A 56,467-nucleotide genomic window follows, 5' to 3' on the forward strand; every position below is an offset into this window, starting at 1 on the left:
CGCCGCCGCGCCCACGAGGTCAGCTGCTCACGCTCGTCGTCGGACAGATCGATCGGCACCGGCTGGGGTCCACGAGCCATGAACCCCAACCTACAACCGCTTCACAACTTCCGACTCAGGACACTAGCTCACACCGGCGGCCAGACCACCAGCAGGCGACCCGCCCCGAGCAGCGAGAACACGCCGACGGTCAGGAACAGCGCCACCCAGAGACCGGCCGGCAGCCCGGTGAGGCGCTCGAGCTGGTCGGCGTCGGAGTCGGGGGCGCGGCGCCGGGAGCGCTTGCGCTGCACCTCGAGCACCGTGCGCAGCCCGCCGATGATGAGGAACCACGTCACGAAGCAGGCGAACCCGTACTGCACGTTTGCGGAGCCGTAGACCGCGACCACCACGAACACCGCGCCGGTGAGCACCACCGAGAACACGCCGTAGGCGTTGCGGATGAGGACCAGGGTCGCGAGCAGCAGGATCACCGCGATGACGAGCATCGCCGAGATCGCGTCCGCCGCGACGAGCGCCGCCGCCCCGACCCCCAGGATCGGCGGCGTCGCGTAGCCCGCGGCGGCCGTCGCGACCATGCCCGGCCCGTCGCGGCGGCCCTTGGAGACGGTGACGCCCGACGTGTCCGAGTGCAGCAGGATCTTGGTCAGCGTCCGCCCGGAGCAGATGGCGACCAGGGCGTGGCCGCCCTCGTGGGCGATCGTGACGATGTTGCGGGCGATCCGCCAGGTGCCGTGCACGCCGACGACGAGCAGGGCCACGAGACCACCGAGGATCACCAGGGTGGCCTGCGTCTGGCCCGTGCTGAGCTGGTCGAGGCCGTCGAAGGGCAGCGGCAGCGAGGTCGGGAGGCCGGTCGTCACGATGGGTGCACGGTAACGGGGGTCGCGCACGGTCCCGGGTCCGCTTCCTCGGCGGATCGTCTTTCGTCACAGCGCTCCCTAGCGTCACAGGAGGACTCATTCGTCCATCCGGTCGCGACCGTCGGGGAATTCGTGCCGCGCTCTCGTCCCTGCCTGCTCGTCCTCGCTCTCCTGCTGGCCGTGGCGGGCTGCGCCGGTCGCGGCGCCGTCGCCACCCCCGCGGGAGCTGTCCCGCGGCGGGCGGACGATCTTCCCGCAGCACCGGGTCGTCGCCTTCTACGGCACGGCGGGCACCGACGCGCTCGGCGTGCTGGGCGAGGGCACCCCCGACGAGGCCGGCGCGCGCCTCGCGCAGGTCGCCGCGGACTTCGCCGCCCCGGGGCGCCCCCACGGTCGCGAGCGCGACGCCGGGCCCCGACGGCGACTACTCGACCGACATCACGCTCGACGCGGCGCGCACCTACCTCGACGCCGCCCGGGCCCGGCAGCAGCTGCTGGTACTCGACGTCCAGCCCGGCACGAGCGACTTCCTCACCGCCGCGCGGGTCTGGGAGCCCCTGCTGCGCGAGCCGGACGGGGGCCTCGCGCTCGACCCGCGACGGGGACCTGCCGCAGAAGCTCTTCTACGACGAGGACACCCCGACGCTCACGCCCGCCGAGACGCTCGGTCTCGCGCCGCCCCCGGATCTCGTCACGTACCAGTGAGGCGGTCATGCTGGCCCGGTGAGCGACACCGCCGCCGAGGACGTCCGCATGGGCTCCGCCCGGGGCCGCTGGATCCTGTTGACGACGGTGCTGGGCTCGGGCCTCGCGATGCTCGACTCGACGGTGGTCAACATCGCCCTCGAGCGGATCGGCGACGAGTTCGACGCCAGCTTCGCCGCGCTGCAGTGGACCATCAACGGCTACACGCTCACGCTCGCGGGCCTGATCCTGCTCGGGGGCTCGCTGGGCGACCGCTTCGGCCGCCGCAAGATCTTCGTCATCGGCGTCGTCTGGTTCGCGCTGGCCTCGGCGCTGTGCGGGCTCGCGCCGTCGGTGGAGTTCCTCATCGCCGGGCGCGCGCTGCAGGGCGTCGGCGGCGCGCTGCTCACCCCGGGCAGCCTCGCGCTGATCTCGGCGTCGTTCCACGGCGGTGACCGTGCGGCGGCGATCGGGGCCTGGTCGGGCCTCGGCGGGGTGGCCGGCGCGGTCGGCCCGTTCCTGGGCGGCTTCCTCGTCGAGTGGACCTGGCGCGCGGTGTTCCTCATCAACCTGCCGCTGGCCGCGATCGTGGTGGCCGTCGCCCTGCGCCACGTCCCCGAGTCGCGCGACCCCGACGCCGCCCACCAGCTGGACGTCCCCGGCACCGTGCTCGCCGTCGCCGGGCTCGGCGCGCTGACCTGGGCGCTCACCGCCGCCGGCGAGGACGGCGTGACCCCGACGGTGATCGCGACCGGCGTGGCCGGGGTGCTCGCCCTCGTCGCCTTCGTGCTCGTCGAGCGCCGCTCGCGGGCGCCGCTCGTGCCCGGCGAGCTCTTCGCGAACGCCCGCTTCACCGGCGCCAACGTCGTCACCCTGCTCGTCTACGGGGCGCTCGGCGTCAACTTCGTGCTGGTCGTCCTGCAGCTCCAGGTCGTCGCCGGGTTCAGCCCGCTCGCTGCCGGCACCGCGATGCTCCCGATCACCGTGATCATGCTGCTCCTCTCGGCACGCTCCGGGCGGCTGGCGCAGCGCATCGGGCCGCGCTGGCCGATGACGATCGGGCTCCTGCTCGCGGCCACCGGCATGCTCCTGCTGGCTCGCATCGGGCCCGGCGCGTCCTACCTCGTCGACGTGCTGCCCGCGGTGACGCTGTTCGGGCTGGGGCTCGCGGGCACCGTCGCCCCGCTCACCGCGACCGTCCTCGACGCCGCCGACGACCGCCACGTCGGCATCGCCTCCGGCGTCAACAACGCCATCGCCCGTGCCGCGGGGCTCCTCGCGGTCGCGCTCATCCCGGCGGTCGCCGGCATCTCCGGGCAGGTCTACACCGACCCGCCCGCCTTCTCCGCGGGCTACCGGACGGCGATGATGATCTCCGCAGGCCTGCTGGTGGCGGGCGCGCTCCTCTCGGCGGTGCTGTTCCGTCCCCGCCGCGGCCCGGCGGAGCCACCCACCACCCCGACCCGCTTCCCCACGGAGTCGTGCAGCCACTGCGGCGTCACGGCACCGCAGCAGTACCCGCGCGACTGACCGGGCTGTGAAGGTTACTGGCTGGTATCTCTCGCCCACCGAGAGATACCAGCCAGTAACCCCGCGAGTCGGTCAGCCCAGCGCCTCGAGCACCGTGTCGGCGTCCGCCTCGGTGTTGTGCAGGTGGAAGCCCAGGCGGGCGGCGCCGCCCCGCACGGCGCAACGCACGCCCGCGGCGGCCAGGCGGTCGGCCGCGCCGTGGTGGCGCACCGCCACGATCGCCGACTCGCCCGCGGGCAGGTCGAGCCCGCGCCGCACGCGGTTGGCGAGGCCGACGGCGTGGTCGCGGACCGCCTCGGCGTCCAGCGACGCGAGCCACGGCAGCGACACCGCCGCGCCGACCTGCGCGAGCCACACGGGGGAGAGGTCGAAGCGGCGGGCGTCGGGGTGCAGGCGCAGCGGGAGACCATAGATCGCGTCCCAGCCGCCCGCGTACCAGCCGGACTGCACGGGCACGACGCGCTCGGCGAGCCGGTCCGACAGCGCCATCCACGCCGCGCCGCGGGGCGCGAGGAGCCACTTGTAGCCGCCCGCGACGACGACGTCGGCCCACCCGAGGTCGGCGGGCAGCCAGCCCAGCGACTGGGTCGCGTCGAGGACGACGAGGGTGTCCGGGCCGACCTCGGCGCGCAGGGCCGCGAGGTCGACCAGCCCGCCGTCGACGGAGGCCACCACGCTGACCGCGACGACGTCCGCGGCACCGGTGCGCTCGGGGAGCTCGTCGAGGTCGACCTCCACCACCTCGTGCCCGGCCGACACGAAGGGGAAGGTCACGCTGGTGAACTCGCGGTCGGCGGTGAGCACCCGGGCCCCCGGCGGCAGCGAGGCCGCGACGAGCCCGAGCAGCCCCGAGACGGTGGTGCCCAGTGCCACCGAGGACGTCGGGAAGCCCGTGAGCTGCGCGAACGCCGCCCGCGCGGTGGCCACGGCGCCGTCGAACTGGGGCGCGCTGGTCTCCGCCCGCCCCCACGCGGTGACCGCCGCCGACACGGCGTCGACCACGGGCCGCGGCGGGACGCCGATCGAGGGGGTGTTCAGGTAGACGCCGTCGACGTCGAAGGTGGTGCCGAACGCGTGCCGCACGCGGCCGAGACTAGATCACGCCGGACGGTCGGCGGGACGGCGTGAACCGGCGCAGCCGCAGGCTGTTGGCCACCACGAAGACGCTCGAGAACGCCATCGCGGCTCCGGCGATCATGGGGTTGAGCAGGCCGAGCGCGGCCAGCGGCAGCGCGGCGACGTTGTAGGCGAAGGCCCAGAAGAGGTTGCCCTCGATGGTCCGCAGGGTGCGGCGGGCCAGGCGCAGCGCGTCCGGGACGAGCCGCAGGTCGCCGCGCACCAGGGTCAGGTCGCCGGCCTCGATCGCCGCGTCCGACCCGCTGCCCATCGCGAGCCCCAGGTCGGCGCGCGCCAGGGCGGCGGCGTCGTTGACCCCGTCGCCGACCATCGCGACGACCGCGCCCCCGGCCTGCAGGCGGGCGACCTCGTCGGCCTTCCCGTCGGGCAGCACGCCCGCGATCACCGTGTCGATGCCGACCTGCGCGGCGACCGTGCGGGCGACGGTCTCGTGGTCGCCGGTGAGCAGCACCGTGCGCAGTCCCAGCGCGTGCAGCGCCGCGATCGCGTCGGCGGACGTCGGCCGCACCGTGTCGGCGACGGCCAGCACGCCGCGGGCGCGCAGCACCCCGGACCCGTCGGCCCACGCCACGCACACCGGCGTCGATCCGTCGGCCTCGACCGCGGCGACGGCGTCCGCGAGCGCCCCGTCGGCGGCCACGCCCAGCTCGTCGAGCAGACGTCCGCGCCCGACGACGACCGCGCGGCCCTCGACGGTCCCGGTGACCCCGAGGCCGTCGCGGCTGGTGACGTCGACGGCGGCGGGGAGGTCACCGAGGCGGGCGCGGGCGGCGTCGGCGACGGCCCGGGCGACCGGGTGGGCGGAGGCGTCCTCGAGGGCACCGGCGCGCCGCAGCAGCTCGTCCTCGTCGACGCCGGCCAGCGCGACGGCCCGGCCCAGGCTCATCTCGCCGGTGGTGACCGTGCCGGTCTTGTCGAGGACGACGGTGTCGACGCGACGCGTGGACTCCAGCACCTCCGGGCCGCGCAGCAGGATCCCGAGCTGGGCGCCGCGGCCGGTGCCGACCATGAGCGCGGTCGGCGTGGCCAGGCCCAGCGCGCACGGGCACGCGATGATCAGGACCGCGACCGCCGCGGTGAACGCCGCCGACGCCCCGCCGCCCGCGAGCAACCAGACGGCGAGCGTGAGCAGGGAGATCGCGATGACGACGGGGACGAACACCGCCGAGATGCGATCGGCGAGGCGCTGGGCGGCGGCCTTGCCGTTCTGGGCCTCGGCGACGCGGCGGGCGATCCGGGCGAGCTTGGTGTCGGCGCCGACCGCGTCGGCCCGCACCACGAGCCGCCCGCCGACGGCGACCGTCGCGCCGCTGACCGCGTCCCCCGGGCCGACCTCGACGGGGACCGACTCCCCGGTCATCGCGCTGGCGTCGACCGCGGCGCGGCCCTCGACGACGACGCCGTCGGTGGCGACGGTCTCGCCGGGGCGCACGACGAACTCGTCGCCGACCACGAGCCGCTCGACCGGGACACGCTCCTCGCGCCCGTCGCGGCGCACGGCCACGTCCTTCGCGCCGAGGTCGAGCAGGGACCGCAGCGCGTCCCCGGCGCGGCGCTTGGCCCGGGCCTCGAACCAGCGCCCGGCGAGGACGAACGTCGTCACCGCGGCGGCGACCTCGAGGTAGATCGCGTCGGGCCCGCCGTCGGCGGTGAGCGAGAGCGGGTGGGTCATGCCCGTCATCCCGGCGTCGCCGAGGAACAGGGCCCAGAACGACCAGCCCAGCGCGGCGAGCGTCCCGACCGACACCAGCGTGTCCATCGTGGCCGCGCCGTGGCGCAGGTTGGTCCAGGCGGCGCGGTGCACGTCCTGCCCGCCCCAGATCACGACGGGGGCGGCGAGGATCGCCGAGAGCCACTGCCAGTTGGCGAACTGCCAGGCCGGCACCATCGCGAGCACCACGACCGGCAGGGTCAGCGCGAGGCTGACCAGCAGGCGCCCGCGCAGGACGTCGGCGTGGTCGGGGGCGGTGGTGCCGGGGGCGGTGGCGGCCGACGGGGGAGCGGGCGGGGTCGCGCCGTAGCCGAGCTTCTCGACCGTGGCGACGAGGTCGTCGACGCCGACGGCGGGCGGGTGCTCGACGGTGGCCGTGCCGGTGGCGAAGTTGACGCCGGCGCTCACGCCGTCCAGCTTGTTGAGCCGCCGCTCGATGCGGGCGGCGCACGAGGCGCACGTCATCCCGGTGATCGCCAGGTCGACGCGCTCCGTGCCCGGCGACGGGGTGTCGCGGGTCGGTGCGGTCGACGCGGACGGCGCCGGCGGTGCGCTCATCGGACCTCCCTCTCTCGATCCCGTTGGTACCCCTGGGGGGTATCTCTGTCAAACCGCGGCACCGGATCGGGCGGGGGGTCGACGATCACGGGGAGCGAGGTGGTGTGATGCAACCGTGACCTCCCACCGGCCGCCGCCGCGGCCGGGGCCGGATGGAGCACCGGGATACCCCCGTCCGACCGGCTCCGGCGGGCTCGTCGCGGTATCGCCGCGCCATCGCGCCCCGGTCGACGCGCCGGCCCCCACCGGCGGTGTGGCCGTGCTCACGGCACCGCCGCCCGCCCGCCGGGGACCCGCCCCGACGGCGCACGCCGGTCACGTCGCGCCGCCCCCGCGCCGGGCGGCGCCGCCGCGCCCGTCGTCCCCGTCGTCCCCGCCGCCGACGGCGTGGGCGCCGCCGGCGCCGCGCTCGTCGGTGCCGCCATCACCGCGGGTACCCACCCCGCCGCCCGCCGACCGGCCGCAGCCCGGCCGCCACGGCCGGCACGCGGGTGGACCGGACGCCCCGCCCCCACCGGGTGCGCAGGCCCGCCCGTCCGGGCGCCACGTCCGCCCCGACGTCGCCCCCGAGGTCGTCCCCGGAGCCGCTCCCGACGCCGCTCCCGGGGAGCCCCGCACCGCCCGTCCCGCCGCCCCGGCGCCGACCGACACCCGGCGCCGCGCGTCCCGCGCCACCGGGACGGCGCCGGGCCTGCCCGTGGCGCTCCCGGCAGACGTCGAGGCCCCCGCGCCCTCCCGGCCGGCGCGCCGGTCCACCCCGCCACGCCGGGGCCGCAGTCTGACGCTCGGGCTGGGCGCCGCGGTGGCCGGCGCGCTGGTGGCCGGGACGATGGTCACCGTCGACACCCTCGACACCGGCACGGCCGACCCCCTGGCGTCCGCCGACCGCCTGCTCCAGCAGATCCCCGGCGGCACCGAGCCGGTCGAGTCGGTCGGCCCGGCGGCCGCGCCCGAGGCCCCGCGCGTCGACCTCGCCACCGCGGTCTCCGCCGCCGAGGAGGCCGGCGAGCGCAGCGGCGCGACGGTCGGGGTCGCGGCCGTCGACATCGCGACCGGCGAGCTCGCACCCGGCTCGGGCGGCGAGGAGACCTTCGACACCGCGTCGCTGGCGAAGCTGTTCGTCGTCGTCGACATGCTCCAGCGCCAGCGCGACGGCGAGATGACGCTGAACCAGCGCGACCTGCGCCTGGTGCACGCCGCGCTGACCGTCAGCTCCGACCCGGCCATGAACGCCCTGTGGACCCAGTACGACGGGCCCGGCGCGATCACGCGGGTGGCGCGGGCGCTCGACCTCGACGACACGAGCGCGCCGGAGGACACCTCGCAGTGGGGCGAGGTGCAGACCTCGGCGCGCGACATGGTGAAGCTCCTGCGCCACGTCCAGGTCGACCTGCCCGCGCAGGACCGCGACCTGGTGCTCGGCGCGATGGGCCAGGCCCCGCGCACCGCGGGCGACGGGTTCGACCAGGGCTACGGCTTCCTCGACGGCGGCACCCCGGTCAAGCAGGGCTGGATGTGCTGCATCGCCTCCCGCGCCGAGGTGCACTCGGTCGCGATCATCGACGGCCGCTACATGGTCGCCGTGATGTCCAGCCAGCCCCCGGGCTACGACCAGGCGCGGCAGATCGTGTCCGCCGCCGCGGGCGCGGTCCGCGATCACCTCCGGCCGGTGTCCTCGGCCGGGTAGCCTCGATCCGGCACCCCGGCGCGAGGAGGGTCATGCACGGCTACGCGGACAGCAAGGACGATCACCTGCGGCGCCTGCGCCGGATCGAGGGTCAGGTCCGCGGCATCGCGCGGATGATCGAGGACGACAAGTACTGCATCGACGTGCTCACCCAGGTCTCGGCCGCGACGCGGGCCCTGCAGAACGTCGCGCTGGGCCTGCTCGAGGAGCACATGGGCGGCTGCGTGGTCGACGCCGCCAAGGCCGGCGACGCGGAGGCGGCCGAGAAGGTCCAGGAGGCCTCCGCGGCCATCGCCCGCCTCGTGCGGTCCTGATCAGGCCCGCGCCGCCTCCACCCGGGCGCGCAGCTCGGCGGCGAGCGACTCCACGCCGCCGAAGCGCCGGTCGACGACGAGCTGGCTCAGCACGGCCAGCAGCACCGACGGCCACTCGATGAGCCCGACGATGCCGGCGCCGAGGTAGAGCCCGTAGAGCAGCAGGCTGGCCGGCTCCGGCGTGTGCGCCCGCACCCACGCGTGCACGGCCTCCTCGTCGCCCGCGTCGAGCGCGGCGAGCAGGTCGGGGGCCGCCCAGGGCTCGCCCGCGGTCTCCGAGGGCAGCGGCGGCGTGCGCGTCACCGATGTGTCGGGCACGGCCGCGAGGTGGGCGCGGGCGGCGGTGGGGGCGGGCGTGCCGTCGGCCATGGGGTGTCCTCCGGGGGTCGGCGGGGTGGACGCGTCCTGTCGCCCAGGCGTACCCACCCTAGGCGGGGAACAACGGGTCGAGCGCCCGTCGGCGCTCGTCGCGGTCGAGGCCGCGCAGGTCGGCACGGCCGTGCTCGGTGACGACGACGTCGACGTCGTGGGACGCCGTGCTCACCGGGCGCGAGAGCCGCTCGACGCGGGTGGAGCGCCCGCGGTGCGACGACGCCAGCGCGATCACCGAGAGGCTGCGCGCCGCCCGGGCCGCGGCCCCCGCGTAGTCGGGGTGCCCGCCGATGCCGCCGACCAGGGCGGTCGCGGTGCCCTCGACGTTGACCTGACCGTCGTGGTCGATCTCCACCGCGGTGTTGACCGCGACCAGCGGCGGGTCGGCGGCCAGGCGCCCGGGGTCGTGGGTGTGCTCGATGCGGTGCACGACGGGGTGCCCGGCGCGCCCGCGGGCGTCGGCCCAGGCGTAGAGCTCGGGCGAGCCGACGAGGTAGGTGGCGACGGGGTCGCCGACCAGCAGCCCGGCCTGCTCGAGCGCCATCACGCCGTCGCCGAGCAGCCCGGAGTCGGCGCGCACCCGTACGCCGGCCGCGCGCACCCCGTCGACCACCGCCGCGCCGAGCTGGCCGGGCGCCCACTGCAGGCGCACCCCGTCGGTGAGCAGGCCCGCGACGTGGCGCCCGATCGCCTCGTGCTCGGCGCTGGGCACGGCCGGGGCGAGCGCGTGCGGGCCCTCGCCGACCTCGCCGAGCACGAACACCTGCTCGTCGGGCAGCGGGGGACCGGACGCGGCGCGGGGGAGCTCGTGGTCGAGGACCACGGCGACCGGCACGCCGAGATCGATCACCGCGCGGATCCAGGAGACCTCGCTGCCCAGCACCGGGCCGAACGGTCCGGGCGCGGCGGCCAGCACGAGCAGGTCGGGGCGCAGGGGACCCGCGACGAGGGCGGGCACGGCCGACAGGCGCGCCGGCACCGCCCGCACGTGCCCGGCGTCCGCGGCGCGCCGCAGCCCCCACCCGGGCATCACCGTGCGGGCGTCGGCGAAGGCGTCGAGCTCGAGGCCGTCGGCGGGGCCGGGCAGCCAGCCGGTGACCAGGCGCAGGTCGCCGCGCTCGCGGGCCAGCGCCGAGAGCAGCGGGTACGCGGCGCGCGGACTGCCGGTGCCGTCGGCCAGCGCGATCCGCGCGCCGGGCCGGACGAGTGCCGCGAGGGCGCGGCCGTCGAGCGCCATGATCGAAGCTTCGCACGTGAGCGATACGGGTCGCCCGGGCGACCCATATCGCTCACGTGCGCGCAGCGCCTCCCAGCACACCGCGGGCGATGATCACCTGCTGGATCTGGCTCGTGCCCTCGTAGATGCGGAACAGGCGGGCGTCGCGGTAGAAGCGCTCCACCGGCACGCCGCGCATGTAGCCCGAGCCGCCGTGGACCTGGACCGCGCGGTCGGCGATGCGCCCGATCGCCTCGGAGCAGAAGTACTTGGCCGTCGACGGGCCCAGCGTGGTGTCCGAGCCTTCGTCGTAGGCCTTCGCGGCCTCGCGGACCAGGGCGCGCCCGGCGTGCCAGTCGGTGACCGAGTCGGCCACGAGACCCTGGACGAGCTGGTAGGCGGCGATCTTGTGCCCGCCCTGCTCGCGCTCGCGGGCGAACTCGGTCATCTCGTGCACCAGCCGCGCGGCCATCCCCGTGCACAGCGCCGCGATGTGCAGGCGCCCGTGCGCGAGGCAGCGCATGGCGGTGACGAACCCGCGGTGCAGGCCCTCCTCGCCGCCGACGAGGTTCGCGGCCGGCACGCGGACGTCGTCGAGGTAGACCTCGCAGGTCCACGATCCGCGCTGGCCCATCTTCGCGTCGTGCTCGGAGAACGAGACCCCGGCCGCCGACGTGGGCACGAGGAACGTCGAGATGCCCTTGGCCGGGGCGGCGTCCGGGTCGGTGCGCGCGAAGACCATGAGCACGTCGGCGAGCGGGGCGTTGGTGATCCAGCGCTTGGCGCCGGTGATCACGAAATCCTCGCCGTCGCGGACCGCGCGAGTCGTCAGGGCGGACGGGTCGGAGCCGGCGTCCGGCTCGGTGAGCGCGAAGGACGCGACGACCTCGCCGGTGGCCAGGCGCGGCAGCCACTCGTGGCGCTGCTCGTCCGTGCCCCCGGTGAGCAGGACCTGGCCGGCGATGCCGTTGTTGGTGCCGAACAGCGAGCGCAGCGACGGCGTGGTCCAGCCGAGCTCCATCGCGAGCTCGACCTCCTCGGCCATCGACAGCCCGATCCCACCGAACTCCTCGGGGATCGCGAACCCGTAGAGACCCATCGCCTTGCACTGCGCCCGCAGCTTCTCGGGGACCTCGTCGGCCGCCTCGATCTCGTCCTCGCGGGGCACCACCTCCTCGCGCACGAACTCGCGGACCGAGGACAGGACGTCGGCGAAGTCGGAGGCCTCCATGCCGGACACGGTGTCACGTTCCGGGGGCCCGCGCCGTCCACCTCCCGACACCCCGGAGAAGGAGACCCCATGGCCCGCATCCCCCTCGTCGGCGACCGCGACGCCGGCGTCCTCGGCCGCCTCGCCTACGGGTTCGCGCGCCGCCGCTTCGGCGAGGTCCCCGAGCCGTTCGCGGCCCTGCGCCACCACCCGCGGCTGTTCTGGACCGCGGCGATCAGCGAGTCGCTGCTCGAGCGCTCGGCGACGGTCCTGCCCGGGCGGCTGCGCGAGCTCGCGGTGTACCGCACGGCGACCCGCGTCGGCTGCTCCTGGTGCGTCGACTTCGGCGAGATGCTCTGGATCCATGAGGGCCTCGACGTCGACCACCTGCGCCGCGCCACCGCCGACGGCGCGCCCGACGACCCCGCGTTCGACGAGGACGAGCGCGCCGTGCTCGCCTACGCCGACGCGATGACCGCCCAGCCGATCACGGTCACCGACGCCCAGGTCGCCGACCTCGACGCCCGCCTCGGCCACGCGGGGCTCGTCGAGCTGACCCAGCACGTCGCCGTCGAGAACCAGCGCGCCCGCGCCAACGCCGCCCTCGGGCTGCACGCGCAGGGGTTCGCGGCCTCGTGCGAGGTGCCGCTCACGACCTGAGCTTCTCGGGGGTCATCACCACGTGCACGCCGACGGCCCGCCCGCCGGCGACCGTGAGCACGCCGACGATCGGCGGTGCCGACGGCACGAGCATCCCCACCTCGCCGTTCACGGTCACCGGCCGCACGGCGGCCAGCGTCTCCGGGCCGGCCTCCGCCACCAGGGCGACGAGCAGGCGCGCGATCTTGTCGGCGCCGCGCACGACCCGCCGGGCGGCCTTGACGACCCCGCCGCCGTCGGTGCGCAGCGCGGCGTCGGGGTGCAGCACGGCGACCAGGGTCGGCACGTCGGCGGCGGCGAGGGCGGCGAGGAAGGCGTCGAGCACGCGGCGCTGCTCGGGCTCGGCCACGGGCACCGGCAGCTCGCCCTCGCGGGCCGCGGCGCACACCCGCTGCCGGCCCCGGTGGGCGATCTGCCGGGCGGTGGGCGCGGTGGTGCCGAGCACCGCGCCCACCTCGTCGAACCCGAGCCCGACGGTGTCGTGCAGCACGAGCGCGACGCGCTGGTCGGGGGTCAGGTGCTCGAGCACGAGCATCGTCGCCATCCGCACGTCCGCCGCCGCGACCACCGCGTCGAGCACCTCGTCGGGGCCCGTGGTGAGCAGCGGCTCGGGCAGCCACGGCCCGACGTAGCGCTCCCGGCGCGCGGGCGCCGAGCGCACCTGGTCCAGGCACAGGCGCGCGACGGTGGTGGCGAGCCAGGCCCGCACGTCGCGCACCGCACCGCGCCCGCCGGGACCGAGCCGCTCCCAGCGCAGCCACGCGTCCTGGACGGCGTCCTCGGCGTCGGCCCGCGAGCCCGTCAGGCGGTACCCGACGGCGAGCAGGTGGGGCCGGTGCTCCTCGAGCGCGTCCAGCGGGGCGTCCACGGGCGGCTACCGCACGCCGCGCATCGCCCGCCGGATCCACGGGCTCAGCGCGAACAGCACGAGGCCCAGCACGATCGCCGCGGCGCCGGTGACGCCGAAGTAGGCGCCCTCGTTCTCGGGGGAGTAGAAGCCGGCGAGCGTGCCCGCCAGCGCCGAGCCCAGCGAGACCGACAGGTAGAACAGCGCCACCGTGAGGTTGCGGAACGTCGCCGGGCCGACGCGGGTCGACAGCGAGAGCCCGACCGGCGAGAGGTTGAGCTCGGCGAGCGCGAACACCAGCAGGATGACCACGATCGCGAGCACCGGCGTGGTGTTGACGCCGCCGCCGGCCCAGGGCAGGAACAGCAGGAACGCCACGCCCATCCCGCCCGCGCCGAGGGCGAACTTCACCGGCGTCGACGGGGCCCGGTCGCCGAGCTTGGTCCACAGCACCGCGAACAGCGGGGCGAGCACGATGACCCAGAACGGCTGGATCGAGTTGACCCAGGCGATCGGCATCTCCCAGCCGAACAGGTTCCGGTCCAGACGTGTGTCGGAATAGAGCGTCACGACGGTGAACTGCTGCTGGAACAGCGACCAGAACACCACGCTGCCCAGCCACATCGGGATGAACGCCCGTACGCGGCTGCGCTCGTCGTCGTCCACCTCCGGGCTGCTCAGCAGGATCGCGAAGATCACGACGGCGATCACCGCGACGACGATCGCGACGCTCGTCGACAGGGTGGCCGCCGACAGCACGCCGGTGGCGAAGCCGAGCGCGATCACCACGACGACCGCGACCGCGACGACGGCGGGGCGCACCCACGCGCCGGCCGGCAGCGGGTTCGGCACGACCGCCGCGCTCGCGGGCAGGCCGCGCCGGCCCAGGGTGTAGATCGTGAGGCCGAGCGCCATGCCGATCGCCGCGAGCCCGAAGGCCCAGTGGAAGCCGGCGAGCTCCTGGGTCAGGCCGGTGAGCAGCGGCCCGACGAGCGCGCCGATGTTGACGCCCATGTAAAAGATCGAGAAGCCGGCGTCCGCGCGCGGGTCGTTGCGGTCGTAGAGCGAGCCGACGACCGTCGTCGCCGACGTCTTCACCCCGCCGCTGCCCAGCGCGACCAGGACGAGCCCGACGGCGACGCCGGCCACCCCGGGCAGGACCGCGAGGGCGAGGTGCCCGGCCATGACCGCGATCGCGGAGAAGAACAGCGTCCGTTCGGCGCCCAGGAGGCGGTCGGCCACCCACGCGCCCACCACGGCCGCGAGGTAGACCAGGCCGCCGTAGGCGCCGATGATGCTGGTCGCGGACGCCTCGGGGAACCCGAGCCCGCCCTCGGTCACGGCGTAGTACAGGTAGTACGCCATGACGGCCTGCATCCCGTAGAACGAGAAGCGCTCCCACAGCTCGACCGAGAACACGGTGCCCAGGGCCAGGGGATGGCCGAAGAAGCGGCGGTCGGTCGATCCGGTCGTCGCTGTCGTTCCCTCGGGGGTCGTCGTCACGGAGAGCAGGGTGCTCCTCGCGGAGCGCGATCGCCAGCCGCCTCACCGAGATTCGACACCCGTTCGTGTCGACAGCGGGCGAGGAAACGGGCACCCTGCGCCACCACGCGCGGCGCGGTGCCGGGCGGGTCGGGAGGTGCGCACCGTGTACGTCCAGAACGACACCCCGCTCGGCGGGTCCCTGGCACTGAGCTCGCTGGTCGCGGTGCTCCCGCTGCTCACGCTGTTCGTCCTGCTGGGCGGTCTGCGCATGCGGGCGTGGCTCGCGTCGCTGATCGGTCTGGCCGTCGCGCTGGCGGTCGCGATCCTCGCCTACGGCATGCCGGTCGGCCAGGCGCTGCTGGCCGGTACCGAGGGCGCGGTCTTCGGGTTCTTCCCGATCCTCTGGATCGTCATCAACGCGCTCTGGATCTACCAGATGACCGTGTCGACGGGGCACTTCGACGTGCTGCGGCGGTCGTTCGGGTCGGTCTCGGACGACCAGCGGGTCCAGGCGGTCATCATCGCCTTCTGCTTCGGTGCGCTGCTCGAGGCGCTCGCGGGCTTCGGCACCCCCGTCGCGATCTGCACCGTCATGCTCATGGCCCTGCGGTTCAGCCCGCTCAAGGCCGCGGTGGTGGCCCTGGTGGCGAACACGGCGCCGGTCGCGTTCGGGGCCATCGCGGTGCCGATCACCACGCTGGCCTCGGTGACCGGGCTCCCCGAGGAGGCCCTCGGGGCGATGGTCGGGCGCCAGACCCCGATCCTCGCGGTGTTCGTCCCGTTCGTCCTCGTCGGTCTCGTCGACGGGGCCCGCGGCCTGCGGGAGACCTGGCCGGTGGCGCTCGTCGCCGGGGTGGTCTTCGGTGCCGCGCAGTACGCGACGTCCAACTTCATCTCGCTCGCGCTCACCGACATCGTCGCGGCGCTGCTCGCGGCCGGCGCGGTCGTGCTGCTCGTGCGGATCCGGCCGCCGCGCCACGCCGAGCTCCCGGCGGGCGCGTCGCAGGACACCCGCGAGACGGTCAGCGTGTCCTCCGGTGGGGACGGCGGCGCCGGCGGGGACGGCGGTGCGGGCGGCCGGGCCGGTGGGGGCGGCGGCGCCGCCACCGACGCCCCGGCGGGCTCCGACCACGACGACCACAGCCGGGACACCCGTCGCGACGTGTTCCTGGCCTACGCGCCCTACCTGATCATCATCGCGCTGTTCTCGATCCAGCAGATCCCGGTCGTGGACGACGCCCTCGGGGCGACGACGACGAAGTTCAACTGGCCCGGGCTCAACGTCCTCACCGAGGCCGGGAAACCGGTGTCCACCCAGGCCTTCACGCTGAACTGGCTCGAGTCCGCCGGCACGATCCTGCTCATCGCCGGCGTGCTCACCGCCGTGGTCCTGCGCGTGCGGCCCGGGGTGGCGGTGGCGGCCTACTGGCGCACGCTGGTGCAGCTGCGCACGGCGATCGTCACGGTGATGGCGGTGCTCGCGCTGGCCTACGTCATGAACACCTCGGGCCAGACGCTCACGCTCGGCGGGCTGCTGGCGGGCACCGGTGGGTTCTTCGCCGTGCTCTCGCCGGTGCTGGGCTGGCTCGGCGTCGCGGTCACCGGCTCGGACACGTCGGCGAACTCGCTGTTCGGCGCGCTGCAGGTCACCGCCGCCCGGGGAGCGGGGCTCGACCCGATCCTGCTCGCCGCCGCGAACAGCTCGGGCGGCGTGCTCGGCAAGATGATCTCGCCGCAGAACCTGGCCATCGCGGCCTCGGCGGTCGCGATGAGCGGGCGCGAGGGCGAGATCCTGCGCCGTGTCCTGCTCTGGAGCCTCGTCTTCCTGGCCGGGATGTGCGTGCTGGTGCTGCTCCAGTCGACACCGGTGCTGGGCTGGATGGTGGTCGCGGGATGAGCGTGCGGGTGATCGAATAGCGCTGATGAGCGGCACTTCCCGCTGCCCTCGGGCCGGGCCCGGCGATGAGGGTATGAGGGGGTGTGGTCGTTGGCTGCGGTTACCGCAGCAGTGCCAGCGCGGAGGGGTGCATGGATCCGGTCCTGATCGTCGTCGTGGTCGCCGCCGTCGTCCTGGTGGCCGGGATCGTCCTGGTCCTCGTGGCCCGTGCCCGCTCGCGGTCGCGGCGCGCGGCGCTGCGCAGCCAGTTCGGTGACGAGTACGACCGCGTGATCGACGAGTACGGCCAGCGCGACGGCGAGCGCGAGCTGCGGGCGCGCCTCAAGCGGCGCCGCGAGCTCGAGGTGCGCGATCTCGACGGCGGCGAGCGCGACCGCTTCGGCAAGGCGTGGGAGACCGCGCAGTCGAGCTTCGTCGAGAACCCGTCCACCGGGCTGCGCGACGCCGACCTGCTCGTCCAGCAGGTGATGCGCGAGCGCGGCTACCCCGTCGAGCGGTTCTCCGAGCGCGCGAAGATGATCTCGGTCGACCATCCGGACCTCGTCGAGCGCTACCGGTCGGCGCACCGCGTCTCCACCGAGATCGAGGACGGCAGCGCGGGCACCGAGGACATGCGCCAGGCCATGGTCGACCAGCGCTACGTGTTCGACGCGCTGCTCGCGGGCGGCGACGCGGCCCGGACGCGTCGGATGTGAGGGCGCCCGACGAAGCCGCCTCCGCATCCCGCGTGCTCGCCGACCGCTACGAGCTCCGCGGGCTCATCGGGCGCGGCGGGATGGCCGAGGTGCACCGGGCGCTCGACCGCGAGCTCGGGCGCACGGTGGCGGTCAAGCTCCTGCCGTCGGAGTACCGGGGCGACGCCGAGTACGGCTGGCGGCTGCGCGACGAGGCGCGCGCGGCGGCCGTGATCGACCACCCGCACGTCGTCGCCGTCCACGACGTCGGGGCCTCCGGCGGCGGTGAGGTCTTCGTCGTCATGGAGCTGGTCGAGGGGCGCACGCTGCGCGACGAGCTCCGCGACCGGGGCCGGCTGCCGCCGGACGAGGCGGCGTCGCTGCTGGTGCCGGTGTGCGAGGCGCTCGCGGCGGCGCACGACCGCGGCGTCGTGCATCGCGACGTCAACCCCGGCAACGTCATGCGCTGCACCGACGGCACCGTGAAGCTCATGGACTTCGGCATCGCGCGCGTCGCCGACGTCGAGGGCTTCACCAACACCGGCGTCGTCGTCGGGACGGCGGCCTACCTCTCGCCCGAGCAGGTCCGCTGCGAGCCCCTCGACGGCCGCTCGGACCTCTACGCGGTGGGGTGCACCCTCTACGAGCTGCTCACCGGGCAGCCCCCGTTCCGCGGCCCCAGCTCGGTCGAGGTGGCCTCGCAGCGCCTGCGCGAGTCCCCGGTGCCGCCCCGGCAGCTGAGCCGGGAGATCTCGCCGGACCTCGATGCCGTCGTGCTGCGCGCGCTCGCCCTCGAACCCGCGATGCGCCACCACGACGCCCGCGAGCTCGCCGACGACCTGCGTCGCTTCGTCGCCCCCGACACGACCCTGCGCACCGAGGTGATCAACCGCCCCGCCGTCGCCGCGGGGCCCGGGCCGACCGGCACCCGGCCCCAGGACGTCCCCGACGAGGGCCCCGGCCCGGGCGAGCACGAGCCGTGGTCGGCGGTCCGGCGCCTGGGCGTCGCGCTGATCGTGCTCGCCGTCCTCGCGCTGCTCGGGGCCGGCGCGTTCCTGCTCCTGGCGTAACTCAGGGCTGGCCGAGGCGGCGCAGGGACAGCTGCCCGTCGGCGGGCCCGGTCTGCGCCCAGGCGCCCGAGGCCACGGTCCACGTCTGCCCGTCGTAGGTGACGCTCTCGAGCGCGAGGCGCTGGGCGTGGGCGACGAGCCAGGTGGCGATCGCCCACCCGGCCTCCGGCTCCTGCGCCCCGGACAGGCGACGGGTGCCGAGCTCGGCGGCGGCGAGCTCGGCGACCGCGCCGCTCGAGGGGTCGGCGGCCGGGGTCGCCGAGAGGTCGACGCAGGTCCAGGACGCCGGCGCCTGCCCGAGCAGCGACACCGCCATGAGACGCGCCTCGGGCTCGTGGTCGGCGTAGGCCTCGGGGAAGCCGCTGCGCTGGACCGTCTGCGCGGCGACGGTGATGTCCATCGTCGGCCAGTTCGGCACCTGCAGCAGCGCCTCGTAGAACGCGGTGGACGCGTAGACGGGGTCGAGGATCTCCTCCTCGCTGCCCCACCCCTGGCTCGGGCGCTGCTGGAACAGCCCGAGGGAGTCGCGGTCACCGCCGCGGAGGTTCGCGAGGGTGGACTCCTGGATGGCGGTGGCCAGCGCGATCGTCACCGCGCGGTCGGGCACGCCGAGGCGCCGGCCCACGCCGACGATCGTGGCGGCGCTGTCGGCCTGCTCCGGGGTGAGCGACCAGGTCGCGGGCAGGCCGGGGGAGTCCGGGGGCGCGGTGATCGTGCAGCGGGGGCGGGCGGCGATCTCGCTGTCGGCCAGGACGACGATGAGCGTGACGACGAGGGCGAGGACGGCCAGCACGGCGACGACGGCCACGCCCAGCCGGGCCCGCGCGCCGATCGGGGAGCTCATCCTGGTGGGATCTCTTCCGTCATCTCGGCCCGGTGCTCGGCGACCGACGCGACGACGTCGGTGAGGAAACGGTGGACGACCGCCAGTTCGGCGGGCGTGTAGCCGGTGAGCACGGCGTCGAGACGCGCGGCGAGCGGACCGAAGAAGGCGCGTCCGACGGCCGCGCCGGCCGGGTCGTGGTGCAGCGTCACGCGCCGGCGGTCGGTGTCGTCGCGGACCCGGTGGAGGTGACCGAGACGCTCGAGGCGGTCGACGGCGGCGGTCGTGGCCCCCGAGGAGAGCCCGACCTCCTCGCCGAGCCGGCCCGGGGTCAGCGCCGCGCCGGCGCGCTCGGCGCGCAGGACGGCGAGCAGCGCGGCCGCGTCGGTGCGGTGCAGGCCCTGGTCGGCGGCGAACGCGTGACCGAGCCGCCCGGCCTCGTCGGCGTAGTCCTGCAGGAGCTGCACGAGAGCGTCGCGCTCTCCGGTCACGGGCTCACCTCCTCTCGCCGTGCATGTTATCGACCCGGCGAGTAATCTCCACTATCGAGAGATTCGACGATGGAGGGATGTTGCCGTGACTTCCGTGATCACCGGCGCGACGGTCGCCGACCGCGTGCGGGCCGGGGCGCTGCTCGCCGGGGCGCTGCTGCAGGTCGTCGCCGGCGGGCTCGGCGGGTCGGGGGCGTTCGGGCTGTCGGTGGGGGTCGTGGCCCGCGAGAACACCACGGTCGTCATGCCCGTCCCGGCAGCGTTCTCGATCTGGGGCCTGATCTACGCGGCGCTGCTGGTGCTGGCGGTGCGCCAGGTGCTGCCGGGCCAGCCCGAGCGCGCGGTGCACCGGGCGACGGGGTGGTGGCTCGTGGCGTCGACGCTGCTCAACGCGGGCTGGATCCTCGCGTTCTCGGCGCAGGCGGTCGTCCTCGCCCAGGTGATCATCGTCGCGCTGCTCGTCGTGCTCGCGGCGGCGCTGGCCCGCCTCACCGCGCACCCGGCGGCGGACGCCGCGGACCGGTTGACGCTGCACGGCCCCGTCGCCCTCTACGCGGGCTGGGTCAGCGTCGCGACCGTCGTCGGCGCGGCCACCACCGGCACCTTCCTCGGCGCGCCGGGCGCCGGCGGCGTCGCCACCGTGCTGGGCGCGCTCGTCCTGCTCGTCACCGGGGCGATCGCGTCGGGCGTCGTGGCCCGGGGCGCCGGCGCGGTGCCCTACGCGGCGTCCGTGGTCTGGGCGCTCGGGGCGATCGTCGCCATGGCCCCGCCGCTCGCCGTGGTCGTCGCGGCGCTCGTGGCCCTGCTCGCGATCGTGGCCGTCGCCGCCCGCCGCGTGCTCACGGCCCCGCCCGGCGCCCGCGTGCCCGCCGCCTTCGGCTGAGCGGTGTGCGTGTCAGCGTGGCGGCCACGCCGGCGCTCACCGTCAGGAAAGCCCCCACGATCACGGCGGGCGGTGCGAGCAATGCGGCTTTCCTGGCGTCTGACGCCAGGATCGCCACACGCTCGCCGGCGCGACACGCCGGGGACGCGAGGCGCCGGTGCCGGTGTCGAGACCAGAGCTCGCGTCTCCAAGATCAGCAGTGCGTCATGCACCTCACCGGGCGATCCGGGGGGCACAGCGCACTGCTGATCTCCCGACGCCGCCCCCGCCGGCCGCCCCTCCGGTGATCAACGGGGACTTCGGACGCCTAGAAGCAGCGAACCGCCCGTTCGCTCCACACGGGCCGCCACGAAGGACCCGCGCCACACCTCGCGAACCGGGCGCGCGCCGCGCGCGGAGACCCGCGTGGTGAGGTGATCGCCGGCGGACGCGGAGGGGACCCGAGTGCTGGTGTGGCTGGTGCGCACGGTGGCGATCGTGTGGCTGCTCGGCGTGCTGGTCGTCGCCGTCGGCACGTACGCGCCGAAGCTGCCGGTGATCGGGTTCGCCGGCTCCTTCGTCACCGGCCAGTACCCGCTGCACGCCGCGCTCGCGGCGGTCCTCGGCGTCGGGCTCGGGGCCGCCGGCTGGGCCCTCGGCGCGCGGGACGGCGCCGTCGTCGCGGCGGTCGCCCTCGTCGCGGCGGCCGCCCTCGCCGGCGTCCTCGTCAGCCAGACCCGTGGCGAGCGCATCGACTGGTGGGCCGCGCTGACCGTCGTCGACCAGCCGGACGGGCGCCCCGACCGCACCGAGCAGTACGCGCGGGACGAGCTCGGGCGCCCCCTGCACCTCGATCTCTACCGGCCCGCCGGCCCCGGCCCGCACCCGGTGATCGTCTGGGTGCACGGCGGCAGCTGGGTCCGGGGCGAGCGCGACGACCGCACGGCGCTCAACCGCTGGTTCGCCGACCGAGGTCACGCCGTCGTCAGCGTCGAGTACCGCCTGCCCCCGCCCGCGCCGGTGGGGGAGGGCCAGCGCCGTGACGTCGCGGCGGCCGCCGCCTGGGCCGCCGCGCACGCCGCCGAGGAGGGCCTCGACCCCGACCGGATCGTCATCGCCGGCCAGTCGGCGGGCGCCACGCTCGCGCTGAGCACCACCGCCGGGATCCTCGCCGGCGAGCTCGCGGCCCCGCGGCCGCGCGCCGTCATCGCGTACTACCCGGTCACCGACCTGCGCCTCGTCGACCGCTCGCTGCAGGACGCCGTGCTCGGTGGCCGGTCCGCCGCACGGCCACGGGAGACGCGCCAGGGCTCGCCGATCGACCTCGTCCGCCCCGACCTGCCGCCGACCCTGCTCGTGCTCGGGTCCGCCGACCACTTCGTCTTCCCCGACCGCGTCCGGGCCTACGACCGCGCGCTGCGCGCCGCCGGCGTCCCGGGCCGGCTGGTCGAGGTGCCGCACGCCGACCACGTCTTCGACTTCCCGTTCGGCAGCCCCGGCGCGCAGGTCACCCGACCCCGGGTCGCCGCGTTCCTCGACGAGCACGTCGGGGCGCGCACGCCCTAGAACGGGTCGGATCGTGGTGAACTGCCCCGCATGACCGATCGGGACACCGAGGACGCCGTCGGGGGTCAGCAGACCCGCCGGCGCTGGAGCATCGTCGGACCGGGCATCGTCGTCGCGGCCACCGGTGTGGGCGCCGGTGACCTGGTCGCGACGCTGGTCGCCGGCGCCGAGTACGGCTACACCCTGCTGTGGGCGGTGGTGCTCGGGGTGGTCGTCAAGGTCGCGCTGGCCGAGGCGACGGGACGCTGGCACCTCGCGACCGGCTCGACGATCTTCGCGGGCTGGCGCTCGCTGGGACCGTGGACGACGGTCTACTTCATCGTCTACGTGGTGATCTGGGGCTTCGTCTACGGCGCGACGGCGATGACGTCGTCGGCGCTGCCGCTCGCCGCGATGTTCGGCGGCTCGATCCCGGCGTGGGGCATCCCGTGCGGCCTGGTCGGGCTGGTGCTCGTGTGGTTCGGCTCGTACCCCTTCTTCGAGAAGATCATGACGGTGCTCGTCGGCGTCATGTTCGTCGTCGTGGTGGGGTTGGCGATCCTCGTGCTGCCCGACGTCCCGGCCATGCTCGCGGGCCTGCTGCCCACGCTGCCGCAGGGTTCGGGCATCTACACGCTCGGGCTGGTCGGCGGCGTCGGCGGCACGGTGACGATGGCGGCCTACGGCTACTGGGTGAACGCCAAGGGGTGGCGCGACAGCTCGTGGATCAAGGTCATGCGCCTGGACAACCGCGTTGCCTACATCACCACCGGCATCTTCGTCGCGGCCATGCTGGTGGTCGGCGCGGAGCTGCTGTACACGGCGAACATCGCGCTGGTCGAGAGCGACCGCGGCCTGCTCGACCTCGACGCGATCCTCGAGCAGCGCTTCGGCCCGGTGATCGCGACGCTCTTCCTCGTCGGGTTCTTCGCGACGTCGTTCTCGTCGCTGCTCGGGGTGTGGCAGGGCGTGAGCCTGCTGGTCACCGACTTCGTGCGCACCCGGCGCGAGGCCGTCGCGAAGACCCCCGACCAGCTCGCCGCCGCCGGGCAGCTCAGCGACGACGCCGAGCGCAGCATCCCGTTCCGGCTCTACCTGCTGTGGCTGACGTTCCCGCCGATGGTGCTGCTGTTCCTCGGCCGGCCGTTCGCGCTGGTCGTGGCGTACGGCGCGCTGGGGGCGTTCTTCATGCCGTTCCTGGCGATCACGCTGCTGTGGCTGCTCAACAGCAGCCGCACGCCGCGCGAGTGGCGCAACGGGTGGCTGTCGACGACGTTGCTCGTGGGCGCGGCCGTGCTGTTCCTCGTCCTCTGCGTGACCGAGCTGATGGACACCTTCGGCTAGCCATGTGAGCGAACTTCGGGGCTATAGCCCCGAAGTTCGCTCACGTAGGCCATCAGAAGGTCAGCACCAGGCGGCCGCGGACGCCGCCGGCCTCGAGGCGTCGGTGGGCCTCGGACGCCTTCTCCGCCGGGATCGTGTCGGCGACGCGCGGGGTCAGCACGCCCTCCTCGGCCTGGCGGCGCAGCGTGTCGAGGGCGGCGTGGTCGGTCGCGACGTCGCGCACGAGCACCGGGTGCCAGGTGATGCCGCGCTCGTCGGCGCCCCGGTGCCCCCGGACGGTCGCGATCCTCCCGCCGTCGCGCACGGCGTCGAGCAGCGCGTCGCCCTGCAGCGACCCGTCGACCACCGCGTCCACGCCGCCGGGCTGGCTGTCGCGGATCCGGGCGGCGACGTCGTCGCCGCGGCGCACCACCACGTCGGCGCCCAGCGATGCCACCAGGTCCTCGTCGGCCTCCGACGCGTCGGCGACGACGGTGAGCCGGTCGGCCTTCGCGAGCTGCACGACGTAGCCCCCGAGCGCGCCCGCCGCGCCCGTCACCGCCACCGTCCGCCCGGGCGCGAGCGCCAGCGTGTCGAGGGCCAGGCGCGCGGTGAGCGCGTTCATGGGCAGGGTCGCGGCCTCGACGACCGACGCGGTCGACGGCGCCCGCACCACCGACCCGGCCGGCACGACGACGTGCTCGGCGTAGGCGCCGTGGCTGCCGTCGGGCACGACGATCGCCATCGCGGCGTCGCCGACGTGCAGCTCGGTGTCGGTGCCCTCGCCGATCTCGTCGACCTCGCCGGCGGCGTCCATGCCGGGCACGTACGGCGGTGGGTCCTTGCCCCATCGGCGTGCTGTATCGAATGCGCTCGAGGCGCGCGACCCGTCGCGGGCGAGGGTGTCGGTCGGGTTCACCGCCGCCGCCCGCACCCGCAGGCGGACCTCGCCCGGCCCGGCGTGGGGCTCGGGCAGCTCGACGACCTCGAGGGCGTCCGGTCCTCCGTGGGAGTTCACTCCGATGGCTCGCACATGTCCTGCCTACCCGGTGGGGTAGACCGGGACGCGTGCGCACCTTCCGCGTCGTCGACAGCCCCATCGGGCCGCTCACGCTGACCTGGGACGCCGACCGGGACGCCGTCGTCGGCCTGCACGTCCACGACCAGCGTGAGCTCGCCCCCGACCCGGCCTTCGGCACGCCCGACGACGGCGCGTGCGCCGGGCTCGACGACCTCGCCGGCGAGCTCGACGAGTACTTCGCGGGCGAGCGGCGCCGCTTCGCGGTGCCCGTCGACCCGCCCGGCACGCCCTTCTCGCGGGCGGTCTTCGCGGCGCTGAGCGAGGTGCCCTACGGCGAGGTGACGACCTACGGGGCGCTGGCCGCGGCCATCGGGCGACCGCGGGCGGCCCAGGCCGTCGGCACCGCGAACGCGCGTAATCCGGTCAGCCTGCTCGTTCCGTGTCACCGCGTGGTGAATGCCGCGGGCCATCCGTCAGGTGGCGGACCCGGGATCGCACGCAAGCGATTGCTGTTGTCCCTCGAACGTGGAAGCCCTTGACCGGGGCGGCGCCGCGAGTACCGTCAACGGTGTCGCTGTGGTGCCGATCACACGAGCTGAGGGCTGGTCCGCACCGCGCACGCGCCCGAGGTGACCGACTGGATCGAGGTGATGGATTGGACGCAGGGAACACCCCGCACCGCATCACGAGGACCCGGTCGACCCGGCGCCGCACCGCGCACGGGAGCTGATCCACACCAGACTCCACGCCGCTGAGCGCAGACAAGCGGTCGGTGGGACGACCGGGACCGTGCGGGTCCCGAGCTGACACTTCCTCCCAGAGACGAGCCGGCGTCCCCTTCAGGGGGCGCCGGTTCGTCCGTGTGGGGGCCGTCGGCTCCGCGCGCTTCAGTAGTGCACGACGCCGCGCTCGCCGCCCGCGGCCGCGACGGCCCCGCCGGTGACCGCGACCGCCCGGGGCGAGGCGAGGAACACGACGACGTCGGCCACCTCGTCGGCGGTCATCACCCGCCGCAGGCTGGTGCCCTGGGCCAGCTCGGCGCGCACATCGGCCTCCGAGAGCCCGCTCGCGGCCATCCGGTCGGCGATCATCCCCGGCGTCCGCTCGGTCTCGGTGTAGCCCGGGTGCACGACGACGACGCCCACGCCGTGCGGGCCGAGCTCGTCGGCGAGGTTGGCGGTCAGCGCCGCGACCCCGACGTTGCGGATCGTCCCCGCGATCGATCCGGTGCGGCGCGCGTTGAGCCCGGAGACGTTGACGATCCGCCCCCACCCCTGCGCCGTCATGTGCGGCGCCACCGCCCGCGCGGTGCGCAGGTAGCCGAGCACCTTGGTGTCGACCTCGGCGAGCACCGCGTCGTCGGTGAGCTCGGCGAGCGACGGGATCGGGGCGCCGCCCGCCGGCCGGGCCGCGGCGTTGACCAGGACGTCGACCCCGCCGAGCTCGTCGACCACCCGCGCGACCATCGCCCGGACCGAGGCGTCGTCGGTGGTGTCGGCGACGACCGGCACCACGCGCGACGCCGGCCCCGCCGAGCGCACGCGCCCCGCCGCCGCCTCGAGCGCGTCGGCGTCGCGCGCGACGAGCACCACGTGCGCGCCCTCGGTGGCCAGCGTCCGCGCGCACGACAGGCCGATCCCGCGCGAGGCGCCGGTGACGATCGCGACCCGGCCCTGCAGGTCGAGGTCCATCGGGTCAGCTCCAGTCGTAGAAGCCGCGCCCGGACTTCTGCCCGAGCTCGCCGCGCTCCACCTTGTCGCGCAGCAGCTGCGGCGGGGTGAAGCGCGGGCCCAGCTCGCGCGTCAGGTGCTCGGCGATGGCGAGGCGCACGTCGAGCCCGACCACGTCGGTCAGGCGCAGCGGGCCCATCGGCCAGCGGTAGCCCAGCTGCATGCCGGTGTCGATGTCCTCCGGGCTCGCCACGCCCTCCTCGACCATGCGGATCGCCTCGAGGCCGACGGTCAGCCCGAGCCGCGAGGTCGCGAAGCCCGGCGCGTCGTTGACGACGATCGCGGTCTTGCCCAGCGCCTCGACCCACTCCCGGGTCGCCGTGGTCGTGGCCTCCGAGGTCCCCGGGTGCACGACCAGCTCGACGAGCTTCTGCGCCGGCACCGGGTTGAAGAAGTGCATGCCGATGACGCGGTCGCCGGGCAGCTCGGCGGCGATCGCCCCGATCGACAGCGACGACGTGTTCGACGCGAGCACGGCGTCGGGGCAGGCGCGCGCGGCCCCGCCCAGGACCGTCTGCTTGATGTCGACGCGCTCGGGCACGGCCTCGACGACGAGCGCCGCGTCGGCGGGCAGTTCGTCGACGCTGGTGGACATCGTCAGGCGGGCGAGCAGGTCGTCGCGGCTCGTGCCCTCGGGCAGCTTGCCGCGCTGCGCGGCGCCGTCGAGGCTCGCCACGACCGCCTGCCGCGAGGCGTCCACGCGGGCGGAGTCCGCCTCCACCAGCGCCACCGGGCTCCCGGCGGCGAGCAGGACGTGGGCGATCCCGGCGCCCATCGTCCCGCCGCCGATGACGGCGGTCGTCGGGCGTGCATCCATGCGGGGTGACCTCCTGGTCGATCGGGGCAGCCCGTGTCATAGCACGGCCGGGCCGCGCAGCGCCGCCGCGACGTGGTCGGGCACGAGGACGGCGTGACGGGCGACATCCCCGGCGAAGCGGCTGGTGAGCGCGTCCGGCTCGGCGCCGGTGTAGGCCGCGAGCTCGCGCTCGACGCGCGGGAGCGGGCGCGCGATCGTGCCCGCGAACACCGGAGGGACGATCGCCGCGGGCACCAGCGAGGGCCCGATGCCGGCCGCGGTGAGCAGCGGGGCGACCGCGGTCTGCTCGGTCCGCACGGCGACCTGCGGCCGGTAGCCCGCCTGCTCGCAGGCGTCGAGCAGGACGTCGGCGAGCGCGTGGTCCGGGGCGTACTGCACCCACGGGACGTGCTCGAGACGGCTGAGCGCGATCTCGCCGGCGGCCGGGGCCATGACGTCGTCGGGGCCCAGGTTGGGCGGCAGCAGCACGACCATCTCCTCGCGCCCCAGCGAGCGCAGGCGTCCGCGCCACTGCGCCGGCACGGGGCCGACGCCGATGTCGGCCTGGCCCTCGCGCACCGCGGCGGCCAGGGCGTCGCCGTGGCGGTGCTCGAAGAGGCGCACGGTGACGTCGGGGTTCTCGGCGCGCCACCGCCGCAGCACCCCGGGCAGCAGACCCAGGCTCACCGAGTAGACGCACCCGATGCGCAGCTCGCCACCCTCCGAGCCGGTGACCTGGCGGGCGGCGGCGTGGCCGCGCTGCGCCGCGGTGACGGCGGCCCGGGCGTGGGGGAGCAGGGCCCGCCCGGTCGGGGTGAGAGCCACCGCACGCGGCAGGCGGCTGAACAGTGACCCGCCCAACTCCTTCTCGAGCGCCGCGATCTGCTGCGACAGGCCGGGCTGGGTGACGAACAGGCGGTCGGCGGCCCGCGTGAACGATCCCTCGTCGACGACGGCGACGAACGACTCGAGCTGGCGCAGCGTCGGCATCAGCTCAGCTTATGCGTTTCCGTTGTGAGCTTCTTCGACTTATGGCGCCGGCGCTCGGACGGTGGATGACGACGGAAACAGCCTGTCTTCCCCGAGGAGCTCCCCGTGCCTCTGGCCCTGCTCGCCCTCGCCCTGGGCACCTTCGGCATCGGCACCACCGAATTCGTGATCATGGGCCTGCTGCCCGAGGTCGCGGACGGCCTCGGCGTCCCGGTCTCCGAGGCCGGCCACCTGATCTCCGCGTACGCCGCCGGCGTCGTCGTCGGCGCGCCGCTGCTCGCCGCCGCCACCGTGAAGCTGCCCCGCCGCACCGTGCTGATGGCGCTGATGGGCGTCTTCGCGGTGGGCAACCTGCTCTCCGCGGTCGCGCCCGGGATCGGCTCGCTGATGGCGGTCCGGTTCCTCACCGGCCTGCCGCACGGCGCCTTCTTCGGCGCCGCGTCGGTGGCCGCGGCCGCCATGGTCGGGCGGGACCGCCGCGCCACCGCCGTCTCGCGGGTCTTCCTGGGCCTGACCATCGCCAACGTGGTCGGCGTCCCGCTCGGCACCCTGCTCGGCCAGGCCGCCGGGTGGCGCGCGACGTTCGCGGTGGTCGGCGTGATCGGCCTGGTCGCCGTGGCCGGGGTCGCCGCGTTCGTCCCCGCCGCCGCGCCCGCCGCGACCGGCAAGGGCGTGCTGCGCACCGAGGTCGCGACGCTGCGCCACCCGCAGGTCGTGCTCTCGCTGGCCGCGGTGGTGTTCGGCTTCGGCGCGATGTTCGCCTGCTACAGCTACGTGACCCCGATGCTCACCGAGGTCGGCGGCTTCTCCGCCGCCACCGTCACCGTGCTGCTCGCCGTGGTCGGGCTCGGCATGACCGCGGGGTCGGTGCTCGGCGGGCGCGCCGCCGACCGGGCGCCGATGGCCACCCTGTACGTCTGCCTGCTCGCGCTGGCCGGCGTGCTCGTGAGCTTCGTCGTCACGGTGCACCACCCGGTGCTGGCGATCCTGTCGCTCTTCGGCGCCGGCATGTTCTCGCTGGCGCTGGGCCCGGCGATCCAGACGCGCATCCTCGATCTCGTCGGCGACGCGCCCACCATGGCCTCGGCGGCGATCCAGTCGGCGTCCAACATCGCCAACTCGCTGGGCGCCTGGCTCGGCGGGATGGTCATCGCCGCGGGCCTGGGCTACCTGGCCCCGACGATCGTCGGCGCGACGCTGGCCGTCGCCGGGCTCGCCGTGCTGATGCTGTCCGGTGGCCTCGAGGTCCGCGGCCGGCGCCGCGAGGCCCAGGTCGAGGCCGCCGACCCGGAGCGCGCCCTCGCCGCGGCCTGACAACGTATGTGAGCGAAGTTCGGGGCTATGGCCCCGAACTTCGCTCACATGACTACAGCGCCACCAGCAGCAGCACCGGCACGCTCACGACGGTGGTGAGCAGCGCCGCGTCGCGGGCCAGCGGCACCCCGGTCGCGAAGCGCACGGCGTAGCCGAAGACGTTCTGCGCGGTCGGCAGGGCCGCGCTCACCACCACGGCGAGCAGCGCCGGGCCCTCGAGCCCGAACGCCGACCCGATCAGCCACGCCAGGAACGGGTGCACGAGGTTCTTGAGCACGATCACCGCGCCCAGGCACACCGGGTCGTCGTCGCGGCCGGGCCGCTGCGCGTGCGCCAGCGAGAGGCCGAACGCGAGCAGCATCGCCGGCACCGCGAGGTCGGCGAGCAGCTCGACGGGCTCGAGCAGGCCCTCGGGCACGTGCACGCCGGCCACGTTGAGCAGCAGGCCCGCCACCGTCGCGAGCAGCAGCGGGTTGCGCAGCGGCGCCAGCAGCGCCCCGCCGACCCCGGGGTCCTCGCCGCGGCGCCGGGCCGCGACCACGTCGAGCAGCGTCGTGTAGGCGGGCGTGAGCACCGCCAGCTGGAAGATCAGCGAGGGGGCGATCTCGGCGGCGCTGCCGAGCGCGTACGTGGCGATCGGGATGCCGAGGTTGCCGGCGTTGAGGTAGCCGCTGGCCATCGAGCCGACGACGGTCTCGCCGCGCGGGCGCCGGCGCAGCACCCCCACCGGGATGTAGAGCAGGCAGACCGCGACCGCGGCGAGCGCGGTGACGACGAGCCCGGCCGAGAGCACCCGCGCCACGTCGGCGCGCAGGAGCGTGACGAACAGCAGCGCGGGGCTGGCCACGAAGAACGCGGTGCGCGAGAGCGTCTCGGTGGCCCCGTCGGGCAGCACCCCGAGACGTCCGACGAGCACCCCGACGGCGACCACGACGCCGATGACGAGGAAGCCCGTCAGCACCCCGCTCACCCGCACATCACCGCCCGAGCCTAGGGAGCCGACGTGGCCTACGGTCCTGTGACCATGGGCATCCTCGACCGCTTCCGCCTCGACGACCGCGTCGCCGTGATCACCGGCGCCTCCTCCGGGCTGGGCGTGGTGTTCGCCACCGCCCTGGCCGAGGCGGGTGCCGACGTCGTCCTCGGGGCGCGGCGCACCGAGAAGCTCGAGGACACGCGGAAGGCCGTGGAGGAGCGCGGCCGCCGCTGCGTCACCGTGCGCACCGACGTCTCGTCACCCGAGGACTGCCGAGCGCTGGCCGACGCCGCGATGAGCGAGTTCGGCCGCCTCGACGTGCTGGTCAACAACGCCGGCATCGGCACCGCCTACCCGGCCACCAAGGAGACCCCGGAGCAGTTCCGCGAGGTCATCGACATCAACCTCAACGGCAGCTACTGGATGGCGCAGGCCGCGGCGCGCCACATGCAGCCCGGCAGCGCGATCATCAACGTCTCCAGCATCCTCGCGCTGACCACCGCGGGCCTGCCGCAGGCGGCCTACGCGTCGTCGAAGGCCGGCGTCATCGGGCTCTCCCGCGACCTCGCCCAGCAGTGGACGCCGCGCAAGGGCATCCGCGTCAACGCGCTGGCGCCGGGGTTCTTCACCTCGGAGATGACCGACAGCTACCAGGAGGGCTACCTCGAGACGATGATGCCGCGGGTGCTCACCGGGCGGATCGGCGATCCCGAGGAGCTCGCGGCGGCGCTGGTGTTCCTCGCCTCGGAGGCCGGGTCGTACGTCACGGGCACCACGCTCACCGTCGACGGGGGCGTCACGACGACGTGAGTGCGGGTAGCCCCGGTCCCATGGACGACACGCTGCGTGAAGAGCAGAAGCTGACCGCCCGGGCGGTCCTCGCGCGCGAGGGCCGGGGGTTCGCCGAGGAGATCGGGCTGGGGCGCACCGACAACCCCGCCAGCCTCTTCGGCCTGCTCGTCGCAGCGGTCGTCGTGGCGCCGCGGGGCGAGACCAGCGGCGCGGCCCGCGCGGCGCACGAGCTCACCAACCGCTGGCACACCGCCACCGACCTCGCCGCCGCCGACGAGCAGGACGTCGCCAAGGAGCTCGGCGCCGCGGTCGAGGGTGTCGACCGCGGCGACGGCGACGACAGCGCGTCGGGCTCCGCGGCGACGCTGGTGGCGCTCGCGACCGCGCTCGCGGACGACTGGGGCGGCGACCTGCGCGCGCTGCGCGAGCACGCCGGGCACGACCCGGCCCGCGAGCGCGAGCTGCTCACCGCCCTGCCCGGCGTCGACGACGGTGCGGTCGACGTCTTCCTGCGCGAGGTGCAGGTGCTCTGGGACGAGGTCGCCCCGTTCGCCGACACCCGGGCGCTGCGCGCCGCCGCGGCCCTCGGGCTGGGGGAGAGCGCGCCGGACCTCGCCCGCTACGGCGACCGGCCCGAGAAGATCGGCCGCCTGGCCGGCGCGCTCGCGCGCATCGACGTCGAGGGGTCCCACGACGAGGTGCGGCGGGCCATCGCCGGCTGACGCGTCAGCGCGCCGCCGCCGGGTTCCCGGCGGCGCTCAGCGCCGCGGGCAGCAGGCGCGCCGCCTCGAGCAGGCTGGGGCCGTACCAGGTGAGCAGCCGCCCGCTGACCAGCGCCGACGGGGCATCGAAGGCCTCGGGGCCGTCGTCGGCGGTGAACCGGTAGGGCTCGTCGGGGAGCACGACGAGGTCGTGCGGGGGGAGATCGGCCGGGTCGAAGCGCGGGTAGCGCTCGGGGCTGTCGTCGAGCACGTTCTCGACCCCGAGACGGGCCAGCACCGCCCCGGTGAAGGTGTCCGAGCCGACGGCCATCCACGGCTTGCGCCAGATCGGCACCACGGCGCGGCGCGGAGCGTCGGGCAGCGGCAGGGAGTCCCAGGCCGCGCGCGCCCCGTCGATCCAGGCCGGGCGCTCGAGGCCGCAGGCGGCGAGCATCCGCTCCAGCGAGCGCAGGGCGCCGTCGACCGTGCGGATGTCGGTGACGTACACGGCGAGCCCGGCCTCGCGCAGCTTCTCGAGCTCGGCGGGCTTGTTCTCCTCGGCGTTGGCCAGCACGACGTCCGGCCGCAGGGCGACGATCGCCTCGATGTCGGGGTTCTTGGTGCCCCGCACGCGCGTGATCCCGTGCTCGTCGAGGTCGTCGGGGTGCGTGCACCAGTCGGTCGCGCCCACCAGCAGGCCCGGCTCGGTGACCCCCACGGCCTCGGTGAGCGACGGGACGAGGCTGACCACCCGGTCGATCGTGGCGGGGAGCGGGATGCGGCGGCCCTCGTCGTCGATCACGTTCATGTCTCCAGGGTGCCCCAGGGAGCGCCCCGATGGTGTCCGATACCGTCGGTACCGCCATCACACCGTGAGCGGAGGCACACGAACAGTGGATCGTTGGGCGTCGGGCATCGACACCGCGTGGCTGCAGCTCGAGCAGCCGACCAACCGCATGGTGGTGCACGGGATCCTCTTCTGCGAGGGGCCGGTCGACATCGCGGCGCTGCGCGAGCGGGTGCGGGAGCGCTGGGTCGCGGTCTACCCGGGTCTGCGGCAGCGCCCGACGTGGCCCGCGAGCGGTCTCGGTCCGGTGCGCTGGGTCGACCACGAGCCCGACCTCGGCGCCCACATCGACACCGTCGCGCTCGCGGCGCCGGGCGACGACGACGCGCTGGCCCGCCACGTCGGCGAGCTCATGTCGCGGCCGCTGCCCGAGGACCGGCCCTGGTGGGCGATCCACGTGCTCACCGGCTGGGCGGGCGAGGGCACCGCGGTGGTCGTCAGCATCCACCACGGGCTCGCCGACGGCGTCGCGCTCAACCACCTCTTCCACGCCCTGGCCGACGGGGCGCCGGGCACCGAGGAGGGCACGCCCGTCGCCTACGCCGCCCCGCCGAAGCGCCGGCACGGCGTGCGCGACGTCCGCCTCGTCCGCCGCGAGGTCCCGCAGCGCCTGCGCCGGCTGACCCGCACGGTCGCCGGGTCCTCCCGGCCCGGTGGCACCCGGGAGCTCGCGGCGACCGGCCGGGCCATCGGGCGGTCGACGGCGCTCATCGCCCGCCCACCTGCCGACGCCGACACCGCGCTGCGGGGCCGCCTCGGCGAGGCGAAGGCGGCGCGCTGGAGCCGGAGCGTGGACCTCGACGTGGTCAAGCGGGCCGGCAAGGAGCACGGCGGAAGCGTCAACGACGTGCTGTGCGCCGCGGTCGCGGGCGCGCTGCGGTCGTTCCTCGGCGAGGACACCCCGCGCCTGCGCGCGGTGATGCCGACCAACCTGCGCCGCCTCGACCGCCCCGTGTCGCACTGGCTCGGCAACGAGTTCGGCCTCGTGCTCCCGACCATCCCCACCGACGAGCCCGACCCCGGCCGCCGCGTCGAGCGCATGCACCGGACGATGGCCGCGATCAAGCGCACGAACCAGGCGCTCGCGACCTTCATCGGCATCGCCGCCGCGGGGCACGGCCGCGCGGCGTGGACCCAGGCGCTCGTGGGTCGCTACGCCGAGGCCGCCAGCCTGATCATCACCAACGTCCCCGGGCCGGTCCGCGAGCTCACCCTCGCCGGGACGCCGGTGCGCGACCTGCTGTTCTGGGTGCCCTGCTCGGGCCGGCTCGCCCTCGGCGTCAGCATCCTGAGCTACGCCGGGCGCGTGCGCCTCGGGGTGGCCGCGGACACGGGCGTCCTGGGCGGCGACGAGGGCGTCGACCGGTTCGTCGCCGCCCTCGACGAGCAGCTCGACCGCCTGTGAGGACGTACCTCGCGCGGCGTCCATACTCCGGCTCGTGACCGTCGCTCCCGAACTCGCAGCAGCTCTCGAGCACCACGGACGGCCCGCTACGCAGGTCGTCGAACAGCACGCCGATCAGGAACGTGAACGCGTCCTCGATCGCTTCCCGGTCGACAGCTGGCCCTCCCTCCCGCTGGAGAGCTACGCGTTGGGCGTGCGAGGCGAGAGCGTCCCCTACTGCCAGGAGCTCGAGTACCGCACGCCGAACCTCGGCAGCATCAAGGGCGGCAGCGCGCGCAAGCACATCATCTACCGGCAGGGAAGCGGTGCCTGGTGGCTCGCGGGTCCGCTGGAGGGTCTCGAGCCGCACGAGGCGTGGTCTCGCGTTCGCGCCGAGTACGTGCGAGGGATCGACGCCGCCCGTGCTGGGCGTTTCGACGAGCTCGACGACCTCGCACTTCTGCGATGGGGACCGGCGTTGGTCACCAAGACCTTCGCGATCTATGCGCCGCAGCACTTCCTCGACGTGTACTCAGGCGACCACCTGCGGCAGTTCATCCGGCTGTTCGGCGGCGTCCCGGTCGGCGACGCGACGTCGTGGGCCCTGAACCGACAGCTCCTCGAGCTCGTCCGGGAGACCGCCCCCTTCTCGACCTGGCGGTCCGAGGAGGTCCTCCAGTTCCTCTACACCCACATCGACCCGCGGACCGGGAGTGCGCCGATCCTCAAGGTGTCCCCGGGTGAGCAGGCCCGGCTGTGGCCCGAGTGCCGGGAGCAGGGCGTCATCCGGGTCGGGTGGGACGCCATCGGGGACCTGCGCGAATTCGGGTCCGACGACGAGCTCGTCGCCGCCCTCGAGGAGGCGTACCGGTCCATGGGGCCGACACCACTACGCAAGCTTGCGCGTCAGCTCCTGCGCTTCCGTGACCTGCCCGCCGGGGCGCGCATCGTCGCGAACCGCGGGACGAGCGAGGTCCTCGCGGTCGGCCTCGTGACCCCCGATGGATACGGGTATGCCGCGGAGCTGCCCGAGTACCGCCACCAGGTCGCCGTGAACTGGGACGAGTCCTACGCGCAGAAGCTGTCGGTGCCGGCGCGGGGCTGGGTCCCGACGTTCAACAACGTCTCGCCGGCGCAGTGGACAGAGATCTCGGGCGGCCGCGGAGAGGGTCCGCGTCCCGGTCCCGCAGCGGGTGGAGAGACGGCAGGCTCCGCCGGCTCCCTGCGCGGCGAGTGGCCCGACGCGGTCGCCGAGGTGGTCCGCGCCGCCGAGCGGAAGGGGCAGATCGTCCTGTACGGACCGCCCGGGACCGGCAAGACCCGCCTCGCGCTCAGCGCGGCCCTCGCGATGTCGGGTACCGACGGTTCAGAGATGGGTGGGCGCGAAGCGCGCGCTGCCGCGGTGAGCGAGATGCTCGACGGCGATGATGATGCGAAGGTCCGCATGACGACCTTCCATCCGTCACTCGGCTACGAGGACTTCGTCGAGGGCTACAAGCCGGTGGTCGTCGAAGGCGGCGGTCTTGCCCTGGATCTCACCGACGGAGTCTTCCTCCGCGTGTGCACCGCAGCGAGGAAGGCGCCGCGATCGAGATTCTTCCTCATCATCGACGAGATCAACCGCGCCGACCTCTCGCGAGTCCTCGGCGAGCTCGTGACCTTGCTGGAGCGGGACAAGAGGGAGCACGTGACGGTGCGCCTACCCGTGAGCGGACGGCCCTTCTCGGTGCCCGAGAACATCGTCCTGATCGGGACCATGAACACGGCGGACCGCAGTGTCGCCCACATCGATGCGGCGGTCCGCCGCCGTTTCGCGTTCGTGGAGGTGCCGCCAGAACCCGCCCAGGTCGAGGGTCTCGTCGGACCGCTGAACCTGAGCACCTTCCTCACCGAGCTCAACCGTCGGATCGTGGAGCACCTCGGCGCCGACCACTGCCTCGGTCACGCGCATCTCCTCGCCGACGATCTGCCGGTCGACTCGCCCCAGGCGGTGGCCGACGCGTTCTACCAGGACCTCGCGCCGCAACTCGAGGACTCGGCAGCGGGAGACCCCGTGGTGCTGCGCCGTCTTCTCGGCGACGACCTCGTCAGGGGTCACGGCTTCGTCGTCGTGGAGCCCGAGGAACTGCTCGTCCGTCTCGCGAAGGAGTTCGGAGCCACGGAAGCCACCCTCGGTGGATGATCGACCCGTTGTCGTCACCGACGAGAACACCACGGTCGTGCTGCCGGCCCCTCTCGCTCCGGGGGACCACGAGGCCATCGCCCAAGTGGGACCCGAGCTCCTGCGGGTGGTCTCGGCCGGTGAGCGCTCCATTCTCGAGGTGGGGCCCGTGTGCGGGGTCCTGGAGCTCGAGGGGTGCCGCCTGCAGGTCGAGCCCAAGCTCCTGGTCGACGGAGTCACGACGGCTGTCTGGATCGCGTACGCCGGCTCGGTACCCGTGCACGTCGAGCGGAGCCGTGGTTGGTCGGTGGGGGTTCCCGGTCTACGAGACGTCGTGGTCGAAGCCCTGCTCCATGAGTGTTCGCGCCTCGTGGCGAACGGCCTGCTCCGCGACTATCGCGGTGAGGAGGCCGTGGACACTGTGTTGCGCGGCCGACTCGACGTTGCGCGCCAGATAGGGCGTCGCTACGGCCAGGTGGATCGCCTCCACATCCATCGGGTCGACCGACGTATCGACATTTCCGAGAACCTGATCTGTGGGGCCGCGCTGGACGTGGCCTCGTCGGTCTCGATCGGGGAGCGTCGGCGCAGGATCAGGGACATCCGCGATGCCTTTCCCCCCGCGACCCGCGGCGACGCTCTCGCCAGGCTCCGACGGTTGCACTACCACTCGCTCAACGCGCGCTACCGGAGCGCACTGCGGTGGGCCGGCCTCCTGCTCGGTGATGGCGGGGTCGACGACATGGTCGTCCCCGGCCGTTGGCGGGCCGGGAGTCTGCTGATCAATATGAATCGTCTGTGGGAGCGCGGCGTCGCTCGAGCTTGCGCCGACGCCTCCACGAAGCTCGGTGCTTCGGCCCCGCACCACAGGTCGATCACCGTGGCCGAGACCGGCCGTTCAACCCGTTCCTTCATCCCCGACGCCGTCCTGCAGGGCCCCGAGCCCCGTCCCGTGGACGCCAAGTACAAGCAATACGTCGATCGCGCCATCAGCTCCGGGGACGTGCACCAGCTACTGACCTACGGGACGGCGTACGAGTCCGTCGCCATCCTCGTCCATCCCGCCCTCGAGCCTGCCCCACCACGGCGCGTGGACGTGCGGTCCGATGGTCGCCTCTTGGGGGCCATCGCGGTCGTCCCCGTCGACGTGACGCGGCCGCCTGAAGAAGCTGCGGGACTGCTGGCACTCGTCTAGGACTCGGGCGCGATCAGGCCGCGATCTCTCGGCGCTCCGTACGCGGGTTACTGGCTGGTATCCCTCGCCAGGAGCGAGATACCAGCCAGTAACCGTCACATGCTGCGGCGGTACTGCCCGCCGACCTCGAAGAACGCGTCGGTGAGCTGGCCGAGCGTGCACACGCGGGCCGCCGACATCAGCTCGTCGAACACGTTCGCGCCCGAGGTCGCCGCGTCCTGCAGGCGCCGCAGGGCCTCGGGTGCGGTGTCGGCGTGCCGCGACCGGAAGTCCGCGACGCGCTCGAGCTGGCCCTTCTTCTCGTCCTCGGTGCCGCGCGCGAGCTCGAGCTCGTGGCCCTCCTGCTCGCCGTCGTCGGGGGGCAGGAAGGTGTTGACGCCGACGATGGGCAGCGAGCCGTCGTGCTTGCGCGACTCGTAGAGCATCGACTCGTCCTGGATCTTGCCGCGCTGGTAGCCGGTCTCCATCGCGCCCAGCACGCCGCCGCGCTCGGCGATCGAGTCGAACTCCTTCAGCACGGCCTCCTCGACGAGGTCGGTGAGCTCGTCGATGACGAACGAACCCTGCAGCGGGTTCTCGTTCATCGACAGGCCCCACTCGCGGTTGATGATCAGCTGGATCGCCAGCGCGCGGCGCACCGACTCCTGCGACGGGGTGGTCACGGCCTCGTCGTAGGCGTTGGTGTGCAGGGAGTTCGCGTTGTCGTACAGCGCGCAGAGCGCCTGCAGCGTCGTCCGGATGTCGTTGAAGTTCATCTCCTGCGCGTGCAGGGACCGGCCCGAGGTCTGCACGTGGTACTTCAGCTTCTGGCTGCGCTCGTTCGCGCCGTAGCGCTCCCGCATCGCGACCGACCAGATGCGGCGCGCGACCCGCCCGATCACGGAGTACTCGGCGTCCATGCCGTTGGAGAAGAAGAACGACAGGTTGGGCGCGAAGTCGTCGATGTCCATCCCGCGCGCGAGGTAGGACTCGACGTAGGTGAACCCGTTCGCCAGCGTGAACGCGAGCTGGCTGATGGGGTTCGCCCCGGCCTCGGCGATGTGGTAGCCGGAGATCGACACCGAGTAGAAGTTGCGGACCTTGTGGCGGATGAACCATTCCTGGATGTCGGCCATCATCCGCAGCGAGAACTCGGTGGAGAAGATGCAGGTGTTCTGGCCCTGGTCCTCCTTGAGGATGTCGGCCTGCACCGTGCCGCGCACGTTCCGGTAGGCGTGCTCGGCGAGCTCGGCGCGCTCGGTGTCGCTGGGCTCGCGGCCCTTCTCCTCGGTGAACGCGTCCACCTGCTGGTCGACCGCGGTGTTGAGGAAGTAGGCCAGGATCGCGGGCGCCGGGCCGTTGATCGTCATCGACACCGACGTCGTGGGCGAGGTGAGGTCGAAGCCCGAGTACAGGACCTTCATGTCGTCCAGCGAGGCGATCGAGACCCCCGACGTGCCGACCTTGCCGTAGACGTCGGGCGGGGTCGCCGGGTCGTGGCCGTAGAGGGTCACCGAGTCGAACGCGGTCGACAGGCGCTTGGCCGGCGAGTCCTGCGAGAGGTAGTGGAAGCGTCGGTTGGTGCGGAACGCGTCGCCCTCGCCGGCGAACATGCGCGCCGGGTCCTCGCCCTCGCGCTTGAACGAGAACACCCCGGCGGTGAACGGGAAGTGCCCGGGCAGGTTCTCCCGGCGCAGGAAGCGCAGGACCTCCTCGTCGGCGGTGAACGGCGGCAGCGAGACGCGGTTGACCTTGTTGCCCGAGAGCGTCTCGCGGGTCAGCTGCGTGCGCAGCTCCTTGTCGCGCACGTGGACGACCATCTCGTCGCCGGCGTAGGCCTCGAGGGTCTCCGGCCAGGCGTCGAGCAGGGCCGCGGCCTCGCCGGGCAGATCGCGCTCGGCCTCGGCGAGCACGGCGGGCAGCTCGCCGGCCTCGCGGTCGCCCAGCGCCTCGGCGGCGGTGCGCAGGGCCGCGCGGCGGCGGGCCGCGGTCACCATCGCGGCGGTCTCGTCGTGGTAGCCGCGCACCGTGCCGGCGATGTCGGCGAGGTAGCGGGCGCGCTCCGGCGGGATCGACGCCGCGAAGTCGGTGGAGACCTTGGAGTCCGGGATCGTGAGGCGGCCCTCGCCGATCGTCAGCCCCTGCTCGGAGAGCATGGTGCGCAGGTGGCCGTAGAGCGCGGTGACGCCGTCGTCGTGGAACGTCGCGGCGCTGGTGCCGAAGACCGGCATGTCCTCCCACGACGACGAGAACGCGTCGCGGTTGCGGACGAGCTGGCGGGACACGTCGCGCCGGGCGTCGTCGGCCCCGCGGCGCTCGAACTTGTTGATCGCGACGGCGTCCGCGAAGTCCAGCATGTCGATCTTCTCGAGCTGCGACGCGGCGCCGAACTCGGGCGTCATGACGTAGAGCGATGAGTCGACGAAGTCGACGATGCCGGCGTCGCCCTGGCCGATGCCCGGGGTCTCGACGATCACGAGGTCGGCGCCCGAGGCGCGCAGCAGCAGGATCGCGTCGCCGAGGTTCTCCGGCAGCGTGCCCCCCGAGTTGGACCCCTTCTGGCCACGCGAGGCCATCGAGCGGAAGTAGACCTGCGCCCCGCCGAGCGAGTTCATGCGGATGCGGTCGCCGAGCAGCGCGCCGCCGCCCTTGCGCCGCGTCGGGTCGACGGCGAGCACCGCGATCCGGAGCTTGTCCTCCTGGTCGAGGCGGAACCGGCGCACCAGCTCGTCGGTGAGCGACGACTTGCCCGAGCCCCCGGTGCCCGTGATGCCCAGGACCGGCACGGACTTGCCCTCGACGGCCGCGGTCGCGCGCTCGCGCACCTCGTCGGGCAGCGCGCCCGCCTCGGCGACCGAGAGGGCGCGGGCGAGGGTGGCCGGCTCGCCGGTGAAGACCCCGTCCCAGCTGGACGGCGGCTGCGCGCCGAGGTCGACGTCGCACGCCTCGATCATCGTGTTGATCATCCCCGGCAGGCCCAGGCGCTGGCCGTCGGTGGGGGAGAAGATGTGCGCGACGCCGTGGGCGTGCAGCTGGTCGATCTCGTCCTGGACGATGACGCCGCCACCGCCGCCGTAGACCTTCACGTGCCCGGCCCCGCGCTCGCGCAGCAGATCGACGAGGTACGAGAAGTACTCGACGTGACCGCCCTGGTAGGAGCTGATCGCCACGCCCTGGGCGTCCTCCTGGATCGCGGCCGTGACGACCTCGTCCACGGAGCGGTTGTGTCCCAGGTGGACGACCTCCGCGCCCTGGCGCTGGAGGATCCGCCGCATGATGTTGATCGCCGCGTCGTGCCCGTCGAAGAGGCTCGCCGCGGTGACGAAGCGGATCGGGTGGGTCGGGACGTACAGCTCGTCCGTCATGCTTCCTCGCAGTCCAGGTCGGCGCTCCGCAAATAGTAGGACGTCAAAGCTTTCTCGGCCAGCGAGCCACATCACTCACCGTGCGAAGTCGTTGTTGGGCTGAACGAGTGAAGAACGCGCCGATGGGGCCGAGTGCTGATTACTGTGCGTCGAGACAGCCCTCGGCTCTTCCCCCCGGAGCACCCCATGAGCACCGTCGTCCCGCCGTCCCCCGTCCCCGCCGGTGAGGGCGAGCAGTCGTCGCAGCCGACCTCGGTCGTCGGCCAGGTCCCCGCGTCGGCCCAGCCCACGACGGTGGTCGGCCAGGCGCCGGGGATGTACGGCGGGGCGCCTCCCGGATACGGCCAGCCCGGATACGGCCAGCCCGGGTACGGGCCGGTGGGCTACGCGCCGCCGACCCCCGGCGCCTACCCGCCGCCGCCCTACATCCCGCCCCCCACCGGCGCCGTCCCCGGTGCCGGCTACGCCCCGGCGGGCCCGCCGCCGCCCCGCCGGCGCGGCTGGATCGGCTGGCTGCTCGGGGGCATCGCGCTGCTCCTCGTCGCCGGCATCGTCGGCGTGGTCGTGCTGCTCTCGGGCGGCGGCACCCTGATCGGGGTCTCCACCCCCAACGTCACGATCCCGGACTCCGACCCGGCCGGCGTCACCGACGTCATCGCGCTCGACGGCTCGGGGCAGGTGCAGGACATCCACGTCGAGGCCACGATCGCGCACCCGTTCACCTGCGACCTCACCGTCACGCTGATCTCGCCGCAGGGCACGCCCGTGACCCTCGCCGACCCCCAGGACTGCAGCCGGCAGAACCCGGGCCTCCAGCTGAACTTCGACAGCGCGACCCCGGGCAGCCCGCTCGCCCCGTACGTCGGCCAGCAGGCCGGCGGCCAGTGGCGCCTGCAGGTCGTCGACGGCGTCGGCATCGACCAGGGTCAGCTGACCGGGTGGGGTCTGACGGTCCGGACGGACTAGCGACGCTGGGCCGACCGCCGGTCGGCCGTCGCGACGAACGGAGCTTTCGGGCGGCGAAAGCTCCGTTCGTGCGTTCGGGGGCCGGCGCTGGGTCCACGGTCACGCTCCTGGACGTCGACGGTGACCGATCGGGTCGGCGTGTTCGTCGTGTCCCGCCCGGAAATGGGTTCCGAGGGTGATGGAATGCGCCCCGCGGGTGAGCCAGGAATGCTCCGAATGCCGAGGTTCCTGCTCGATCCCGCCGGGTATCAGGCTGGCCCCACCCCGAGGGACTTCGTTTCAAGGAGAAGCAGTGATCATTCTCGGCGTCATCCTCATCATCATCGGAGCCGTCACCGGCATCTCGATCCTCTACACGATCGGCGCCATCCTCGCGGTCGTCGGCCTCATCCTGACGATCCTGGGCGCCGTCGGCCGCGGCGTGGGTGGCCGCAAGACCTACTTCTAGGCGGCACGCGCGGTCCACGAGCACGACCACGGCCCGTCCCCGGCGAGGGGGACGGGCCGTTCTGTCGTCCGGCCCGTCATCCGGAGAAGGCGAACTCGCCCGCCGCCTCCCACGGCCCGCCGCGGTAGTGCCACAGGCCGAGCCCGGTGATCGTCGCCGTCCAGGGGCGGTGCTGCGCCGCGAGCTCGGCGAGGGTCGCCCTCGCGGTCTCCGGGTCGACCTTGTTCTGCACCGTCACGTGGGCCCGCAGTCGCGCCGCGTCCTGGCGCGTGAGGTCGCCGGTGAAGGCCCGCTGGATGCGACCGTGCACGGCCGCGAGCCCCGGCGCGTCCACCGGGTGCGCGACGCCCCGTCCCAGCGAGATCGGCGCCTCGATCTCGGCGGCCATCGGCGCGCGTCCGGTGACGTCGGTGAGGACCGCGGCCACGTCGTCGATCCGCTCGCCCGGCAGCGCGTGGAACAGCGTGAGGTGGGCGCCGACGACGCGCCGCCCGGCCGGGAACCAGCGGCGCCGGCGCGCGTCGAGCTCGGCCTGGCTCCCGGCGTCGAACAGCGCGGTGACGACCAGGGGGTCGGTCACGGTCCCGCCGCCCAGCCGGCCGGGTCGTCCCAGGCCTGCAGCGTGCGCCGGCTCGTGAACTCCCGCTGCTCGCCGGTGCGCGGGTCCGGGAACGCCAGCTCGCGCGCGAGCAATTGCAGCGGCGCGCGGAAGTCGTCGAGCGGGACGTCGCGCACGACGGGGTAGAACGGGTCGCCGAGCAGCGGCAGGCCGAGCGAGGCCATGTGCACCCGCAGCTGGTGGGTGCGGCCGGTCCGCGGGGTGAGCCGGTAGCGGGCTGTCCCGTTCCTCGCCTCGACCAGCTCCACCAGCGTCTCCGCGTTCGGCTCGCCGGGCACCTCCTGCGCGGTGACCACCCCGCGCTCCTTGACGATCCGGCTGCGCACCACCCGCGGCAGGGTCAGCGCCGGATCGTGCGGGGCGATCGCCTCGTAGGCCTTCGTGACGCGCCGGTCGCGGAAGAGGTTCTGGTAGGTCCCGCGCCGCGCGGGCTCGACGACGAACAGGACGAGGCCCGCGGTCACCCGGTCCAGGCGGTGCGCGGGGCTGAGCATCGGGAGCCCGAGGCGGTGGCGCAGCCGGACCAGCGCGGTCTCGCGCACGTGGCGCCCGCGGGGGATCGTCGCGAGGAAGTGCGGCTTGTCGACGACGACGATCTCGTCGTCGCGGTGCACGACGTCGACGTCGAAGGGCACCGGCGCCTCGTCGGGCAGGTCGCGGTGGAACCAGATCACCGACCGGGGCACGAACGGCGCATCCGGCGCCAGCGGGCCGTCGTGGTCGACGATGCGTCCCTCGGCGAGCATCGCGTCGACGCGGGCGGGCGGGACGGGCAGCCGGTCGACGAGGTGCTCGCGCAGCGTCGCCCACGGGCCCTCGTCGGGCATCCGCACCCGCGCCGGGTCGAGCCCGTCGCGCGGCGGGAGCGGCGGGCTGCGGCGGGGCACGGCCCCGACGGTAGAGGGAAGGTCAGATGAGTGCCGCGGCCAGGCCGCTCGCCACCGCGTCGAGGGTGGCCGTCGGGACGTTGCGGTAGCCGGTCGTCGCGCGGTGGCGCCACATGCGCTCGGCGAACGTCCAGGCCAGGTCGCGGGTGCCGACGACGAGGAGGTCGCCGAGCACGTTGCCCGCGCGGTCGAAGAACGACCCGTCGCCGCCGACGTCCGACCACGGGGCGTCGAACTCGTTGCAGAGCGCGTCCATGTTCCGCTCGAAGATCGTGTTGATCGCGCGGTAGTCGTCGTACTGCTCCTCGACGGTGCCCAGCGGCTCGTCCGCGTGGGCCTCCCACACGTCGAGCAGGGCGAACGCGAGGTCGAAGTTGACGTGCGCGTTCACCCCCGCCGCGGCGAAGCGCCACGGGGCGACGTCCTCGTCGCGGCGCCGGTCGAACAGCAGCTGCCAGCAGCCCGGGGCCGGCGACCCGCCCGCGGTGTGGGCGGCCAGCGCGTCGAGGTAGCGCTGGGCGAAGGCCCCGTCGAGCTCGAGGATGAAGTCGCCGCACCGGAACAGCGACCGCTGCTCGTAGGAGGCGAGGACGTCCTGCGTGATCCGCAGGTAGAGGCGGGAGAAGCACGCGATCCCGTCGTCGTCCCCACGCGGGGTCAGGGTCGCCGACGCGTGGGCGATCTTCTCGAGACGGTCCACGACCGACGGGACGTCGGTGAGCCGCGGGCGGGTGAGGCCGGCCAGCGACTGCAGGTTGCCGGCGAGGGCGTCGGTCGACTCAGGCACGGGGACCTCGTTCGGGGCCGGAGGGACGCGCGCGGACGCGCTGGAGCAGGGCGGCGGCCTGGGTGCGCGAGCGGGTCCCGGTCTTGGCGAGCACCCGGGACACGTGGACGGCGACGGTGCGCTCGCTGATGTAGAGGCGGTGGGCGATCTCGCGGTTGGACAGCCCGTCGGCGAGCACGGCGAGCACCTCGTGCTCGCGGGAGGTGAGCGCGGCGAGCTCGGGGGCGCGCCGGGCGGCGGCGGTGGTCGCGCCGGCGTGGCTCACCGGCGGGTCGCCCGCGTGCGCGACGTCGAGCCGCGCCCGGCGGGCGAGCCCCGCGATCTCGTCGAGGAACGGCCCGGCGCCCATCGCGGTCGCGGTCCCGGCCGCCGAGCGCAGCGCGCGCGCCGCCTCCCCGCGGCGCGCGCCCGTCGCGAGCAGCGCCTCGGCGCGGCGCAGCATCGCGTACGAGGCGGGGTAGGGGTTGAGCTGCGCGCCCCACATCTCGGCGACCTGCGCCCACGCGTCGGGGTCGGAGGCACCGGCGGCGCGCCCGGCCTCGGCGCGGCACATCCGCACGTAGGCGAGCACCGTGCGCCGCAGCGCCGGCACCGTGTGGGGCACCCGGCGCTCGAGGTGGACGACGTGACCGGCGAGGCGGTCGAGGGCGGCGCGGTCGGTCGCCATGCCGCGCGCGGCCGCCTCCGCCTCGGCGCGCAGGCCGTGCCAGACGAGCGGGGCGACGAGGAAGACGTCGTCGGGCGTGTGCTCGGCGACGTCGAGGCCGCGGGCGACGAGACCGCGCGCGAGGTCCGGGCGCCCGCGCCACATCTCCACCCCCGAGCGCAGGGTCAGCAGCGGGACCCGGTAGCGCGACGCCACGGTGCCCCGGCGGGGCGGGTCGTCCGGCGCCGACGCGTCCTCGCCCGTGCCGTCGAGCGCGAGGAGGTCGACCGCGCGCAGGTCCTCGTCGGCCTCGACGAACTCGCCGCGCCCGACCTGCAGGCGGCAGCGCGCGAGCCGGACCTCGAGCGCGTCGGCGCCGGTGGGCGAGAGCGCCCAGGCCTCGTCGACGGCGTCCGAGGCCTCCGCCCAGCGCCCGAGCCGGAACAGGCCGTTGGCGCTGGTCGCCAGCAGGCGGACCCCGGCGGAGCGGGCGAGCCCCAGGTCGCGCATCCGGGCCACGCCCTGCCGCGCGATCTCGACGCCCTCGTGCAGCTCGCCGAGCGGGCCGGACAGGAGGTCGGCCCAGGCCTGGTAGGCGCGCCCGACCGCGGCGGCGTCGCCCGTGCGCTCGGCGATCATCAGGCCGTCGGCGACGGCGGCGAGCCCGGCGTCGGGGTTCTCCAGGTAGGCGAGCGCGGACCCGAGGGTGGCGAGCATCGGTGCCTGCTCGGGGTGCTCGCCCTGCCGTCGCGACACCGCGAGCGCCCGCTCGGCCTCGCGCCGGGCGCCGCGCACGTCGCCGGTGATCAGCAGGGCGTCGGCGTGGGCGGCGTGCACGGCGGCCAGCGCCGGGTCGTCGCCGACGCGGTCGGCCGCGCGCCCGGCGTCGTCGAGGACGGCCACCGCGTCGCCGGTGCGTCCCGCGTCGAGCAGCGAGCGCCCGAGCCGCACCACCGTCGGCAGCTCGGCGCGGCCCGCGGTGGCGGGGTCCGGCACGAGGCGGCGCAGCAGGTCGACCGCCGCGTCGTACTCGCCGGCGAGACGGGCGGTGTCGGCGGCGCGGGCGAGCAGGTCGCCGGCCTCCGGGTCGTCCGCGCCGGCCGCGGGCAGGGCCGGCGGGCGGTGGCCGGGCAGCAGCCGCGCGGAGGGCGGCGTGGCGCGCGCCGCGGCGAGGGCGAGGGCCGCCATCCACTGGCGGTACGCGGTGCCGAACTCGTGGATCTGCTCGGCGACGGTCGCGGCGTGCACCACCGCGGGCAGCGCGCGCTCGGGGTCGTCGGCGCGCGCCCAGTGGTGAGCCCGGCGCAGCGACGCAGCGGGCGGGACGTCGGGGACCTCGCCGAGGACGGCGTCGTAGGCCAGCGCGTACCGGCGGTGCAGGCCCCGGCGCTCTCCGGGCATGAGCTCGGCGGCGACCACGTCGCGCATCAGGCCGTGGCGCAGCGCGTAGCCCTCGACGTCCGCGTCGACGACGACCATCGCCGCCTCGGCCGCCTCGCGCAGGGCGGCGAGCAGGTCGTCCTCGTCGGCGCGCACGACCTCGGCGAGCAGGCGGTGCGGCACCGGCTCCTCGCCCAGCGCGAGTGCGGCGACGACGCTCTGCGCGAGCGGCCGCAGGCCCGAGAGCCGCCCGAGGACGAGCCCGCGCAGGCCGGGGGAGAGGCCGTCGGCGGCGCCGTCGGCGACCGCGGCGAGGGTCTCGGCGACGATGAACGGGTTGCCCGCCGAGCGCCGCCACACCAGCTCGGTCAGCGCGGGGTCGCCGCCGGCGTCGCGCACGATGTCCTCGACGCGCGCGTGGGGCAGCGGCGCCAGCTCGATCGCCCGCACGGCCCGGTCGCGGGCGAGCTCGGGCAGCATGCGGCGCAGCGGGTGGGCGACGTCGAGCGCCTCCGAGCGCGCGGTGGCCACCAGCAGGACCCGCTCGTCGGTGAGGTGCGCGACGAGCGAGACGACGAGCTCGCGGGTGGTGCGGTCGGCCCAGTGCAGGTCGTCGACGACGAGCAGGACCGGCGCCTCGCCGGCGAGGGTGACGAGCACCCGGCGCACCAGCTCGAGCAGGTGCCCGCCCGACGGGGGCGTCGCCCCGGGGCCGGGGTCGAGCAGCGGGGCGAGCTCGTCGCGCCACGACGCCAGCGCCGCCCGCGCGGTGGGCACCGTGTCCGGCGCGCCCCCGTCGGCGGCCGTGTCGGGCCCGCGCAGCAGCCGCCGCAGCCCGGTGGCGACCGGCCACAGCGGCAGCTGCTCGCCCACGTCGACCGCGGCCCCGGCGATCACGATCCCGCCGTCGGCCTCGGCGCGCTCGGCCAGCCCGCGGACCAGCCGCGTCTTGCCCGCGCCGGCGTCGCCGGTGAGGACGACGGTCAGCGCCCCCTCGGTGCGGGCGCGCTCCCAGCACCGCGCCAGGACCGCGGCGTCGGTGGCGCGCCACGGCGGCGGTTCGGTGGCGACGGCCGCCGCGCCACCGCCCTCGGACACCCCCTGACCTGGCACGGCGACGACGCTAGGCGCGCGCGATCGGCGGCGTCCAGCGGCGGGCGCCCGTGACCTGCCGGGCTAGTCATTTCTTCTGATGCGCCCGCTCGCGGCGATCCGCGAGGCTTCTCCCGAGGGCGGGACGACGGTCGTCGGGGGACCGGAGGGGTCGCTCGGACGTCCTCGCGCTCGCCCGGATCACGCGGCCGGGCGCGCGACGGGAGGGGGAGGCGGGGCCGGCCGGCGCCCGGGGGGACGTCGGCGCACCCCGCCTCCCCTTTCCCGAGCGGGCCCTCAGCCCCAGAGACGCCGTGTGGCGATCTCCGCGCCCTGCGACAGCGCGCGGAACTTCTCCCACACCACCGTCGGGTGCACCTCGGGGGCGTAGCTCGCGCGCGAGGAGAACCCGCAGTCCGCGCTGGCGATGACGTTCTCCCGCCCGACGGCCGAGGCGTACCAGCCGATCATGTCGGCGATCAGCTCCGGGTGCTCCACGTAGTTCTGCGCGTGCCCGAGCAGGCCCGGGATGAGCACCGCGCCGTCGGGCAGCGGCAGGTCCTGCCAGATCTTCCACTCGTGCATGTGGCGGGGGTTGGCGACCTCGAAGGAGTAGCCCCCGGCCCGGATCCCCAGCATGTACGGGGCGACCTCGCCCATGCCGATGTCGTGGATCCGCGGGCCGTGGTTGAGCCCGTAGCAGGTGTGCAGGCGGATCTTCTCGGTCGGGATGTCGCGCAGGCTGTGGTTGACGATCTCGGCGTGCTCGCGCGCGGTGCGGTCGCGCTCGGCGGCGTCGAGCGTCGGGTCGGACAGGATCTCGATGAGCCACGGGTCGTCGATCTGCAGCAGGAACCCGGCGTCGATGATCCCCAGGTACTCCTCGCGCAGCGCCTCGCCGACGGCCTCGTAGTACTCGCGGTCGGTGCCGTAGTACTCGTTGCGCCCGAAGCCCCGCGGCGAGGTGGACGGCATGAACGCCTCGACAACGCCGGAGACGCCGGCCAGGGCCTTGTGCAGGTTGGCGAGGTCGGTCTGGAGCTCCTCGTGGCCGGTGTAGCGCACCGGGCCGACGCAGGCGACGCTCTGCATGGGCGCCACCGTCTTGGAGTACTTGCCGAGGTAGTCCTCGTAGTACCCGGGGAACGCGTCGATCTCGACCTGCCACGACGGCGGGAGCAGCCGCTCGCCGGAGTCGGGGGAGAATCCGTCGAGCCGGCGCTGGACGTAGGTCGCGAAGCTGACCTTGCCCATCTCGCCGTCGGTGACCACGTCGAGCCCGACCTCCCGCTGCCGGGCGACGACGTCGGCGACGGCCTCGGTCACCTGCCGGGCGAAGAGGTCGGCGTCGTAGGGACGCCCGTGCTCCTTCTCCCGCATCGTGTCGAGCAGGGCCTCGGGGCGGGCGAGGCTGCCGACGTGGGTCGTCAGGACGCGGTCGGTGCTGCGCTGCATGGGACCGACGCTAGGGACGCGGCGGCGGGGCGGGCATCACGGTGTTCCGGTGGGGCGAACGGTCGTCGCGGTACCGGCGGGCCTCAGGCCGCCCGCAGGGCCACGAGGATCCCGACCCAGCCGCCGTACCCGGGGTCGATACCGATGCGCGCGACCTCGTCGCCGCCTCCCGGCGGCGCCGGGCCCACCGACGTGGCGCAGACAGAGGTCGACACGAACTCGCCGGGCGGCGAGACCTCCGCCCACCGGGTGTCCATCGCTCCCGGCATCGCGACCCCCACTGCCCCGATCGATCCCACCATCATGATCACTGGCGTGGTCGGCGACGGTGACGTCACCGCAGGTAGCACCACTTCCGGTGTCTCGCCCTTCTCCGCGACCTGGCTATCGGCGATCGGGTCGGTCTGGTCGACGCCCGACCACGCCGTGATGCCGCCCCCCTTGCCGTTCGGCTGGTGGCCGTCGAACGGGTAGGACGTGGGCTCCTGCTCGCCGACGAGCTTCCAGAAGCACTCCATGGTGTCGCCGGACCCCGACACCGAGGCCACACGGGTCCAGCCGGCGGGTGGTCGGAACGGGTCCCGACTACGGCCGTGCACCTGCGCGACCAGCACGTCACCGGCCTCGACGCCGGCCGGTCGGGGGAGCGGCAGCACACCGGTGCCGTTGACCGCTGCCGACGCGGCAGCGCGGAAAGCGGGTCCGGGTGCACGAAACCGATCGTTGATCGCGGGCGCAGCCACGGTCAGGCCGAGCCCCAGCAGAGCGAGCACACCGCCGATGAGGACGTCACGACGATCGACTCCCGCGTCCGCCGGCCGGCCCGCGTCCTCGTGGACAGCCGGCGGCTCGGCCGGTGCGTCGCCGGCGTCGGGGTGCTCCGGGTCGGGCGTCTCGCCGCCCGGTTGCCCCGCGACGGCGGGTGGCGGGTTCCCGGGGAGGAAGTGCTGCAGTGTCTGCTGCCAGTTCTCGCTGCCCCTGAGGTAGAGGTAGGCGAGTCCGAGCGCGGTCACGCAGAGCCCACCGATGCCGAGGACGCCGACCCGCTCGAGGAGCTCGCCGAAGTCGGTGACGGCGCCCAGGAGCAGCAGCCCGAACAGCAGCACCACGACCGTCCAGAGCCTGCGGTCGTTCACGACGCCGCAGTCCGTCGGCGAGCAACTGCAGGCATGGTCACGCTCTTCTCGGCCGAAGGTGTTGAGCCGGTCGCTCAACACCGTCCCTCGCCGACGAGGTGACGGGCGTTACACCCTAACCCCGCGCCCGCTCCAGGTCCGCCGAGACCCGCGCCGCGGCTCGCCGCACGCCCTGGACGACCGCCGGCTTGCGGGGTCCCAGCACGCGCGAGGTGGGCCCGACCACCGACAGCGCGGCGACCGGGTGCGGGCGCCCGCCGCGGGTGAGCGTGATCGGGGCGGCGATCGACGACCAGCCCGGCTCGAACTCCTCGCGGGAGGTCGCGTAGCCCTGCTCCCGGGTGATCGCGAGGATCTGCCGGTAGCGCAGCGGGTCGACCACGGTGAACGGGGTGTAGCGCTGCAGGCCGCGCTCGAGGATCGCGGTGATCAGCGCCGGGTCCGCGGCCGCGAGCACCCGGCCCGCGCTCGACGAGTGCGCCGGGTTGCGGCGGTGCTCGCTGCGGAACCGGACGTTCATGGCGGCCGACTCGGCGCGCTCGACGTAGAGCACGTCGGTGCCGACGCTGACGCCGAGCTGGATCGTCTCGCGGAGCAGCTCGCGCAGCTCGCCCATCGCCGGGAGGGCGACGTCGCGCAGCATGAGGCGGTCGACAGCGAGCTGCCCGTACTCGAACAGCCGCAGGCCCAGGCGGTAGCGACCCGAGCCGGTGCGCTCGAGCAGCCCGCCGGTGGCCAGCGCCGCCAGCATCCGGCACGCCGTGCTCTTGGCGATCCCGAGGCGGGCGGCGACGCGCGTCGCCCCGAGCTCGGCCTCGTCGGCGAAGCAGTCGAGCACCGACACCGCCGTCGAGACCGACCGCAGCGGGGAGTCGTCGTCGGCCGGGCCGTGGTCGACGTCGAGTGGTGGAAGGGACAGCACCGTCATGCTCAGGCCTCCCACTGCGGGAACTCGTCCGGCGGCGGCACGTTCACCTCGGTGACCCGGTTGCGGTACGAGACGAACGCGCTGCGGGCGCCCTCGCGCACCTTGACGCGGATCTCCTCGGTGTTCAGGGGCTCGCCGGGGTCGTAGCCGTGCGCCCAGGTGGCGAACGCGCGCATCGGGCCGGAGTGGGTCGCGGCGAGGATGCGGCGGTGGGTCAGCGAGCCGTCGGGCTGCGTCGACTCGGTGATCAGCCGGTGGAAGCCGCGCCAGAACCGTCGGACGCACATCGCCGGCGGCTCGAAGTACATCATCGGGATCGTCAGCCACTCCTGGATCGGGTCCGCCCCGCCCAGCTGGGTCCGGTAGAAGCGGTCGATCTCCACGAGCCAGCGCGGGCGGTCGCCGACGGCGAGGCGCTCGAGGGTCTCGTTGGTGGCCTGGTACTGCCGGAACGCCGAGGTGACGTCGCGCAGGCCGTCGGGGGTCCAGACCCCGAAGTTGCGCAGCTCCGGGATCGGCTCCTTCTCGGTGATCTCGGCGTCGATGCCCCACATCTGCAGGCCGTCGGTGACCCCGTTGTAGAGCTGGTCGGCGGTCTGGCGGGCGCGGTTGGTGTCGGCGCAGACCAGGCGCACCTTGTCGCCGTGGTCGAAGCGGCGCGCGAGCTCGTGACCGCGGCGGTGGGCCTGCCAGCCGCCCATGGGCGTCAGCCCGGCGTCGGTGGAGTAGCCCTGGGTGATGCCGTGCCGGATGATCGAGATCTCGCAGACGATCTTCTCCGACGCGCGGCGCTCGACCGGCGCCGCGACCTCCTTGCCGCGGCTCGCCTCGGCCAGCGCCGGCGTGAACGTCTTCCCCTCGTACTCGACGGTCCCGGTGTCGACGGGTGCGGAGCCGCGCTCACGGAAGCGGCGCAGGTAGAGCGGCGTGTTGTCCGTCGTCGGAGCGGTCTCGGGGGGCGCGGACGCCTCGGTGCCGCGGCGCGAGCGGTAGCGGGACAGGTAGTCCGGGGCCTCGTAGCGGTGGACCGAGCGCGGGTCGGTGCTCGTCACGAGTGCACCGTGAAGAAGCGCTCGTTGACCTGGCGGTGGTAGTAGAAGATGGCGCGCCCCATCTCCTCCTCGGTCCAGGTGATCGGCTCGAAGTCGGGGTCGACCCAGTAGCCGCCGGTGAAGAGCTCGTTGCGGTTGCCGGCCGGGTCGAAGAAGTACGTCGTGTACCCGCGGGTGACGCCGTGGCGCGTGGGGGCCACGTCGATCGTCACGCCGTGGTAGGCGAGCGCGTCGGCGGCCTCGCGGATGCCGTTCCAATCGTCCATCCAGAACGCGAAGTGGTGCAGCGCGCCGTTAGGGCCGGTGATGACGGCGATGTCGTGCGGGGTGTGGGAGTGCTCGAGGAACGTCGCGAGCTGGTGGCCGTCGTTGGCGAGGATCTGCTCGGTGAGCCGGAACTCGAGCAGCTCGGTGAAGAAGGCGGTGAACGCCTCGACGTCCTCGGCCATGACGAACAGGTGGTCCAGGCGCGGCGGCGCGATGCCGATGAGGTCCTGCGGGCGGGGCGGCGGGTTCGTCTTCGGCAGCATGTTGCCGATCCGCTCGGTGCCGTGGGTCAGCTCGACGAGGTGACCCGAGGGGGCGTCGAAGCGGATCGCCTCGCCCCAGCCCGGGCCCAGCTCGCGGGCCGCGAAGCGCTTCACCGGCACGCCGGCGGCCTCGAGCTTCGCCGTGAAGTGGTCGAGGTCCTCGGGCTCGTTGAGCTTGAACGACATGTGGTCGAGGCCGTAGGTGGGGGCCTCGCGCAGGATCACCGAGTGGTGCTCGCGCTCGTCCCAGCACTTGAGGAAGACCCGCGGGGCGCCGTCGCGCTCGTCGCGCGCGGTCTCCAGGAGGCCGAGGACCTCGGTGTAGTAGGCGGTGGCGAGCTCCAGGTCGGGGACCCGGACCTCGACGTGCTGCAACCGGATGATCCGGTCGGAGGTGGTGGCCATGGTCGACGAGTCCTTTACGTGTGCATCCGCAGGAACCGCTGGCTGATGACGTTCTCGTAGTAGAAGAGGCCCTTGCCGAAGTTGTCCTCGGTCCAGGTGAGGATCTCGGTGTCGGGGTCGACCCAGTAGCCGCCGGTGAAGACCTCGTTGCGGATGCCGAGCGGGTCGAAGAAGTAGATGGTGTTGCCGCGGGTGACGCCGTGGCGCGTCGGGCCCTGGTCGATCTGCACCCCGTTGAAGGCCAGCGTGTCCGCGGCCTTGCGGATGTGGTCCCAGTCGTCGAGCCAGTACGCCCAGTGGTGCAGGGCGCCGTTGGGGCCGTTGACGATGGCGATGTCGTGGGGGGAGCGAGTGTTGCCCGCGAGCCACACGCCGAGCTGGTGGCCGTTGCCGTCGAGGACCTGCTCGGTCATGCGCATCCCGAGCACGTCGATGAAGAACGCCGCCGACTCGGCGACCTCCTCGGCGTTGACCAGCATGTGGTCCATCCGCGGCGGGGCGATGCCGGGCAGGTCCGGCGGCGGGACCGGCGACGGGTTGTGCTTGCCGAGCATGTTGCCGGTCTTCTCGATGTCCCAGACCAGCTCCATGATCTGGCCCGACGGCACCTCGAAGCGCAGCGACTCGCCCTGCCCGACGGCCTCGCCGCGGCTGACGCGGCTGGTGGGGCAGCCGTAGGCCTCGACCTTCTTCTCGAGCTCGTGGAGGTCGTCCTCCTCCTCGACGCGGAAGGTGAAGGAGTCCATGCCGGTGCGCGGGTTGTAGCGCATCCGCAGCGAGTGGTGGTCCTCCTCGTCCCAGCACTTGAGGTAGACGCAGTCGTCGGTGCGCTGGACCTGCTGCAGGCCCATGACCTCGGTGTAGTACGCCGCCGAGAGATCGAGATCGGGCGTGCGGACGTCGACGTGGGCCAGGCGGAGGATTCCCATGCGAGATGCCCTTTCCGGGCGGGGCCGGCTTCCTTGACGCCGCGACGCTAACCGCCCTAGCGTTCCGGAAGGAAGACAACGCGTTCCGACTTCCGGAACGCCGGGGCTTGACGGGAGGGGCGACGTGGCGGACCCGATGGCCATGCGACGCGCGGTCGCCGGCTACGTCGAGGGCATCCACCGCGCCTACCTGAAGCAGGCCGGGACGTTCCCCCCGGCGGTGCAGGGGCGTCTGCCGCTGGTCGCGGCCGGACGGGTGACGGTGGCCGCGGTCGGCGCGCGCAACCTGCACATCCTCGCGACCACCGAGGGTCTCGGCCCGACGCGCGGCCAGGAGGTGGAGCTCCCGGGGTCCGCCGAGGGGCTCGAGTGGGTCGTGCGCTTCTACGACCCGGTGGTCGTGCCCGCCCTCGGGCTCATCGACGAGTCCGACGGGCCGGCGTCGGACAAGGTGCGCGGCGCGCTGGGCATCTCGACCGTCGTCTACCACGTGGTCACGCAGCCGGGCTCGGGGCTCTCGCCGCACCACGCGGGGCACGTCGGCTCCGGGCTGGCCAGCGCCCACTCCGCGACGGCGCGCGACTTCGAGCGCCTGCGCGACCGGGCGCGGGGCCGCGAGGCGCTGGTCGACGAGATGGAGGGCGCGGCCGTGGCCGGTCTCGCCCGCGCCCAGATCCTGCTAGCCCGCGCGATCCGCCCCTTCGACACCGCCGTCGGCGAGGCCGTCGACGCCGCGCTGCGCCCCGGGGCGACGCCCGACCCGGACGCCGTGCGCAAGGTGCTGCTCGACGCCTTCACGCAGGAGCCGGCGTGACCGACGCGCCGCTGCAGACGGTCACCAACGCCGCCCGGCTGCTCAAGGCGTTCCTCACGCGCGAGGAGTCGCTCGGCGTCTCCGAGCTCGCCCGCCGTCTCGACCTGGGCAAGAGCGCCGTGCATCGGCTGCTCACCACGCTCGCGGCCGAAGGGCTCGTCGAGCAGGACCCGCGCACGGGCGGCTACCGCCTGGGGCTCGTGGTCTTCGAGCTGGGCGAGGCCGTGCGGGTGCACATGGACCTGCACGCCGCCGCCGGCTCGGTGCTCGCCCACCTGCGCGAGGAGACCGGCGAGTCCGCCCAGGTCGGCATGCTCGACGGCCACGACGTCGTCTACGTCGACCGGCTGGAGTCCAGCCACGCGCTGCGGCTGTTCACCGAGACCGGGCGCCGCGTGCCAGTGCACTGCACGAGCTCGGGCAAGGTGCTGCTCGCCTTCGCGCCCGAGCCGGTGCGCGAGCGCTACCTCGCGACGGCCACGCTGACCCGCCACACGCCCCACACCCTCACCGAGCCCGACGACCTGCGCCGCGCGCTCGCCACCGTCCGTGCCCGCGGGTGGGCCGACGCGGTCGACGAGCGCGAGGTCGGCGTCGCGTCGCTGGCCGCCCCGATCCGTGACGCGCGCGGGGCGGTCGTCGCCGCGATCGGCATCGGCGCGCCGGTCAGTCGGTTCCGCGCGATGCCCCGCAAGCGCCTGGCCCGCACGGTCGTCGAGGCCGGCGAGGCCGTGTCCCGTCGCCTGGGGTGGTCCGAACAGGCACCCGTACTCGAGAAGGAGAGCTGAGTGGCCGTCACCGACCCCCCGGCAGATTCAGTGAAGGCGAAGGCGCGGGCGCTGTACGAGGCGCGGCGCACGCGCGTGCCGATCGCGCCGTTCACCGACACCGAGCCCGACCTCGACATGGCCGACGGCTACGCGATCCAGCAGGAGCTGGTGCCGCTGCTGCTCGCCGACGGCGACCGGGTCGTCGGGCACAAGGTCGGCGTCACCTCCGCGGCGATGCAGAAGATGATCGGCATCGACACCCCGGACTACGGGCCGGTGCTGTCCTCGACGGTCTACCGCGACGGCGACGCGATCCCGCTGAGCCGCTTCATCCAGCCGAAGGTCGAGGCCGAGATCGTCTTCGTCCTCGGGCAGCGGCTGCAGGGCCCGGGCATCGGGCCGACCGACGTCGCGCCCGCCGTCGCCGGGGTGGCGGCGGCGATGGAGATCGTCGACTCCCGGATCGCCGACTGGCGCATCAAGCTCGCCGACACCGTCGCCGACCTCGCCTCCAACGGCGCGGTCGCCGTGTCCTCGCGGCTGGTGCCGCTCGCGGGACTCGACACACGGCTGATCGGCATGACGTTCACGCGCAACGGGGAGCTCGTCGACACCGGCGCCGGTGCGGCGGCCCTCGGCGACCCGCTGGCCGTCGTGGCGTGGCTGGCCAACGTCCTCGGCGAGGCCGGGGTGGCGCTCGAGCCCGGCCACATGATCATGACGGGCGCGCTGCACGCGGCGGTCCCGCTGGCCGCGGGCGACGTGTTCCGCGCCGAGTTCGACCGTCTCGGGCCGGTGACGATCCGGGTGAAGGAGTCCTGATGGCTACGGACACGAAGCGCAGCGGAGCTGGACCATGACTTCTGTCGACGTGCACGACCTGGCCGACCGGCTGACCAAGGCCGTCACCGAGCGCACCGCGATCGACCCGCTCACCGACGACGTCACGGACCTCGACCTCGAGACCGGCTACGCCGTGCAGCGCGTGCTGCGCGAGCAGGCCGGGCCGCGGGTGGGCTGGAAGCTGGGGGTGACCTCGCGGGCCAAGCAGGCCCAGGTCGGGGTGTCCGACCCGGTCTTCGGCTTCCTGCCCGGCACCGGCGCCCTGGACCTCGGGGAGCCGCTGCGGACCGGCGAGCTGATCCAGCCGCGCGCCGAGCCGGAGATCGTCTTCGTCCTCGGCCGCGACCTCGCGGGCGAGCACGTCACCGCCGCCGACGTGCTCTCCGCGACGTCGGGGCTGGCCGTCGGCATCGAGATCCTCGACTCCCGGTTCCGCGACTACCGCTTCACCATGGCCGACGTCGTCGCCGACAACACCTCGGCGGCCCGCTTCGTCGTCGGCACGCCGGTGCCCGCCGCCGGCGTCGACGTCCGGCTCGTCGGGGTGCTGCTGGAGAAGAACGGGGAGCT

At 74.3% G+C, this 56,467-nt stretch carries 50 protein-coding genes (1 of these 50 cut by a window edge); 23 read left to right on the forward strand and 27 right to left on the reverse strand.

From position 1 onward, the window contains the following. Nucleotides 1-128 precede the first annotated feature (128 nt). On the reverse strand, nt 129-863 hold the full coding sequence (locus ACFPK1_RS09380; RefSeq protein WP_378020652.1) for a M50 family metallopeptidase: 735 nt from the start codon (nt 861-863) through the stop codon (nt 129-131). A 753-nt stretch (nt 864-1,616) separates the two neighbouring features. On the opposite strand from ACFPK1_RS09380, the gene ACFPK1_RS09385 reads away from it, so the two are divergent. Further along, nucleotides 1,617-3,077, forward strand: a complete 1,461-nt coding sequence (locus ACFPK1_RS09385) for an MFS transporter (protein ID WP_378021001.1) — start codon at nt 1,617-1,619, stop codon at nt 3,075-3,077. Nucleotides 3,078-3,149: 72 nt separating this feature from the next. Here ACFPK1_RS09385 and ACFPK1_RS09390 read toward each other — a convergent pair whose 3' ends face one another. After that, entirely contained in the window at nt 3,150-4,160 is a 1,011-nt protein-coding gene (locus tag ACFPK1_RS09390) for an aminotransferase class V-fold PLP-dependent enzyme (protein ID WP_378020653.1), read from the reverse strand. Nucleotides 4,161-4,170: 10 nt separating this feature from the next. Then, nucleotides 4,171-6,483, reverse strand: coding sequence for a heavy metal translocating P-type ATPase (locus tag ACFPK1_RS09395; protein WP_378020654.1), 2,313 nt, complete (start codon nt 6,481-6,483; stop codon nt 4,171-4,173). Nucleotides 6,484-6,742: 259 nt separating this feature from the next. Between ACFPK1_RS09395 and ACFPK1_RS09400 the strand changes: the two genes are divergently transcribed. Both ACFPK1_RS09400 and ACFPK1_RS09405 read left to right on the forward strand, forming a co-directional pair. Then, nucleotides 6,743-8,170, forward strand: coding sequence for a serine hydrolase (locus ACFPK1_RS09400; RefSeq protein ID WP_378020655.1), 1,428 nt, complete (start codon nt 6,743-6,745; stop codon nt 8,168-8,170). 32 nt (nt 8,171-8,202) lie between these two features. Beyond that, nucleotides 8,203-8,484, forward strand: coding sequence for a metal-sensitive transcriptional regulator (locus ACFPK1_RS09405; RefSeq protein ID WP_378020656.1), 282 nt, complete (start codon nt 8,203-8,205; stop codon nt 8,482-8,484). On the opposite strand, the gene ACFPK1_RS09410 is transcribed toward ACFPK1_RS09405, so the two are convergent. The 3 genes from ACFPK1_RS09410 to ACFPK1_RS09420 are packed head-to-tail and all read right to left on the reverse strand — an operon-like array spanning nt 8,485 to nt 11,303. Further along, the gene (locus tag ACFPK1_RS09410; RefSeq protein ID WP_378020657.1) at nt 8,485-8,853 is read right to left on the reverse strand and encodes a hypothetical protein; all 369 of its coding nucleotides are present in this window, start codon (nt 8,851-8,853) and stop codon (nt 8,485-8,487) included. Between the two features lie 58 nt (nt 8,854-8,911). Beyond that, the gene (locus tag ACFPK1_RS09415) at nt 8,912-10,093 is read right to left on the reverse strand and encodes an acetyl-CoA hydrolase/transferase C-terminal domain-containing protein (protein ID WP_378020658.1); all 1,182 of its coding nucleotides are present in this window, start codon (nt 10,091-10,093) and stop codon (nt 8,912-8,914) included. Nucleotides 10,094-10,145: 52 nt separating this feature from the next. Further along, nucleotides 10,146-11,303 carry an acyl-CoA dehydrogenase family protein gene (locus ACFPK1_RS09420; protein ID WP_378020659.1) on the reverse strand — a complete coding sequence of 386 codons (1,158 nt, stop codon included), beginning with the start codon at nt 11,301-11,303 and terminating at the stop codon, nt 10,146-10,148. A gap of 69 nt (nt 11,304-11,372) precedes the next feature. On the opposite strand from ACFPK1_RS09420, the gene ACFPK1_RS09425 reads away from it, so the two are divergent. Beyond that, nucleotides 11,373-11,942, forward strand: coding sequence for a carboxymuconolactone decarboxylase family protein (locus ACFPK1_RS09425; RefSeq protein ID WP_378020660.1), 570 nt, complete (start codon nt 11,373-11,375; stop codon nt 11,940-11,942). Here the strand turns inward: ACFPK1_RS09425 and sigJ are convergent. Together sigJ and ACFPK1_RS09435 are read right to left on the reverse strand one after the other, a co-directional pair. Beyond that, on the reverse strand, nt 11,932-12,810 hold the full coding sequence (gene sigJ, locus ACFPK1_RS09430) for an RNA polymerase sigma factor SigJ (protein WP_378020661.1): 879 nt from the start codon (nt 12,808-12,810) through the stop codon (nt 11,932-11,934). The two genes, ACFPK1_RS09425 and sigJ, sit on opposite strands and share 11 nt — an antisense overlap. 6 nt (nt 12,811-12,816) lie before the next feature. Further along, entirely contained in the window at nt 12,817-14,292 is a 1,476-nt protein-coding gene (locus ACFPK1_RS09435) for a peptide MFS transporter (RefSeq protein WP_378020662.1), read from the reverse strand. A 145-nt stretch (nt 14,293-14,437) separates the two neighbouring features. Between ACFPK1_RS09435 and ACFPK1_RS09440 the strand changes: the two genes are divergently transcribed. The 3 genes from ACFPK1_RS09440 to ACFPK1_RS09450 all read left to right on the forward strand — a co-directional run bounded on the left by ACFPK1_RS09440 (nt 14,438) and on the right by ACFPK1_RS09450 (nt 17,915). After that, entirely contained in the window at nt 14,438-16,171 is a 1,734-nt protein-coding gene (locus tag ACFPK1_RS09440) for an L-lactate permease (protein WP_378020663.1), read from the forward strand. Between the two features lie 131 nt (nt 16,172-16,302). Next, entirely contained in the window at nt 16,303-16,866 is a 564-nt protein-coding gene (locus tag ACFPK1_RS09445) for a hypothetical protein (RefSeq protein ID WP_378020664.1), read from the forward strand. Nucleotides 16,867-16,898: 32 nt separating this feature from the next. Next, nucleotides 16,899-17,915: a protein kinase domain-containing protein gene (locus ACFPK1_RS09450; RefSeq protein WP_378020665.1), complete on the forward strand. Its 1,017-nt coding sequence runs from the start codon at nt 16,899-16,901 to the stop codon at nt 17,913-17,915. A 1-nt stretch (nt 17,916) separates the two neighbouring features. On the opposite strand, the gene ACFPK1_RS09455 is transcribed toward ACFPK1_RS09450, so the two are convergent. After that, on the reverse strand, nt 17,917-18,759 hold the full coding sequence (locus ACFPK1_RS09455) for a hypothetical protein (RefSeq protein ID WP_378020666.1): 843 nt from the start codon (nt 18,757-18,759) through the stop codon (nt 17,917-17,919). Then, the gene (locus tag ACFPK1_RS09460; protein WP_378020667.1) at nt 18,756-19,229 is read right to left on the reverse strand and encodes a MarR family transcriptional regulator; all 474 of its coding nucleotides are present in this window, start codon (nt 19,227-19,229) and stop codon (nt 18,756-18,758) included. The genes ACFPK1_RS09455 and ACFPK1_RS09460 overlap by 4 nt, the downstream gene beginning before the upstream one ends. Before the next feature lie 85 nt (nt 19,230-19,314). On the opposite strand from ACFPK1_RS09460, the gene ACFPK1_RS09465 reads away from it, so the two are divergent. The 3 genes from ACFPK1_RS09465 to ACFPK1_RS09475 all read left to right on the forward strand — a co-directional run bounded on the left by ACFPK1_RS09465 (nt 19,315) and on the right by ACFPK1_RS09475 (nt 22,980). Then, the gene (locus ACFPK1_RS09465) at nt 19,315-20,112 is read left to right on the forward strand and encodes a tryptophan-rich sensory protein (RefSeq protein WP_378020668.1); all 798 of its coding nucleotides are present in this window, start codon (nt 19,315-19,317) and stop codon (nt 20,110-20,112) included. 444 nt (nt 20,113-20,556) lie between these two features. Next, nucleotides 20,557-21,657: an alpha/beta hydrolase gene (locus tag ACFPK1_RS09470; RefSeq protein ID WP_378020669.1), complete on the forward strand. Its 1,101-nt coding sequence runs from the start codon at nt 20,557-20,559 to the stop codon at nt 21,655-21,657. Nucleotides 21,658-21,687: 30 nt separating this feature from the next. Further along, on the forward strand, nt 21,688-22,980 hold the full coding sequence (locus ACFPK1_RS09475; RefSeq protein WP_378020670.1) for an Nramp family divalent metal transporter: 1,293 nt from the start codon (nt 21,688-21,690) through the stop codon (nt 22,978-22,980). 52 nt (nt 22,981-23,032) lie between these two features. Here ACFPK1_RS09475 and ACFPK1_RS09480 read toward each other — a convergent pair whose 3' ends face one another. Further along, on the reverse strand, nt 23,033-23,992 hold the full coding sequence (locus ACFPK1_RS09480) for an NADP-dependent oxidoreductase (protein WP_378020671.1): 960 nt from the start codon (nt 23,990-23,992) through the stop codon (nt 23,033-23,035). 35 nt (nt 23,993-24,027) lie between these two features. Here ACFPK1_RS09480 and ACFPK1_RS09485 point away from each other — a divergent pair, with 35 nt between their 5' ends. After that, nucleotides 24,028-24,519, forward strand: coding sequence for a methylated-DNA--[protein]-cysteine S-methyltransferase (locus tag ACFPK1_RS09485; protein ID WP_378020672.1), 492 nt, complete (start codon nt 24,028-24,030; stop codon nt 24,517-24,519). A gap of 348 nt (nt 24,520-24,867) precedes the next feature. Here the strand turns inward: ACFPK1_RS09485 and ACFPK1_RS09490 are convergent, their stop codons facing one another. The 3 genes from ACFPK1_RS09490 to ACFPK1_RS09500 are packed head-to-tail and all read right to left on the reverse strand — an operon-like array spanning nt 24,868 to nt 27,496. Beyond that, on the reverse strand, nt 24,868-25,671 hold the full coding sequence (locus tag ACFPK1_RS09490) for an SDR family NAD(P)-dependent oxidoreductase (RefSeq protein ID WP_378020673.1): 804 nt from the start codon (nt 25,669-25,671) through the stop codon (nt 24,868-24,870). Between the two features lie 4 nt (nt 25,672-25,675). Beyond that, nucleotides 25,676-26,527, reverse strand: a complete 852-nt coding sequence (locus ACFPK1_RS09495) for a 3-hydroxyacyl-CoA dehydrogenase family protein (RefSeq protein WP_378020674.1) — start codon at nt 26,525-26,527, stop codon at nt 25,676-25,678. Between the two features lie 36 nt (nt 26,528-26,563). After that, a complete protein-coding gene (locus tag ACFPK1_RS09500; RefSeq protein WP_378020675.1) occupies nt 26,564-27,496 on the reverse strand; it encodes a LysR family transcriptional regulator in 933 nt (310 codons plus the stop codon). A gap of 105 nt (nt 27,497-27,601) precedes the next feature. On the opposite strand from ACFPK1_RS09500, the gene ACFPK1_RS09505 reads away from it, so the two are divergent. After that, the gene (locus tag ACFPK1_RS09505) at nt 27,602-28,810 is read left to right on the forward strand and encodes an MFS transporter (protein WP_378020676.1); all 1,209 of its coding nucleotides are present in this window, start codon (nt 27,602-27,604) and stop codon (nt 28,808-28,810) included. Between the two features lie 52 nt (nt 28,811-28,862). Here ACFPK1_RS09505 and ACFPK1_RS09510 read toward each other — a convergent pair whose 3' ends face one another. After that, complete coding sequence (locus ACFPK1_RS09510) at nt 28,863-29,780, reverse strand: AEC family transporter (protein WP_378020677.1); 918 nt, start codon at nt 29,778-29,780, stop codon at nt 28,863-28,865. A 54-nt stretch (nt 29,781-29,834) separates the two neighbouring features. Here ACFPK1_RS09510 and ACFPK1_RS09515 point away from each other — a divergent pair, with 54 nt between their 5' ends. Next, complete coding sequence (locus ACFPK1_RS09515) at nt 29,835-30,596, forward strand: SDR family NAD(P)-dependent oxidoreductase (RefSeq protein WP_378021002.1); 762 nt, start codon at nt 29,835-29,837, stop codon at nt 30,594-30,596. A 20-nt stretch (nt 30,597-30,616) separates the two neighbouring features. Next, nucleotides 30,617-31,300, forward strand: coding sequence for a hypothetical protein (locus tag ACFPK1_RS09520; RefSeq protein ID WP_378020678.1), 684 nt, complete (start codon nt 30,617-30,619; stop codon nt 31,298-31,300). A gap of 4 nt (nt 31,301-31,304) precedes the next feature. On the opposite strand, the gene ACFPK1_RS09525 is transcribed toward ACFPK1_RS09520, so the two are convergent. After that, on the reverse strand, nt 31,305-32,087 hold the full coding sequence (locus ACFPK1_RS09525; protein WP_378020679.1) for a helical backbone metal receptor: 783 nt from the start codon (nt 32,085-32,087) through the stop codon (nt 31,305-31,307). 85 nt (nt 32,088-32,172) lie between these two features. Between ACFPK1_RS09525 and ACFPK1_RS09530 the strand changes: the two genes are divergently transcribed. The 3 genes from ACFPK1_RS09530 (at nt 32,173) to ACFPK1_RS09540 (ending at nt 36,866) form a co-directional block, all read left to right on the forward strand. Beyond that, a complete protein-coding gene (locus tag ACFPK1_RS09530) occupies nt 32,173-33,531 on the forward strand; it encodes a wax ester/triacylglycerol synthase domain-containing protein (RefSeq protein ID WP_378020680.1) in 1,359 nt (452 codons plus the stop codon). 709 nt (nt 33,532-34,240) lie between these two features. Further along, nucleotides 34,241-35,692, forward strand: coding sequence for an AAA family ATPase (locus ACFPK1_RS09535; RefSeq protein ID WP_378020681.1), 1,452 nt, complete (start codon nt 34,241-34,243; stop codon nt 35,690-35,692). Beyond that, nucleotides 35,685-36,866 (forward strand): McrC family protein, encoded by a 1,182-nt coding sequence (locus ACFPK1_RS09540; RefSeq protein WP_378020682.1) that lies wholly within the window; start codon nt 35,685-35,687, stop codon nt 36,864-36,866. The genes ACFPK1_RS09535 and ACFPK1_RS09540 overlap by 8 nt, the downstream gene beginning before the upstream one ends. A gap of 95 nt (nt 36,867-36,961) precedes the next feature. Here ACFPK1_RS09540 and icmF read toward each other — a convergent pair whose 3' ends face one another. Beyond that, nucleotides 36,962-40,210, reverse strand: coding sequence for a fused isobutyryl-CoA mutase/GTPase IcmF (gene icmF, locus ACFPK1_RS09545; RefSeq protein WP_378020683.1), 3,249 nt, complete (start codon nt 40,208-40,210; stop codon nt 36,962-36,964). 186 nt (nt 40,211-40,396) lie between these two features. Between icmF and ACFPK1_RS09550 the strand changes: the two genes are divergently transcribed. Next, nucleotides 40,397-41,176: a proprotein convertase P-domain-containing protein gene (locus tag ACFPK1_RS09550; RefSeq protein WP_378020684.1), complete on the forward strand. Its 780-nt coding sequence runs from the start codon at nt 40,397-40,399 to the stop codon at nt 41,174-41,176. Between the two features lie 292 nt (nt 41,177-41,468). Further along, on the forward strand, nt 41,469-41,624 hold the full coding sequence (locus tag ACFPK1_RS09555; RefSeq protein WP_166660086.1) for a hypothetical protein: 156 nt from the start codon (nt 41,469-41,471) through the stop codon (nt 41,622-41,624). A 76-nt stretch (nt 41,625-41,700) separates the two neighbouring features. On the opposite strand, the gene ACFPK1_RS09560 is transcribed toward ACFPK1_RS09555, so the two are convergent. The 10 genes from ACFPK1_RS09560 to ACFPK1_RS09605 form a co-directional block, all read right to left on the reverse strand. Continuing rightward, nucleotides 41,701-42,204: a 2'-5' RNA ligase family protein gene (locus ACFPK1_RS09560; RefSeq protein WP_378020685.1), complete on the reverse strand. Its 504-nt coding sequence runs from the start codon at nt 42,202-42,204 to the stop codon at nt 41,701-41,703. Beyond that, nucleotides 42,201-43,070 carry an RluA family pseudouridine synthase gene (locus ACFPK1_RS09565; RefSeq protein ID WP_378021003.1) on the reverse strand — a complete coding sequence of 290 codons (870 nt, stop codon included), beginning with the start codon at nt 43,068-43,070 and terminating at the stop codon, nt 42,201-42,203. The genes ACFPK1_RS09560 and ACFPK1_RS09565 overlap by 4 nt, the downstream gene beginning before the upstream one ends. A gap of 82 nt (nt 43,071-43,152) precedes the next feature. After that, nucleotides 43,153-43,917: a DUF5995 family protein gene (locus tag ACFPK1_RS09570; RefSeq protein WP_378020686.1), complete on the reverse strand. Its 765-nt coding sequence runs from the start codon at nt 43,915-43,917 to the stop codon at nt 43,153-43,155. After that, nucleotides 43,910-47,056 (reverse strand): ATP-binding protein, encoded by a 3,147-nt coding sequence (locus ACFPK1_RS09575; protein ID WP_378020687.1) that lies wholly within the window; start codon nt 47,054-47,056, stop codon nt 43,910-43,912. Before ACFPK1_RS09575 ends, ACFPK1_RS09570 begins: the two co-directional genes overlap by 8 nt. Before the next feature lie 276 nt (nt 47,057-47,332). Then, nucleotides 47,333-48,490: a cobalamin-independent methionine synthase II family protein gene (locus tag ACFPK1_RS09580; RefSeq protein WP_378020688.1), complete on the reverse strand. Its 1,158-nt coding sequence runs from the start codon at nt 48,488-48,490 to the stop codon at nt 47,333-47,335. A gap of 83 nt (nt 48,491-48,573) precedes the next feature. Further along, nucleotides 48,574-49,626: a hypothetical protein gene (locus tag ACFPK1_RS09585; RefSeq protein ID WP_378020689.1), complete on the reverse strand. Its 1,053-nt coding sequence runs from the start codon at nt 49,624-49,626 to the stop codon at nt 48,574-48,576. Nucleotides 49,627-49,741: 115 nt separating this feature from the next. Further along, nucleotides 49,742-50,554, reverse strand: coding sequence for an IclR family transcriptional regulator (locus tag ACFPK1_RS09590; RefSeq protein ID WP_378020690.1), 813 nt, complete (start codon nt 50,552-50,554; stop codon nt 49,742-49,744). Between the two features lie 2 nt (nt 50,555-50,556). Continuing rightward, entirely contained in the window at nt 50,557-51,606 is a 1,050-nt protein-coding gene (locus tag ACFPK1_RS09595) for a histidine phosphatase family protein (RefSeq protein WP_378020691.1), read from the reverse strand. Then, nucleotides 51,603-52,541 (reverse strand): catechol 2,3-dioxygenase, encoded by a 939-nt coding sequence (locus ACFPK1_RS09600; RefSeq protein ID WP_378020692.1) that lies wholly within the window; start codon nt 52,539-52,541, stop codon nt 51,603-51,605. Before ACFPK1_RS09600 ends, ACFPK1_RS09595 begins: the two co-directional genes overlap by 4 nt. 14 nt (nt 52,542-52,555) lie before the next feature. After that, entirely contained in the window at nt 52,556-53,470 is a 915-nt protein-coding gene (locus tag ACFPK1_RS09605) for a catechol 2,3-dioxygenase (RefSeq protein ID WP_378020693.1), read from the reverse strand. A gap of 136 nt (nt 53,471-53,606) precedes the next feature. Between ACFPK1_RS09605 and ACFPK1_RS09610 the strand changes: the two genes are divergently transcribed. The 4 genes in view from ACFPK1_RS09610 to ACFPK1_RS09625 are tightly spaced (at most 34 nt apart) and all read left to right on the forward strand, a layout consistent with a single transcriptional unit that may run on beyond the window. Continuing rightward, on the forward strand, nt 53,607-54,284 hold the full coding sequence (locus ACFPK1_RS09610; protein ID WP_378020694.1) for a hypothetical protein: 678 nt from the start codon (nt 53,607-53,609) through the stop codon (nt 54,282-54,284). Further along, the gene (locus ACFPK1_RS09615) at nt 54,281-55,072 is read left to right on the forward strand and encodes an IclR family transcriptional regulator (protein ID WP_378020695.1); all 792 of its coding nucleotides are present in this window, start codon (nt 54,281-54,283) and stop codon (nt 55,070-55,072) included. Before ACFPK1_RS09610 ends, ACFPK1_RS09615 begins: the two co-directional genes overlap by 4 nt. Then, nucleotides 55,073-55,876 carry a 2-keto-4-pentenoate hydratase gene (locus tag ACFPK1_RS09620; RefSeq protein WP_378020696.1) on the forward strand — a complete coding sequence of 268 codons (804 nt, stop codon included), beginning with the start codon at nt 55,073-55,075 and terminating at the stop codon, nt 55,874-55,876. Nucleotides 55,877-55,910: 34 nt separating this feature from the next. Beyond that, nucleotides 55,911-56,467: the 5' portion of a 2-keto-4-pentenoate hydratase gene (locus ACFPK1_RS09625; RefSeq protein WP_378020697.1), read on the forward strand. Its footprint extends 214 nt past the window's final position; 557 of the gene's 771 nt are visible here — the first part of the coding sequence; the start codon lies at nt 55,911-55,913; its stop codon lies beyond the right edge, outside the window.

It is taken from the genome of Actinomycetospora rhizophila, from assembly GCF_042657905.1.
Classification (GTDB): Bacteria; Actinomycetota; Actinomycetes; order Mycobacteriales; family Pseudonocardiaceae; genus Actinomycetospora; species Actinomycetospora rhizophila.

Bases quoted from the DNA above. Each gene is read 5' to 3' on its own strand.
- ACFPK1_RS09385 (WP_378021001.1), top strand. From the start codon at position 1,617: ATGGGCTCCGCCCGGGGCCGCTGGATCCTGTTGACGACGGTGCTGGGC.
- ACFPK1_RS09395 (WP_378020654.1), bottom strand. From the start codon at position 6,483: ATGAGCGCACCGCCGGCGCCGTCCGCGTCGACCGCACCGACCCGCGAC.
- ACFPK1_RS09405 (WP_378020656.1), top strand. From the start codon at position 8,203: ATGCACGGCTACGCGGACAGCAAGGACGATCACCTGCGGCGCCTGCGC.
- ACFPK1_RS09410 (WP_378020657.1), bottom strand. From the start codon at position 8,853: ATGGCCGACGGCACGCCCGCCCCCACCGCCGCCCGCGCCCACCTCGCG.
- ACFPK1_RS09415 (WP_378020658.1), bottom strand. From the start codon at position 10,093: ATGGCGCTCGACGGCCGCGCCCTCGCGGCACTCGTCCGGCCCGGCGCG.
- ACFPK1_RS09420 (WP_378020659.1), bottom strand. From the start codon at position 11,303: ATGGAGGCCTCCGACTTCGCCGACGTCCTGTCCTCGGTCCGCGAGTTC.
- ACFPK1_RS09425 (WP_378020660.1), top strand. From the start codon at position 11,373: ATGGCCCGCATCCCCCTCGTCGGCGACCGCGACGCCGGCGTCCTCGGC.
- ACFPK1_RS09445 (WP_378020664.1), top strand. From the start codon at position 16,303: ATGGATCCGGTCCTGATCGTCGTCGTGGTCGCCGCCGTCGTCCTGGTG.
- ACFPK1_RS09455 (WP_378020666.1), bottom strand. From the start codon at position 18,759: ATGAGCTCCCCGATCGGCGCGCGGGCCCGGCTGGGCGTGGCCGTCGTC.
- ACFPK1_RS09475 (WP_378020670.1), top strand. From the start codon at position 21,688: ATGACCGATCGGGACACCGAGGACGCCGTCGGGGGTCAGCAGACCCGC.
- ACFPK1_RS09490 (WP_378020673.1), bottom strand. From the start codon at position 25,671: ATGGACCTCGACCTGCAGGGCCGGGTCGCGATCGTCACCGGCGCCTCG.
- ACFPK1_RS09495 (WP_378020674.1), bottom strand. From the start codon at position 26,527: ATGGATGCACGCCCGACGACCGCCGTCATCGGCGGCGGGACGATGGGC.
- ACFPK1_RS09500 (WP_378020675.1), bottom strand. From the start codon at position 27,496: ATGCCGACGCTGCGCCAGCTCGAGTCGTTCGTCGCCGTCGTCGACGAG.
- ACFPK1_RS09515 (WP_378021002.1), top strand. From the start codon at position 29,835: ATGGGCATCCTCGACCGCTTCCGCCTCGACGACCGCGTCGCCGTGATC.
- ACFPK1_RS09520 (WP_378020678.1), top strand. From the start codon at position 30,617: ATGGACGACACGCTGCGTGAAGAGCAGAAGCTGACCGCCCGGGCGGTC.
- ACFPK1_RS09525 (WP_378020679.1), bottom strand. From the start codon at position 32,087: ATGAACGTGATCGACGACGAGGGCCGCCGCATCCCGCTCCCCGCCACG.
- icmF (WP_378020683.1), bottom strand. From the start codon at position 40,210: ATGACGGACGAGCTGTACGTCCCGACCCACCCGATCCGCTTCGTCACC.
- ACFPK1_RS09550 (WP_378020684.1), top strand. From the start codon at position 40,397: ATGAGCACCGTCGTCCCGCCGTCCCCCGTCCCCGCCGGTGAGGGCGAG.
- ACFPK1_RS09565 (WP_378021003.1), bottom strand. From the start codon at position 43,070: ATGCCCGACGAGGGCCCGTGGGCGACGCTGCGCGAGCACCTCGTCGAC.
- ACFPK1_RS09580 (WP_378020688.1), bottom strand. From the start codon at position 48,490: ATGCAGCGCAGCACCGACCGCGTCCTGACGACCCACGTCGGCAGCCTC.
- ACFPK1_RS09590 (WP_378020690.1), bottom strand. From the start codon at position 50,554: ATGACGGTGCTGTCCCTTCCACCACTCGACGTCGACCACGGCCCGGCC.
- ACFPK1_RS09600 (WP_378020692.1), bottom strand. From the start codon at position 52,541: ATGGCCACCACCTCCGACCGGATCATCCGGTTGCAGCACGTCGAGGTC.
- ACFPK1_RS09605 (WP_378020693.1), bottom strand. From the start codon at position 53,470: ATGGGAATCCTCCGCCTGGCCCACGTCGACGTCCGCACGCCCGATCTC.
- ACFPK1_RS09610 (WP_378020694.1), top strand. From the start codon at position 53,607: ATGGCCATGCGACGCGCGGTCGCCGGCTACGTCGAGGGCATCCACCGC.